General features: G+C 64.7%; 51 protein-coding genes, 2 tRNA genes, 2 pseudogenes and 1 riboswitch (1 of these 56 cut by a window edge). Of the genes and pseudogenes, 15 read left to right on the top strand and 40 right to left on the bottom strand.

All coding sequences use genetic code 11. The features are described from left to right. The 3 genes from AC5RTT_RS05240 to AC5RTT_RS05230 all read left to right on the top strand — a co-directional run. On the top strand, positions 1-308 hold the final stretch of the coding sequence (locus AC5RTT_RS05240) for a carbohydrate ABC transporter permease (protein WP_494009330.1). Its footprint begins 571 nt before the window's first position; 308 of the gene's 879 nt are visible here — the last part of the coding sequence; its start codon lies beyond the left edge, outside the window; the stop codon is at positions 306-308. 3 nt (positions 309-311) lie between these two features. Continuing rightward, complete coding sequence (locus tag AC5RTT_RS05235; protein WP_494144303.1) at positions 312-1,832, top strand: glycoside hydrolase family 32 protein; 1,521 nt, start codon at positions 312-314, stop codon at positions 1,830-1,832. 205 nt (positions 1,833-2,037) lie between these two features. Beyond that, positions 2,038-3,897, top strand: coding sequence for a vWA domain-containing protein (locus AC5RTT_RS05230; protein WP_494144302.1), 1,860 nt, complete (start codon positions 2,038-2,040; stop codon positions 3,895-3,897). Between the two features lie 10 nt (positions 3,898-3,907). Here the strand turns inward: AC5RTT_RS05230 and AC5RTT_RS05225 are convergent, their stop codons facing one another. Next, positions 3,908-4,777 carry a hypothetical protein gene (locus AC5RTT_RS05225; RefSeq protein ID WP_494144301.1) on the bottom strand — a complete coding sequence of 290 codons (870 nt, stop codon included), beginning with the start codon at positions 4,775-4,777 and terminating at the stop codon, positions 3,908-3,910. Further along, a complete protein-coding gene (locus AC5RTT_RS05220; protein WP_494144300.1) occupies positions 4,758-6,521 on the bottom strand; it encodes an NAD(P)/FAD-dependent oxidoreductase in 1,764 nt (587 codons plus the stop codon). Before AC5RTT_RS05220 ends, AC5RTT_RS05225 begins: the two co-directional genes overlap by 20 nt. 99 nt (positions 6,522-6,620) lie before the next feature. Here AC5RTT_RS05220 and AC5RTT_RS05215 point away from each other — a divergent pair, with 99 nt between their 5' ends. The 4 genes from AC5RTT_RS05215 to AC5RTT_RS05200 all read left to right on the top strand — a co-directional run bounded on the left by AC5RTT_RS05215 (position 6,621) and on the right by AC5RTT_RS05200 (position 9,087). Next, positions 6,621-6,983 (top strand): UBP-type zinc finger domain-containing protein, encoded by a 363-nt coding sequence (locus tag AC5RTT_RS05215; RefSeq protein ID WP_494144299.1) that lies wholly within the window; start codon positions 6,621-6,623, stop codon positions 6,981-6,983. Positions 6,984-7,045: 62 nt separating this feature from the next. After that, positions 7,046-7,738: a histidine phosphatase family protein gene (locus tag AC5RTT_RS05210; protein ID WP_494144298.1), complete on the top strand. Its 693-nt coding sequence runs from the start codon at positions 7,046-7,048 to the stop codon at positions 7,736-7,738. 24 nt (positions 7,739-7,762) lie between these two features. Further along, positions 7,763-8,317, top strand: a complete 555-nt coding sequence (locus AC5RTT_RS05205) for a DUF3090 domain-containing protein (RefSeq protein WP_494144297.1) — start codon at positions 7,763-7,765, stop codon at positions 8,315-8,317. After that, a complete protein-coding gene (locus AC5RTT_RS05200) occupies positions 8,317-9,087 on the top strand; it encodes an SCO1664 family protein (protein WP_494144296.1) in 771 nt (256 codons plus the stop codon). The genes AC5RTT_RS05205 and AC5RTT_RS05200 overlap by 1 nt, the downstream gene beginning before the upstream one ends. Positions 9,088-9,142: 55 nt before the next feature. Here AC5RTT_RS05200 and AC5RTT_RS05195 read toward each other — a convergent pair whose 3' ends face one another. Further along, positions 9,143-9,856, bottom strand: coding sequence for an endonuclease/exonuclease/phosphatase family protein (locus AC5RTT_RS05195; protein ID WP_494144295.1), 714 nt, complete (start codon positions 9,854-9,856; stop codon positions 9,143-9,145). A 150-nt stretch (positions 9,857-10,006) separates the two neighbouring features. On the opposite strand from AC5RTT_RS05195, the gene AC5RTT_RS05190 reads away from it, so the two are divergent. Then, complete coding sequence (locus AC5RTT_RS05190; protein ID WP_494144294.1) at positions 10,007-11,032, top strand: restriction endonuclease; 1,026 nt, start codon at positions 10,007-10,009, stop codon at positions 11,030-11,032. Between the two features lie 17 nt (positions 11,033-11,049). On the opposite strand, the gene AC5RTT_RS05185 is transcribed toward AC5RTT_RS05190, so the two are convergent. The 4 genes from AC5RTT_RS05185 to AC5RTT_RS05170 all read right to left on the bottom strand — a co-directional run bounded on the left by AC5RTT_RS05185 (position 11,050) and on the right by AC5RTT_RS05170 (position 14,704). After that, entirely contained in the window at positions 11,050-11,763 is a 714-nt protein-coding gene (locus AC5RTT_RS05185) for a hypothetical protein (protein ID WP_494144293.1), read from the bottom strand. A gap of 455 nt (positions 11,764-12,218) precedes the next feature. Beyond that, on the bottom strand, positions 12,219-13,232 hold the full coding sequence (locus tag AC5RTT_RS05180; RefSeq protein ID WP_494144292.1) for an EcsC family protein: 1,014 nt from the start codon (positions 13,230-13,232) through the stop codon (positions 12,219-12,221). A 114-nt stretch (positions 13,233-13,346) separates the two neighbouring features. Continuing rightward, positions 13,347-13,988: a DUF4352 domain-containing protein gene (locus AC5RTT_RS05175; protein ID WP_494144291.1), complete on the bottom strand. Its 642-nt coding sequence runs from the start codon at positions 13,986-13,988 to the stop codon at positions 13,347-13,349. Positions 13,989-14,029: 41 nt separating this feature from the next. Continuing rightward, complete coding sequence (locus AC5RTT_RS05170; protein WP_494144290.1) at positions 14,030-14,704, bottom strand: Rv1352/Rv1906c domain-containing protein; 675 nt, start codon at positions 14,702-14,704, stop codon at positions 14,030-14,032. Positions 14,705-14,941: 237 nt separating this feature from the next. Here AC5RTT_RS05170 and AC5RTT_RS05165 point away from each other — a divergent pair, with 237 nt between their 5' ends. The 3 genes from AC5RTT_RS05165 to AC5RTT_RS05155 all read left to right on the top strand — a co-directional run bounded on the left by AC5RTT_RS05165 (position 14,942) and on the right by AC5RTT_RS05155 (position 19,836). Further along, positions 14,942-18,664 carry a type I restriction endonuclease subunit R gene (locus AC5RTT_RS05165; RefSeq protein WP_494144289.1) on the top strand — a complete coding sequence of 1,241 codons (3,723 nt, stop codon included), beginning with the start codon at positions 14,942-14,944 and terminating at the stop codon, positions 18,662-18,664. A gap of 132 nt (positions 18,665-18,796) precedes the next feature. Further along, entirely contained in the window at positions 18,797-19,237 is a 441-nt protein-coding gene (locus AC5RTT_RS05160) for a hypothetical protein (RefSeq protein WP_494144288.1), read from the top strand. Further along, complete coding sequence (locus AC5RTT_RS05155; protein WP_494144287.1) at positions 19,234-19,836, top strand: DUF4230 domain-containing protein; 603 nt, start codon at positions 19,234-19,236, stop codon at positions 19,834-19,836. Before AC5RTT_RS05160 ends, AC5RTT_RS05155 begins: the two co-directional genes overlap by 4 nt. Positions 19,837-19,961: 125 nt before the next feature. Here AC5RTT_RS05155 and AC5RTT_RS05150 read toward each other — a convergent pair whose 3' ends face one another. From AC5RTT_RS05150 to AC5RTT_RS05100, 11 genes are all read right to left on the bottom strand, one after another. Further along, complete coding sequence (locus AC5RTT_RS05150) at positions 19,962-20,264, bottom strand: DUF7701 domain-containing protein (RefSeq protein WP_494144286.1); 303 nt, start codon at positions 20,262-20,264, stop codon at positions 19,962-19,964. Further along, positions 20,261-20,719, bottom strand: a complete 459-nt coding sequence (locus AC5RTT_RS05145; protein WP_494144285.1) for a RipA family octameric membrane protein — start codon at positions 20,717-20,719, stop codon at positions 20,261-20,263. Before AC5RTT_RS05145 ends, AC5RTT_RS05150 begins: the two co-directional genes overlap by 4 nt. Before the next feature lie 64 nt (positions 20,720-20,783). Further along, the gene (locus AC5RTT_RS05140) at positions 20,784-21,197 is read right to left on the bottom strand and encodes a TIR domain-containing protein (RefSeq protein WP_494144284.1); all 414 of its coding nucleotides are present in this window, start codon (positions 21,195-21,197) and stop codon (positions 20,784-20,786) included. 308 nt (positions 21,198-21,505) lie between these two features. Beyond that, on the bottom strand, positions 21,506-22,480 hold the full coding sequence (gene nrdF / locus AC5RTT_RS05135; protein WP_494144283.1) for a class 1b ribonucleoside-diphosphate reductase subunit beta: 975 nt from the start codon (positions 22,478-22,480) through the stop codon (positions 21,506-21,508). Beyond that, positions 22,477-23,268, bottom strand: coding sequence for an NUMOD3 domain-containing DNA-binding protein (locus AC5RTT_RS05130; RefSeq protein WP_494144282.1), 792 nt, complete (start codon positions 23,266-23,268; stop codon positions 22,477-22,479). The genes nrdF and AC5RTT_RS05130 overlap by 4 nt, the downstream gene beginning before the upstream one ends. A gap of 32 nt (positions 23,269-23,300) precedes the next feature. After that, positions 23,301-25,421, bottom strand: coding sequence for a class 1b ribonucleoside-diphosphate reductase subunit alpha (nrdE, locus tag AC5RTT_RS05125; protein WP_494144316.1), 2,121 nt, complete (start codon positions 25,419-25,421; stop codon positions 23,301-23,303). A gap of 20 nt (positions 25,422-25,441) precedes the next feature. After that, entirely contained in the window at positions 25,442-25,912 is a 471-nt protein-coding gene (gene nrdI, locus AC5RTT_RS05120; protein WP_494009450.1) for a class Ib ribonucleoside-diphosphate reductase assembly flavoprotein NrdI, read from the bottom strand. A 109-nt stretch (positions 25,913-26,021) separates the two neighbouring features. Beyond that, the gene (gene nrdH / locus AC5RTT_RS05115; RefSeq protein ID WP_013601222.1) at positions 26,022-26,267 is read right to left on the bottom strand and encodes a glutaredoxin-like protein NrdH; all 246 of its coding nucleotides are present in this window, start codon (positions 26,265-26,267) and stop codon (positions 26,022-26,024) included. A 391-nt stretch (positions 26,268-26,658) separates the two neighbouring features. Further along, entirely contained in the window at positions 26,659-28,026 is a 1,368-nt protein-coding gene (locus tag AC5RTT_RS05110; protein ID WP_494144281.1) for a class I SAM-dependent methyltransferase, read from the bottom strand. Further along, the gene (locus AC5RTT_RS05105) at positions 28,023-28,754 is read right to left on the bottom strand and encodes a DUF1365 domain-containing protein (RefSeq protein ID WP_494144280.1); all 732 of its coding nucleotides are present in this window, start codon (positions 28,752-28,754) and stop codon (positions 28,023-28,025) included. Before AC5RTT_RS05105 ends, AC5RTT_RS05110 begins: the two co-directional genes overlap by 4 nt. Continuing rightward, positions 28,751-30,148 (bottom strand): NAD(P)/FAD-dependent oxidoreductase, encoded by a 1,398-nt coding sequence (locus AC5RTT_RS05100; RefSeq protein ID WP_494144279.1) that lies wholly within the window; start codon positions 30,146-30,148, stop codon positions 28,751-28,753. Before AC5RTT_RS05100 ends, AC5RTT_RS05105 begins: the two co-directional genes overlap by 4 nt. 132 nt (positions 30,149-30,280) lie before the next feature. Here AC5RTT_RS05100 and AC5RTT_RS05095 point away from each other — a divergent pair, with 132 nt between their 5' ends. Both AC5RTT_RS05095 and AC5RTT_RS05090 read left to right on the top strand, forming a co-directional pair. Next, positions 30,281-31,198, top strand: a complete 918-nt coding sequence (locus tag AC5RTT_RS05095) for a LysR family transcriptional regulator (protein ID WP_494009367.1) — start codon at positions 30,281-30,283, stop codon at positions 31,196-31,198. Between the two features lie 45 nt (positions 31,199-31,243). Next, positions 31,244-31,750 (top strand): DUF2004 domain-containing protein, encoded by a 507-nt coding sequence (locus AC5RTT_RS05090; RefSeq protein WP_494009368.1) that lies wholly within the window; start codon positions 31,244-31,246, stop codon positions 31,748-31,750. 129 nt (positions 31,751-31,879) lie between these two features. On the opposite strand, the gene metE is transcribed toward AC5RTT_RS05090, so the two are convergent. The 3 genes and pseudogenes from metE to AC5RTT_RS05075 all read right to left on the bottom strand — a co-directional run. After that, positions 31,880-34,210: a 5-methyltetrahydropteroyltriglutamate--homocysteine S-methyltransferase gene (gene metE, locus AC5RTT_RS05085; protein ID WP_494144278.1), complete on the bottom strand. Its 2,331-nt coding sequence runs from the start codon at positions 34,208-34,210 to the stop codon at positions 31,880-31,882. Between the two features lie 119 nt (positions 34,211-34,329). Next, entirely contained in the window at positions 34,330-35,292 is a 963-nt protein-coding gene (locus AC5RTT_RS05080) for a methylenetetrahydrofolate reductase (protein WP_494144277.1), read from the bottom strand. Between the two features lie 1,130 nt (positions 35,293-36,422). Then, positions 36,423-36,652: pseudogene (locus tag AC5RTT_RS05075) on the bottom strand (AAA family ATPase); the annotation flags it as partial. Positions 36,653-36,789: 137 nt separating this feature from the next. Here AC5RTT_RS05075 and AC5RTT_RS05070 point away from each other — a divergent pair. After that, on the top strand, positions 36,790-36,993 hold the full coding sequence (locus AC5RTT_RS05070; RefSeq protein WP_494050608.1) for a hypothetical protein: 204 nt from the start codon (positions 36,790-36,792) through the stop codon (positions 36,991-36,993). A gap of 7 nt (positions 36,994-37,000) precedes the next feature. On the opposite strand, the gene AC5RTT_RS05065 is transcribed toward AC5RTT_RS05070, so the two are convergent. The 6 genes from AC5RTT_RS05065 to AC5RTT_RS05040 form a co-directional block, all read right to left on the bottom strand. After that, on the bottom strand, positions 37,001-37,873 hold the full coding sequence (locus tag AC5RTT_RS05065) for a carbohydrate ABC transporter permease (protein WP_494144276.1): 873 nt from the start codon (positions 37,871-37,873) through the stop codon (positions 37,001-37,003). Continuing rightward, a complete protein-coding gene (locus AC5RTT_RS05060) occupies positions 37,870-38,751 on the bottom strand; it encodes a carbohydrate ABC transporter permease (RefSeq protein ID WP_494144275.1) in 882 nt (293 codons plus the stop codon). The genes AC5RTT_RS05065 and AC5RTT_RS05060 overlap by 4 nt, the downstream gene beginning before the upstream one ends. Positions 38,752-38,754: 3 nt before the next feature. Then, entirely contained in the window at positions 38,755-40,107 is a 1,353-nt protein-coding gene (locus AC5RTT_RS05055) for an extracellular solute-binding protein (protein ID WP_494144274.1), read from the bottom strand. A 116-nt stretch (positions 40,108-40,223) separates the two neighbouring features. Further along, the gene (locus tag AC5RTT_RS05050; protein WP_494144315.1) at positions 40,224-41,426 is read right to left on the bottom strand and encodes an ROK family transcriptional regulator; all 1,203 of its coding nucleotides are present in this window, start codon (positions 41,424-41,426) and stop codon (positions 40,224-40,226) included. Between the two features lie 165 nt (positions 41,427-41,591). Then, positions 41,592-42,758 carry a class I SAM-dependent methyltransferase gene (locus AC5RTT_RS05045; protein ID WP_494144273.1) on the bottom strand — a complete coding sequence of 389 codons (1,167 nt, stop codon included), beginning with the start codon at positions 42,756-42,758 and terminating at the stop codon, positions 41,592-41,594. Between the two features lie 62 nt (positions 42,759-42,820). Continuing rightward, positions 42,821-43,903, bottom strand: a complete 1,083-nt coding sequence (locus tag AC5RTT_RS05040; protein WP_494144272.1) for an FAD-dependent oxidoreductase — start codon at positions 43,901-43,903, stop codon at positions 42,821-42,823. A 116-nt stretch (positions 43,904-44,019) separates the two neighbouring features. Here AC5RTT_RS05040 and AC5RTT_RS05035 point away from each other — a divergent pair, with 116 nt between their 5' ends. Further along, entirely contained in the window at positions 44,020-45,342 is a 1,323-nt protein-coding gene (locus AC5RTT_RS05035) for a class I SAM-dependent methyltransferase (RefSeq protein ID WP_494144271.1), read from the top strand. A gap of 81 nt (positions 45,343-45,423) precedes the next feature. On the opposite strand, the gene AC5RTT_RS05030 is transcribed toward AC5RTT_RS05035, so the two are convergent. From AC5RTT_RS05030 to AC5RTT_RS04970, 13 genes and pseudogenes are all read right to left on the bottom strand, one after another. After that, a tRNA-Ala gene (locus AC5RTT_RS05030) sits at positions 45,424-45,496 on the bottom strand. Between the two features lie 210 nt (positions 45,497-45,706). Beyond that, positions 45,707-45,779 (bottom strand) — tRNA-Ala (locus AC5RTT_RS05025). Between the two features lie 116 nt (positions 45,780-45,895). Further along, positions 45,896-46,297 carry a ribosome silencing factor gene (rsfS, locus tag AC5RTT_RS05020; RefSeq protein WP_479771346.1) on the bottom strand — a complete coding sequence of 134 codons (402 nt, stop codon included), beginning with the start codon at positions 46,295-46,297 and terminating at the stop codon, positions 45,896-45,898. 39 nt (positions 46,298-46,336) lie between these two features. Continuing rightward, on the bottom strand, positions 46,337-47,653 hold the full coding sequence (locus AC5RTT_RS05015) for a hypothetical protein (protein WP_494144270.1): 1,317 nt from the start codon (positions 47,651-47,653) through the stop codon (positions 46,337-46,339). Between the two features lie 7 nt (positions 47,654-47,660). Continuing rightward, positions 47,661-48,317 carry a nicotinate-nucleotide adenylyltransferase gene (gene nadD / locus AC5RTT_RS05010; RefSeq protein WP_494144269.1) on the bottom strand — a complete coding sequence of 219 codons (657 nt, stop codon included), beginning with the start codon at positions 48,315-48,317 and terminating at the stop codon, positions 47,661-47,663. A gap of 13 nt (positions 48,318-48,330) precedes the next feature. After that, on the bottom strand, positions 48,331-48,561 hold the full coding sequence (locus AC5RTT_RS05005) for a hypothetical protein (protein ID WP_494144268.1): 231 nt from the start codon (positions 48,559-48,561) through the stop codon (positions 48,331-48,333). 80 nt (positions 48,562-48,641) lie between these two features. After that, complete coding sequence (locus AC5RTT_RS05000) at positions 48,642-50,018, bottom strand: glutamate-5-semialdehyde dehydrogenase (RefSeq protein ID WP_494144267.1); 1,377 nt, start codon at positions 50,016-50,018, stop codon at positions 48,642-48,644. Positions 50,019-50,044: 26 nt separating this feature from the next. Next, a complete protein-coding gene (gene proB / locus AC5RTT_RS04995; RefSeq protein ID WP_494144266.1) occupies positions 50,045-51,196 on the bottom strand; it encodes a glutamate 5-kinase in 1,152 nt (383 codons plus the stop codon). Continuing rightward, positions 51,186-52,775, bottom strand: a complete 1,590-nt coding sequence (gene obgE / locus AC5RTT_RS04990; protein WP_494144265.1) for a GTPase ObgE — start codon at positions 52,773-52,775, stop codon at positions 51,186-51,188. The genes proB and obgE overlap by 11 nt, the downstream gene beginning before the upstream one ends. Before the next feature lie 115 nt (positions 52,776-52,890). Beyond that, positions 52,891-53,154, bottom strand: a complete 264-nt coding sequence (rpmA, locus tag AC5RTT_RS04985) for a 50S ribosomal protein L27 (RefSeq protein WP_009372867.1) — start codon at positions 53,152-53,154, stop codon at positions 52,891-52,893. 58 nt (positions 53,155-53,212) lie between these two features. Then, entirely contained in the window at positions 53,213-53,521 is a 309-nt protein-coding gene (gene rplU, locus AC5RTT_RS04980; RefSeq protein ID WP_142045052.1) for a 50S ribosomal protein L21, read from the bottom strand. A 262-nt stretch (positions 53,522-53,783) separates the two neighbouring features. Further along, positions 53,784-55,334 (bottom strand): bifunctional hydroxymethylpyrimidine kinase/phosphomethylpyrimidine kinase, encoded by a 1,551-nt coding sequence (gene thiD / locus AC5RTT_RS04975; protein WP_494144264.1) that lies wholly within the window; start codon positions 55,332-55,334, stop codon positions 53,784-53,786. 7 nt (positions 55,335-55,341) lie between these two features. Then, positions 55,342-55,439: riboswitch (TPP riboswitch) on the bottom strand. Between the two features lie 149 nt (positions 55,440-55,588). Then, positions 55,589-56,269: pseudogene (locus tag AC5RTT_RS04970) on the bottom strand (ribonuclease E/G); the annotation flags it as partial.

Genomic DNA, 56,269 nt, shown 5'->3' with positions numbered 1-56,269 from the left:
TCGACGGGGCCGGCTGGTTCAAGATCTACCGCCAGGTGGTCATGCCGCTGGCAGGCCCCGCGACGGCCACGGTGGCGATCCTGACCTTCCTGCCGGCGTGGAACTCCTACCTCTGGCCGCTCATGGTGGTCCAGTCCGAGGAGCTTCGGCCCGTGATGATCGGCATCCAGTACTTCTTCCAGCTGAACGTTTCCTGGGGCGAAGTGATGGCATACGCCTCCCTGATCACCGTTCCGGTGGTGGTGCTCTTCATCGCCTTCCAGCGTTCATTCGTCAACAGCATCGCTTCCAGCGGCGTGAAGGGCTGAACCATGGCAACACTATCGACGGCGGCCGGCGCGCCGGCAGCGTCCCTCATTGACCGGTTCCGCCCCCAGTGGCATTACTCCGCAGGGCGGAACTGGCTCAACGATCCAAACGGGCTGGTGTACCTCAACGGCACCTACCACCTCTTCTACCAGCACAACCCCTTCGGCGCCGACTGGGGCAACATGTCCTGGGGCCATGCCACGTCCCGGAACCTGCTCCACTGGGACGAGCAGCCGGTGGCCATCCCGTGTGATGACCAGGAAGCCATCTTTTCCGGCTCGGCCGTGTTCGACGAGCAGAACACCAGCGGCTTCGGCACGGCGGACACACCTCCGCTGGTTGCCATCTATACCAGCGCGTACGGTGGGGCCTCCCCGCTGGCCGGCCGGCAGGCGCAGTCCCTCGCCTACAGCCTGGACGAGGGCCGGACCTGGACGAAGCACCAGGGCAATCCGGTCCTGGACCGCGCCTCGGCGGACTTCCGCGACCCCAAGGTCTTTTGGTACGACGGCGGCGGCGAAAGTTACTGGGTGATGGTCGCCGTCGAAGCGGTGCAGCGGCAGGTGGTGCTGTACAGGTCCGCGGACCTGAAGTCCTGGGAGTACCTGAGCACCTTCGGCCCGGCCAACGCCACCGGCGGGGTGTGGGAATGCCCGGACCTGTTCGAGCTGCCGGTGGACGGAAACCCGCGGGACACCCGGTGGGTCCTCGTCGTGAACATCAATCCGGGAGGCATCGCCGGCGGTTCGGCAGGACAGTACTTCGTGGGAGAGTTCGACGGCATGGCGTTCCGGTCAGGATCCACCGTCACCGAGGGGCTCCAGGAGGACGGCTCCCGCATGCGCGAGTACGGCTGGCTGGACTGGGGCCGGGACTACTACGCCGCAGTGTCGTTCAGCAACATTCCGGACGGCCGCCGGATCATGATCGGCTGGATGAACAACTGGGACTACGCCGGTTCCACGCCCACCGGAGACTGGCGCAGTGCCATGTCACTGCCGCGGGAGGTCACCCTCACCCGGGTGGACGGCAGGGTGGTGCTTTGGCAGGAAGCCATCGGTTTCTCTGCCGAGCCGGATGGCCAGGGCTTCCGGCTCGGTCCCGCGCCTTTGCCGCCGGGAGTGGTGGAGCTTCCCGTCGCCGTGGCGGTAGCGCGCATCGATGCCGAACTCCGTCCGGGCAGCGCTACCGCCGTAGGCCTGGTCCTTCACGCAGGCGATGCCGGGCGGACGCTTCTCACCTATGACACCGGGCAAGGCGTGCTGCGCCTGGACCGGAGGGAGTCAGGACATACCGGCTTCCACGAAGCCTTCCCGTCAGTGGAGGAAGTGGCCGTGCCGCTGCAGGAAGGCCGCCTGCGCCTGCGGGTGTACCTTGACCGGTGCTCGGTGGAGGTCTTCGCCCAGGACGGGCTCGCCACCATCACGGACCTGGTGTTCCCCGCGGAGGAATGCACCGGGATGGCGGTCTTCGCGGAAGGTGAGGGCGCGCAGCTCGTGGCGCTCGACGTCGTCGGACACTGAACGTTAGGTCCTGGATGTGTGCGGAATCCCGCAAGATTGATTCAAAAATGTGGATCCGTACACTCAGTTAGCGCCGGTCGGGGTTATCCTCAAAGGGCGCATCCAGGTGCAGGGGGCTAGGCGCGCCGCGGTGTGAGTGCCGCGGGCAAGTTTCATAATTTGCATTCACGCCGGGGGAACCCGGTGGATTTCAAAGGAAACGAGCATGGGCCGTCGACACGCAGCAACTGACCCGAGCTATCCCCGCTGGGTGTGGATCGCCGCTGCGGCCACCGTGGCGCTTCTCATTGTTGGCGGCGCATTCGTCCTGCGGGCGCTGATCTTCCCGGATTCAGCGGATGGCCCATCTGCGGGGAATGGCAGCCAGCCCTCACCCAACGAACCACTCGCGCAGGACAGTCCTCCCGCCGTCGCCGGGTCCTCGCCCTGCATCGCGCTGAACATCCTGACGTCGCTCGAGAACGCCGACATGGCGCGTGCCTTGGCGGCCGAGTACACGGCAAAACCGCGCAATGTGGACGGCAAGTGCGTGACGCCGGAAGTGACCCAGGAAAAATCGGCGGCCGCTGCCGGCAAGGTGGCTGCACAGTTCCCCGGAGTTCCGGCCGGCGACAGGCCCGCCATCTGGCTGCCGGACTCCTCCGCCTGGTTGCGGATCGCCGGGCAAGGCGGCGGAAATACTGTCCCTGAGGAGGGAACCAGCATTGCCCGCAGTGCCATCGTCGTGGCCATGCCGGAGCCGATGGCCTCCGCCCTCGGCTGGGACGACCAGCCGCCGTCGTGGTCCGACGTCTTCAAGATGGCCGGGGAGCAGGACGTCTGGGAGCGCCTGGGCCACGGCGACTGGGGGAAGTTCAAGTTCGGCAAGGCCAGTCCGCTGGTCTCCACGGCGGGCCTGATGGCACTTGCTGCGTCCTACAGCGCGGCCGGCGGCAGCGTGGGCGGCCTTGACGCCATGGACCTGAAGGCATCCTCCCTGCTGGAAAAGGTGCGTGCCGTGGAATTGGGCACCAGCCATTACATGGCTACCCCGGAACATTTCCTGTGGCACGCCAGGGAGGCCGACGACGCCGGGAACGTCGCAGAATTCCTCTCCGCGGTGATTGTCGATGAAAAATCCGTCTGGGACTACAACCGCGGCGTGGTCAGTGAGGACGGGACAACGAAGCAATCGGGACCCGCGCCCAAGGAGGCGCTCCGCGCCATCTACCCCAGCGACGGCGTGCACGTGGCGGACAACCCCGCAGTGGTCCTCGGCGGAGACTGGGTGGACAGCCTGCAGCGGTCCGCGGCCCGGGACTTCCTCGCCTTTGCAGTGACGGAACAGGGCCAGAACGTTGTCAAGGCGTCCGGTTACCGGTCCATCCAGGGCGAGCTGGATACGGGGGTGGCAGGTACCGGACGCTACGCCCAGACGCTCCAGCCGCTGCCGCTGCCAAAGGCGGAGATCCTGGTCGCCATGCAAGGGAGCTTCCCCGACGTCCGCAAGCGGGCCAGGGCTTTGTTCCTGGTGGACGTCTCGGAGTCCATGGTGCAGGATCCGGGCGCCAACAAGCTGCAGCGGGCCAAGGACGCGGTGGTCAAAGCGCTGGACCACTTCACGGGCGAGGATGAGATTGGACTGGCCGCCTTCTCCCATGAGGGCGACGGACCGCTGCAGCCGGGCATCGTGACTCCCGTGGCCCCGTTCAAGTCCAACAAAGAGGACCTCATCGCCAAGCTCAATGAGTTGAAGGCCGTGGACGCCACGCCACTTTTCGAAGCTGTGAGCCGCTTCGCCGGGGAGCAGGCCAAGGGATACAAGGACGATTTCATCAACACCATCGTGCTCCTGAGCGACGGCAAGAATGACACCACCCATCCGGGCGACCTGGGCGGGCTGAGCGAGCAGTTAGGCCACCAGAACCATTCGACGCCGGTGCTCGTCTTCACCCTTGCCTACGGGCCCGACGCCGACGTCCCCACCCTCCTCCAAATCGCGAAGGCAAGCGGCGCCCACTACTACGACGCCACGGACCCGAACCGGCTCGAAGAGGTGCTCGGCGAACTGGTGACCAGTTTCTAGGCGCCGGTCCTCACGCACTTCCGGCCCGGGCTACCGGCGAACGGGATAATGCGAGCGCCCATGCACCGGCTACTCCGATGGCGATCAGGACGGTGACGAAGCCGACGGCCGGCCCGCCTGTCCATGTGAGGGCGTCGCCATGCCGCAGCAGGGCGAGCGCCTGCAGGATGACGAATGCGACTGAGGTCAGGGCCACGGGGCGGACGGTGCGGACATCGCCGCTGAACTGGCCCTGCGCGGCGGACCAGCCCAGGCCCACCAGCCACGCTCCGACGGCCCTCGCGGTGAGCTCGGACAATGTCCACGGCCACCACGTCGCAGCAGCCGCGGGTACTGCCAGGAGCGCCACGCCATAGAGCACCAGCACCCCGGCTATGACCACCAGGAGCAGCCGCAGCGCAGGGGGCAGCACGGGCCGTACCGCCGCCACGGATGCCGGGGCCGGACGCCGGGACCGGATCTGCACCCAGCTGATCACCAGCATCGCCACGGGCACGATGGCATAGATTGCCAGCCACGCCCAGGTGGCTACTTGGGCGAGGGGGCCAGCGCCGGGCGAGAGGTGGAAGCGGTCGAGGTGGATCAGGGTGACTCCCAGAGTCAGCGTGGTGAAGACGAAAACGGGCCAGACTGCCAGCCTCGCTGACTCCCAGCTTGCTGAGCGGGCGCCCGCCACCTCCAGGCCAGCGGCCGACCAGTATGCCGCACCGAGGAACACAGCGGTCATGGGCGGATTGACTGTCCATGCGAACCATTCCGCAGTCCTGAGCGGAAACACGAACAGCACCAGGCCGGCAAGAAACACCAGGAATGCGGCGATGTAGAGCAGCCACCGCATCGGCGCAATCACCGGTGCGGCGTCAGTTGAAGCGGACGTCACCGGAGAGCTCCTCGGGTGCGGCCGCCTCACCTGGGGCGGAGGGCGGGGCGGGCAGTGGGTGCCCGGCCAGGTAGGCATGGAGCATCGAGACCACGGTGGCCCCATCCCCCACTGCCGTAGCCACTCTTTTGATCGAACCGGCACGTACATCACCGATCGCGAAAACGCCGGGCATGCTGGTTTCCAGGGCCAAGGGCTGTCGGTCCGGCCTGGTGGCATCCTTGCCGGCATCCCCGCTGGTGCCCGTCCGGAGAAAGCCGGCCTGGTCCCGCTCCACGGTGTCGGGCAACCAGGAGGTCCGCGGCACCGATCCGATGAGCACGAACAAGCCGCCCGCTTCGATCTCCTCGGTTGACGTTGCGCCGCCGGCCCCGGTTGCGGCCACTTTGAGGCTGGCAAGGAATCCGTCCTGATCGCCCGCCCCCACGATCGCTGTCCCGTACCGGATCGCCACGTTCCGGGTGGCCTCCAGCTGGGAGATGAGGTACTCCGACATGCTGGCCGACAGGGTGGGCCCGCGCACCAGCAGCGTCACCTTCTTCGCGTACTTCGCAAGGTGCAGGACGGCCTGCCCGGCCGAGTTGCCGCCGCCCACAACGCAGACGTGTTTTCCGGTCATCGAGGGCGCCTCGGAGACCGTTGCCCCGTAGAAGACGCCCCTCCCCACCAGGTTTTCAAGCTGGGGTATCCCGAGGCGGCGGTAGTCCACGCCTGTTGCCACCACCACTGTGCGGCACCGCACCACGGTGCCGTCGGAAATTGACACCCGGTACAGGGCTCCATCAACGCTGAGCTTCTCCACTTTCCGCAGGAAGAGGAAGTCCGTGCCCAGGGTCCAGGCCTGGTGGAATGAGCGGTAGGCCAGGTGGGCTCCGCTGACGCCGCGGGAGAAGCCGGGGTAGTTGCGGATCAACGAACTGGTGCCGGCCTGGCCGCCCACGGCTTCCCCCTCCACCACCATGGTGGAGAGGCCTTCCGAGGAGGCGTAAACGGCTGTGGCGAGACCGGACGGACCGGCTCCCACAACCACAACATCAAAGATCTTGTCCGCTGGTGGTGGCCGCGTCACCCCAAAGGCTTCGGCGATCTCAAGGTCGCTGGGATTCTCGAGGACAATGGGGGCAGCGGTGAACTGCAGCACCATGACCGGCAGCACCGGGTCGCGCAGGCCCAGGTTCTCCAGCGTCCGTTGCGCCGTCTCTGATCCGACCGGGTGGAAGCCCACGGGGATGTGGTTCCGGCTCAGGGAGTCGCGCAGCACGTGGGTCCTTTCGTCGCCTACCTGCCCGATGAGCCGGACCGCCTCGAACCCGACACCCTGGGCCAGGTGCCAGTCGTCGAGGGCGTCCGTAATGGCCCCGTGGAACTCTTCGTCGCGGGACCGCTCGGGACGGATGATCAGTAATTCGGCGTGTCCCTGGGCGATCGCCCGGAAGACAGTGGGGGCGCTGGCGAAGTCACCCCATGTCACCACCACACCGCGCTTGGCGGCCGGATGGAAGCCGTAGGCACGGCGCAGGAAATCGAGTCCGCCACGGTCAGCCGGGCCATAGCATCCGAGGATGAGGGCCACCTGGCGGTTCCAGTGCCGGAGCCCCTCAAGCACAGCCCGTCCGTGGGCGTGGCCGGCGCAGGCCACCACTTCGTAGTCGGCGCCGTACCGTCGGCGTAGCTCATCTTCGAGGATGCGCCGGGAGGCCGGGTCCGGGGTGGCAATCAGCATGATCGGAACCGAGTCGTCCATGGCCGCCGTCTTTCCGGATCAATGGTTCGGTGGCGATCACGATACTCCCGCCGGGACAGTGGGGACAAGGTACGGAGATTCTGCCAGAATGAGGACGTCATGGAAGACCGCCCTATTCCCGGAATCAGCCCCGCCGCCACGCCCAGCGGAACAGGATGCGTGGAGTGCCTCGGCGGTGACGGCCCGGGATGGTGGCTGCATCTGCGCCGCTGCGCCCAATGCGGCCATATCGGATGCTGTGATTCATCCCCCTCGCAGCATGCCAGTGCCCACGCACGCACCGATGGCCATCCAGTCATGAGATCCTTTGAACCCGGGGAGGACTGGTTCTACGAACTTCCCACGAAGAGGTTTTTCCGCGGCCCGCGGCTTCCCGATCCCCAGTCCAGGCCGCCGGAGCAACCGTCACCCGGACCGGCTGGCAAGGTACCGGCAGACTGGCAGGAGCACATCCACCGGTAACCGCGGACCGGGCATCAATTGCGCCGGCGGGTTTCGGCGGGGTTGCTGGGTAGGCTGGATGGATGGCGACAGTTATCCTCGTGCGGCACGGCCGCACCACAGCCAATGCCGCTGGAATGCTGGCGGGCCGGGCGGCTGGCGTCAGCTTGGACCAGGTTGGGCGCGAGCAGGCAGCTCTGACCGGAGACCGACTCGCCGTGGTGCCCCTGGCAGGGGTGGTATCGAGCCCCCTCGAGCGTTGCCAGCAAACCGCACAGCTCATCCTGGAACGCCAGGCTGGTAATCCTTATGCGCCGGCCGAGCCCGATCTCACCGAGTGCGATTACGGCCAGTGGCAGGGGCGGATGCTCAGTGATCTCGCGACCGAAGACCTGTGGGCGGCCGTGCAGTCGCAGCCGTCCGCCGTCGTTTTTCCCGGCGGTGAATCCATGGCAGCGATGCAGGCCCGTTCGGTGGCAGCAATCCGACGCCACGATGCAGCCTTCGAAGCCGAATACGGGCCAGGAGCCGTGTGGGCGGCCGTGAGTCACGGTGACGTCATCAAATCAATCCTGGCCGACGCGCTCGGTATGCACCTCGATCTGTTCCAGCGCATTAACGTGGGCCCTGCCTCCGTATCGATCGTCCACTACGGCCCCCTTCGGCCCAGCGTCCATGCGACGAACACCGACGCCGGGGATCTGTCGTGGTTGTCGAACGGTATCAAAACCGGCGATGCACCCGTGGGCGGCGGTGCAGGGCACACGGCGCAGTAGACCTCATGTGCCTAAGATACTGACATGCCCACACTTGTCCACGAGTTTGCCTGGCCTGACCGGGTCGTCATTGGCACCATCGGCGTTCCCGGGGCGCGCACCTTCTACTTGCAGGTACGCACAGGTAAGAAAATTGTGAGCATCGCCCTCGAGAAGCAGCAGTCGGCCCAGCTCGCCGAGAAGATCGACGAAATCCTCGATCAGCTCATCACGCTTGAGGGCAACCCCTTCAGCGTTCCCACGGGTACACCTATAGAACTCGTGGACAATGACCAGCTCGAAGCGGTCGAGGAGCAGTTCCGCACCGGGGCCATGACCTTGGGCTGGGACCCGACGACGGCGCAGGTGGTCATCGAGGCATACCCCATCATGGATGCCGACTCTGATGAAGACGACGAACCGTCTGATGGGAACGGCAGCGAGGTACCCGAGATGCTGCTCGTGCGGATGCCCGTTGGCACCGCCCGCGCCTTTGCCAAGCGGACCCGGGAGGTGGTGGGTGCCGGGCGTCCCGCGTGCCCGCTCTGCGGCTACCCCGTGGACCCCGACGGGCACGTCTGCACACTGCCCGAGGTCTGATGCCGGCGCCCGACCTGCTGACTGCCGAGCTGACCCTCACCGGTCGCATCGCGACGGCGTCGAACGCCACCTTCCTGGGCAGCATCGGCGGCACCACGGTCGTTTACAAGCCGATAGCCGGGGAGAAACCGCTGTGGGACTTTCCCGACGGCTTCCTGGCCTACCGGGAGGTCGCAGCGTACCTGGTTTCCGAGGTCTTCGGCTGGAACGTGGTGCCATTCACCTGGCTCCGCGATGGTCCTTTGGGCGAAGGAATGGTGCAGCTGTGGCAGGAGTCAGATCCCGGCCAGACTGCGGTGGACCTCGTTGCGGCGGACGACGACGTACCCGGGAACGGGTGGAAACACGTCCTTGAGGGCCAGGATGGGAGCGGACGGAGAGTCGCCCTCGTCCATGAGGACACGCCGGCGCTTCGACGCATGGCGATGTTCGACGTCGTCGTGAACAACGCCGACCGCAAAGGCGACCACATCCTTGCCATGGCGGACGGCCACCGGCACGGTGTGGACCACGGGCTCACCTTCCACCGGGATTACAAGCTGCGCACGGTGCTGTGGGGGTGGCTGGGAGACAAACTGACTGCCGAGGAACGCGACGGCATCGACCGCATCATCGAAGGCTTGAACGGAGACCTGGGCCGAAGCCTGGAGAACTTGCTCAGCGCCCAGGAAGTCGCGTCGCTGGCAGCGCGCTGCGCCCGGTTGCGGTCCGCAGGGCGTTTCCCCGCGCCGAGAGCCGAGATGCCTGCGGTCCCCTGGCCGCTGTTCTAAGGACAAACGGGTTGCAGGCTTCGGAGACTATGCGGACATTGAAGGCATAGAACGCTCACTCTGTGGGACTGACGGGGCGGGCAGGAACCCCAGCTCGTGGAAAAGGTTCGAGGTCCAAAATCAGGGGCATATGGTCGCTGTACGACAGCCAATCCTCGTGCCGGCCAATCTCGAGAGACGCTGATGCGCTTCGTAGGAAGGCGTAGTCAATGTGGTGGCCGAAGTGCAGCTTCTTTGTGTGGTAGTAGGTTTTGGTACTTTCGGCACCGTGAGAGATTCCCTCACTTTGATGGTGAACGCTTTGTAGTCCGAGTTCGTGCAGCTTATTGACCAACAGGGAATGGTTCCGTCCCGGGTGTGCGCTGTCCCAGATGGTGTTGCTGTTGAAGTCGCCGATAAGCAGAGAAGGTCCCGACGTCAGGAAGCCAGCATGCCGGTCAACAACCTCGTGCGTGACGCGGACATATTTCAGGTCTTTATCGCGGACGTGAGCCCATAGTGCGACGATGTTCACGCCGTCCACAATGAACGGAATATGCCAGGGCAGGAGACGTCCGGCTTCATGGAGTGTGTAGGAGCGGTCCGTGAAACCTATGACGCCGAGACCTTTGTGAGGGTTGGAACCGACCCAGGCTTTGAACGGAGCATCGCTTTCAGCAATATGTTTCTGCGAAACCTCCTGGAGGACCGCGATGTCGGGCCGAAGCGTCTCGACCTGCGTGCGCTTTCTGGCATAACCCATGGCACAGTTCCAGGAGACTATTCGCATGCCTCCAAGTTACTTGACAGTGGGTCGGCCCAACGCCCCTGTATGCCTCGCACCCTGGATAGTTGGTGTCCACTTTGCTGCTTATGGGCGTCCAACCTCCCGAAGGTAAGCTGAACTGGCTGAAGCGGCAAGGGAGAGGTCGGGGACAAGTTGGTTGCAGTCTGGGGCATTCACAATGACGCACTGTCTGATGAATTGGTTGAGGAGGGATTCATCAGCATTGGCTGGTCTGCCATTCCCGACATCCGGTCGATCGGCAGCGACCGCGATTCATTGAAGCGCGCACTAACCGGCGCTTATCCGGAAGCCAAGGCAGGAGCTATTCCAGTCTGGGCTGGCATTCTCTATCGCTTCGGCTTTGAAATGAAGAAGGGCGACATTGTCATTGCACCGTATCGCGCCGACAGTACCCTAAACTTCGGCGTCATTACGGGGGAATACGAATACCTACCCGATGCCCCTGTCCACCCCCACCGCCGCAAGGTGAGATGGGTAAAGACGGGGGTTTCTCGAGGCCTGTTTCCCCAGGCAGCACTGTATGAAATTGGCTCCGCAATGACGCTTTTCCGGGTCAGGAAAAATGTTTCCGTGTTCATGAGTTTCCTTGATGCAGGCACAAACAGCTCTCCACAGGAACACCTCGTTTCAACAGAGGCGCACGCCGCCGATGAGTGGATCGAAACCGAGCCAAGCGCCGCCCGGTTGGACCAGTTCACCCACGACTTCATTCTGAAGACCCTGCTGCAAGACCTTTCACACGAAGAGTTCGAACATTTCACGGCTGATCTCCTCCGCGCCATGGGATACCAAGCCCGTGTCACGCCTTACTCCTCGGACGGCGGTGTTGATGTCATCGCGCATAAGGACCCTCTGGGCCTCGAACCGCCCGTGATTAAGGTCCAGTGCAAACACACGGCCGCACAGCAGTCCCGGCCAGACGTTCAGCGCCTCAGTGGAACGCTCGCACACGGTGAACTTGCCCTCTTCGTCTGCCTTGGAAGTTTCAGCAAAGATGCAGTGGGCTATGAGCGCGAAAGGCAAAACCTTCGTCTCCTAACCGGAGCAGATGTCGTAGAACTGACCCTGCAGAATTACGACAACATATCATCGCTGTGGAAAACGCGTATTCCACTCCGCCAGGTGTACGTGGTGGACCGCGCTAGCGAAGGACGCTAATCCGGACGGGAACAGAGCTAGGGCATCGTGTTCCTCCAGTGGTCCCGCCAATTGCCGTAGAGTTCGAACCTCAGGGTGGGCTCCTGCGCAGCGCGAACGATCGATGCCGCGACCGGAAATTCCGCGTCGCGGTGGACAAGCTTGCCACCGCTTTTATTCCCCGGCTGTGGACCGCTTTCTAGTCCTCTGCCAGCAGTCTCCTCAATCCTCGTGAACGCCGCCGATTGCATATCCCAGCGCATGCCGAGCGTGGCTTCTTGCTCCTGCACAAGTTGGAGGCCCGATGCCACGTGCGCGAAGTCAGTCTTCTCTTTCCGTAGTTTTGTCAGAGCCAGACGCGCGCGCTCATGTCGGTACCGAGGCGCCAGCGGTTTCACTCCTGGGTAGCCTGACCCTGGCAGGGCCGTCAGCAACAAGGACCATTCCACGAGGAGATCGAGACGCTTCGCCTCGATCTGAGAGCTAGTGCCGGTACTGCCATAGACATCTGCCACAGCACTCCAAAACAAAACGAAGTTCTTGAGCAACCCTTCAGCGTCAAGGGCATCAGTGAGTGCCGCTTGGTCGAGTTCGATGATGTCGAGTACAAGGGATTGGGGCAGAGTCTTGGACCCCTCATGCCCCAACTGCAAGAACCTGTCGACGCGAGCAGCCGTTGCGCTGAAGCACACAGTCCATTCACGGATGCCCAGCATCCTGGATACAACAGGCCGCTCCTCTTTACGCAACATGTTCTTATCCAGTTGAAGTACGGGGTGATATCTTGTTCGGTCATGGTTTCTCCTCCGGGTGACTTAAAGCGAAGCGCCCTTGGCGGATGCCAAGGGCGCGAATTCTGGAAAGACTATTCATTTATGGGCAGGCGGTTGGATGATAGACAGCTGATAAGACGTAGGTCAGGAATTGCAAAAGGCCCCCGGGATCCGGAGGCCTTCATTGCTTCCATTATCTTCTTTGCTGCGTTACCAAATCAAAAAGCGATGGTCTGAGCGGCTTTTAAAACGATCGCTCTGTTGGCAACTTGGACAAGGTGCTCATTGCACCGCGCTTCACCAGCTTACTAATTTGCTCCTGTCACGTATTGTGAGAGCGCTTCCGTTACACATGCAAATCGGGATCGCAGCCTACTAAATTGAACTCGCCCCGCCGGAAGCCAATGTACTGAGACTGACACAGCCGCTTTTACCTAAGGGGCCTCAGTCAACGGCTCGTCCTCTGAATCCGTTGACAGTGCGGCTGGTAGCGGTAACCCATACTTCTCGCACAGGAATCGGGTCTGGCAGTACCGTTGCGCATCAGCGGCCACATTGCCGAGGACCGCTGAGTTCATACCGGCACCAATGAGGATGCCCACGAACGGCACCACCTTGGCAACGTTTTGAACCGGCACTCTGGCGCCAGCCGGACCGAGGTGCTGCAGTAGCTTCTCGAGGGCGGCCAGCAGACGGTGGTCGGCGCGGAGTTTGTCGGACCACCGAACACGTCCATTGATCGCTTCGGCTGCGCGGGCGACGTCACGCAGGGGCTCGACCTTGGCAGCTTGCGCCATGAATGACCGGCGCACCAGGCGTTGGATGAATATCTGCTCATCGGGGTCTCTTGCGTCGTAGCCGTACGAGTACGCGATCCGCGCCGCAATCGACGTGCTCAGGACTTGGATGACGAGAATGTCCGCTGACATCGCAACAGGAATGCCGGCCACGGGAGTCAGGGCCAGCACACCCATCGTCCCACCTTCCAGTGCGCCAGCTGTCCGCCACGTGAGGGTGTTGAATTTCAGCAGCCGGTCGCACACCTTGAGGTCGTGTTGCCGCAGTTCGGTGAAACTGTTGAGCTCGAGACCTCGCTTGCGGGCAAGCTTTTCAACGCCCTCAGGGTCGTTGAGTTCCATAGCCCAGTCGTTGACCAATTCGAGAAGCGCTGCCGCGCCTTCGAGCGCTGGCCGCACCGCTGCGGTTCCGACAGCGTCGCCGGCACGGCGCATGGGCTCCTTGACCCGCTCCGGCACAGCTGCCGTCACCCTGTTCACGGCCTTTCCTGTTACCTCTCCGGTGCGCTCGAGCGCAGTGCTTGCCCAGTTCGGCAGGCCCCGGCGGTTGTTACGCCGCTGCCAGTGCTCGTTGAGCTTGTCCCACACTTGCCCCTCGTAGGCGCTCATCGGCGTCGCGCCGCCGACGAGCGGATCGGTAAATGTGCTCACTGAGGTTCTCCGTTTCGACTGTGGTCGCTGGATCCCATAATGCACCACGTGGTGCGACGCATGGGTAAGGCGCTGTGGTTCGCAAGAGGGTCTCCTTCCCCCCAAGGTTTGCAACTATCCCGAGATCTGAACCCGCGCCGCTTCCTGCAACAGCGGATCAGAGATCATTACGGTGGCAGCACCCGGCGCAATATCGAACGCAATGAAACCCCGAGACTTGTCCCCGGGCAGGACGTCACCTGAACCGAGCTGGTTGTCCGCGAACATGCTGATGTCGGCTTTACGTCCGTTTGCGTCCTTGGCCGAGAAGTACAGCGGGTTGGACGAGGTAGTGCCCTTCTCCGTTTCCCAGAGGACGTCCAGGAGCAGGTAGGTGCCGTTCTTCGGCGGGGTGGCAAACGCCGTCGTGCTCACGGCATCCGTCCGGACGGCGGAGATAATCGTAATCCTGGCAACGTTGCCGTTGCGCATGTCCACAGCGAACGGCGTTCCTACCGTCGGGGTGGCGGGCGCCGCCGGAGCAGGCGCAGGAGCGGACGACGCCGGTGCTGCCGCCGGCTGGACTGCCTCGGCCGAAGCAGCCGGGACACCAGTGCCGCCAGCGGTGCCGGTGTTGCCGCCGGAGCAGGAGCCCATGAGAATGCCGAGCAGCAGGACGCCCGCAGGGATAACGAAACGCTTCTTTTTGTAGAAGGCGCGCTTGGCCGGTGCCGGAGCTGCCGGCTGGGTGGGGAATGCAAAGTTCTGGTCAGTCATTGTGATGCCTTTCGAGAGTGCGTGCTGTGATGCGGAGGTTGTTACTGCTTTTCCCATTTGCCGCAGCGGGTTGAGTTGAAGTCCTGGCCGGCCGAGAGGGTGACCACGGGACGGCCGCCTCCCGGGATGTCATTTTCGATGATGTCGCCGCCGTTGCTGCCGCTGCGGTAGATACCCCAGTAGCAGGTGGAGCCCACGGCAGCCGCGGCACGGTAGGTGCCAGGTTCAATGTCGGTACCCACGGTCCAGGTTCCGTCGCTGACTGTGTTGGCGGCTTTGGCCTTTTCTGCTCCGGTGACAGCCTCTTCGCGGGCTTTCACCGCAGCTTCGGCAGTCTTGACCGCGGCGTCGGCTTTGCCCACCTCGGCCTCCCTGGCTGCGACTTTGGATTCGCGGGATGCCATTCCGTTTTCGAGGGTGTCGTACTTGCCCTTCAGTGAGGCATAGCTGGACAATGCGGCATCCCGCTCGGTCTCAACCGTGGACTTCTCGTCCGCCAGGGACTGGTACGCCTCGCTTGTTTTCGGGTCCGGCAGCATAGTCCCAACGGCCGTGCCGCCCGCGAAAAGTACGACGGCGGCGCCCGCCAGGAGGATCCGCTTCTTCCTTTTCGGTTTCGCTGCTGAAGCCGGCTGCTCGCCGGCGGGGCCGATAAAAACCTCCTCGATGGAGGCTTCCTGCGCCCAGGGATCCGGGCTGACGTGGCTGTGCGACATTTCTCTTCCTTTGTTCGTGGATTACCGCTAAACGGCGGCGGAATCCTGCTCCCCCAATGTGCGGTCTCCCGCCGCCGCCGCAGCTCCGGAAGATTCCTTCTTGGCTGCAGGACGAACCTATGGCCAGTCCGGGGTTGATCGACCAATGTTTGCTGATAACCCGGGTTATCAGCGCCGGAGCGGTAATGTCTGCCAGCGCCGCTAGGCTGAAGCCACCACTACCAACGAGGGGGAAGCATGGACACGGCCACCGGGGAACTGCGCATGTCGCTCGCCGACGTCGCCGCCCTGGCACAAGTGCAGCGCCCGGTTGTCTCCATGTGGCGCAAGCGGAGCGGCGGAGGACCGCTGCCGTTTCCGGCAGCCAAGGGAAACCACAACGGGGTGGAACTCTTCGACGCCGACGACGTCACCGCCTGGCTCCAGGCCACCGGCCGCGGCAACAACCCTGAGGCGCGGAACGACGTCGCTGTCTTTGCCCGGCTCGCCGCCCCGGCAGCTGGAGCTCCCCGGGACAGTCGGCAGACCTTCGATGGCCTCACCTCGCTCCTCGCCCTAAAGGTCATCACCGGGCAGACCCTCAGCCGAACCAGCACCGCCGAGCTGCTGGACTCCGCCGATGAGGCTGACCCGGACGACGTCTTCCTCTACTCCGAGCTGGAGGCCCTGGATACTGCACTGCCGGGCCTGGCACACTTCGCCGACCGGCTTGCAGACAGTGCGTTCAGCGCGCTGGCAGCGTTCGAGAAACTGCTCGCCCACCGCTTCAAGGCAGGGCTGCGGGAGCAATCGGACACTGCACTGACGGACGCTGCGCTCAAGCTTGTCAGCACCACAGCCCTGGAGCTCGCCGCAACCCTGGACCGGAAGCCACTGTTCGTAGACTCCACGCCGGGCGGCAGCGACGTGATGCTCAGCATCGTGCAGCAGTCCGGCGAATCAGGGCCCGTCACTTTCCTCGCAGCAGACCACGACGGCGGCGCCTCACGGTTTGCCCGCCGCCGCCTGGCAGTGCACGGCGCGGACAGCGCACCGGTCAAGATTGACGCCAAAGGCGCCTTCACCGTCAGTGGTCCCGCCGTGCATGTGGCCCAATATCCGGCTCCCGGCGATCCTGCACTGGACACCACTGGCATCCTGCTGGGCATCGAGAACATCGTCCTGCAGATGGACGACTCCCAGCGGGCGGTGGTCATTGCCCCTGCCCGAGTGCTGTGCGACGCCTTGCCGGGCGAGGCCGGGAACTTGCGCGCAGGTCTCCTGCGCTCCGGCCGGGTGCGCGCAATCGTCCGGCTCCAGCCGGGTCTTCTTCGCGCCAAGCCACGGGAACCGCAAGCTTTGTGGGTGCTGGGTCCGTCCTTCGCGGAAGTGCCCATCGCCGACCGCTGGACCATGGTGGCGGACCTGAGCACTAGGCCGCTCACCCTCGATGTGAGCCAGGACCTGATCAGCGACGCCGTCGCCTCCATGGGCAGCCGCGCCACCATCCGTGCCCACTCCTTCCGGTTCGCCCGTCTGGTGCAGACGCGCATACTGCTGGCCAGCCACGGATCGCTTGTCGGCGTCCCGCCGGCCAAAAGTACGACGGCGGCGCGCGGCATTGAGACAGCGCTGCGGATCGAGGAACTCGTCCGGGTCCTCTCCGCCGGGGCGGCCGAGCCGCCTGCACTGCCGGCGGTCCAGCCCGCGGCGGCCGGCGCCCCACTCCAGCCCGCAACGGTCCAGGAGCTTATGAATACCGGCAACCTCAGGTATGTGAACCCGACGGTCGTGGTCATCACTGACAGGAACGAGCTCGACGGCCAGCTGTTCGAAGGCTTCGACCGGAGCCTGCTGCTCGCCGAATCGCCCAAGCAGATCAGGAAACGCTCCGAACTGCGCGACGAGCTGAGCAACCGGACAACTGGCGGTATTTATTTCACCACCCTGCAGAAGTTCGGCCGCAGCAAATCGGAGAAGGACGCTGGCGCCGACCACCCGCTACTGTCCGACCGGCGCAACATCATCGTGGTGGTGGACGAGGCCCACCGCTCCCACTACGACGATCTGGACGGCTACGCCCGGCACCTGCGCGATGCGCTCCCCCACGCAACACTGATCGCCTTCACCGGTACCCCGATCTCCTTTGACGACCGGAACACCCAGGACGTCTTCGGCGAATACATCGACATCTACGACCTGTCCCGGGCAGTGGAGGACGGTGCAACCGTACCCGTGTACTTCGAGCCGCGGCTGATCAAGGTGGGGCTTTCCGAAGGGGTCACGGAAGAGGACCTGGACAAGTCCGCCGATGAACTGACCCTGGGGCTCGACGATACGGAACGTGCGCGCATCGAGGCGAGTGTCGCCGTCGTCAACGCCGTTTATGGTGCGCCGCAGCGCATCGCCGCGCTGGCCGAGGACCTGGTGGCGCACTGGGAGAACCGGCGCGAGCGGATGGGCAAGTTCATCGAGGCGCCGGGCAAGGCGATGATCGTGGGCGGGACGCGCGAGATCTGCGCGAAGCTGTACGCCGCAATTGTGGAACTGCGCCCGGACTGGCATTCGGACGACCTGTCAAAGGGCAAGATCAAAGTGGTGTACTCGGGTGACGCCACCGATGTGCCGCCGGTGTCCGGCCATGTACGCCGGGAGTCCCTGAATGCCCAGGTGAAGGAGCGGCTCAAGAACGTTGACGACGAGTTGGAACTGGTGATCGTCAAGGACATGATGCTCACCGGTTTCGATTCTCCCCCGCTGCACACCCTGTACCTGGACCGGCCGCTTAAGGGCGCGCTGCTGATGCAGACGCTGGCGCGGGTGAACCGCACGTTCCGAGGAAAAGAAGACGGCCTGCTGGTGGCGTACGCACCACTGGCGGAGAACCTGTCCAAGGCACTCAGCGAGTACACCAAATCAGACCAGACGAACAAGCCCGTGGGCAAGAACATCGAAGAGGCCATCGGCCTGACGGTGTCCCTGGTGGAGAACCTGCGCACCCTTCTGGCCGGATATGACTGGAAGTCCGTGCTGATGAAGGGCGGGCCGAAGTCATTCCTGAACGCCGTGACTGGTGCTGTCAGCTATTTGCGCAATCCGGGTACGTCAGGCAATCAGCCAGCAAATGGCGAAGAATCACTGGCTTCAAAGTACCGCAGGTTTTCTGGACAGCTGTCCCGGGCCTGGGCGCTGTGCTCCGGTTCCGAGACGCTGGCGGAGCTACGGCCGGAGATCCAGGTTTACGAGGAGATCCGCGTATGGATGGCGAAGTACGACGCCGCCGACCGCCAAGCAAGTGGGGAACCTGTACCGGAAGAGATCCAACGGTTGCTAGGGAACCTGATCGCTTCCGCCACTTCGTCGGGCGAGGTGATGGACATCTACGACGCCGCCGGCATGCCCAAGCCGTCCCTGGATGACCTGACACCCGAGTTTATTGCCAAGACGCAGAAGGCACGGAACCCGCAGCTGGCCATCGAGGCGCTGCGGAAACTGATTGCCGATGAATCTGCATCTTCCACCCGGAACAACGTGATTCGTCAGCGGGCATTTTCGGAGCGGATCACCGAGCTGATGAAGAAGTACACGAACCAGCAGCTGACGTCGGCTGAGGTGATCGCGGAGCTGGTGGAGTTGGCGCGCGAAGTGGCTGCCGAAGGTAAGCGTGGGGAGCAGTTCACTCCCCCGTTGAACTCCGATGAACTGGCTTTTTACGACGCTGTGGCCCAGAACGAGTCTGCGGTGGAAGTCCAGGGGGAAGGCGTCCTGGCTGACATTGCACGCGAGCTCGTCTCGGTAATGCGGCGGGACGTGCGAACGGACTGGACCGTCCGCGACGACGTTCGGGCAAAGCTTCGCTCCTCCATCAAACGCCTCCTGGTCCGGTTTGGTTACCCGCCGGACAAGCAGCCCGAGGCCATCAAGCTAGTGATGGAGCAGATGGAGTCAATGGCTCCACGGTTTGCTGAAGCACGTCTTTAGCCATTAGGTCTTCTGTCAGCAGGCAGCAGTAACAAACACGAAAATGGGGAAATCATGTCGTCATACGAATCATCTACAGGTTTTGGCGGGCCCGCAGTGCCGCCAGCACCTCAGCCCGCGCCACACGTAAGCATGGGCAAAAAGAATAGCCGGTTTGGCACCTTTGCCAGGGCAGCAGGACCGATCCAACTGGCTCGGATTATTCTGGGCGCAGTGCTTGGACTGTTGTTCATCCTGACCTGGCTCGGCACCGGTCCTGCCGTTGTTGATGCGGGCAGCCCATCCGACTGGAAGTCAGAGCTCGCCGCCGCCGGCGTAAAAAACGATGTCAACAACGGGGAAACCAAGGGGGCTCCGCAGCAGTCGGTGGTTAATGGCTGGTACGCCAACGACATCGCTGCAGTTATGGCTTCACAAAATACCTACATCGCCGCCAGTTCTGCCCGGAATGGAACTCTTTTGACGCTAGTCGGCCTAGGGGTTGCGGGCGACCTGATCCTCCGAGGACTGGAGCGTACCCGCCGGTCTGCGGCGATTACCGGGAATTCACAGCGGATCCACAACGTCCAATGATCAAACGTCTTTCGATAGCGCTTGTTGGGGTGATCGCGTTGGGGCTCGCAGGCTTGGGGGTGGCAAGTATCCTTGGCTACTCCCCCTTACAAGTCCAGCAGGTTGACCGCAGCCAGCCCTCACTGCTGAAATCAGTCAAAGACATCAGCCAATATCACGCAGCGGTGGGCAACTTCGAGGTGGTGCTTGACGTCGAGGACGACATTCCCGGGATTCCGGCCCTTCTTGCAGGGCGTCGAACGCTCTTTGTCGCTGCCGGTACCGTCAACACGTATGTCGACCTGTCCGGTTTTGCCGAGAAAGACCTCACATTGTCCGCCGACTGCAAGTCGGCAACGGTGCACCTACCTGAGGCACAGCTCGACAAGCCGAATTTGGACCACGACCGATCCTATGTTTTCAGCCAGGATCGTGGTGTAGTCGACGCGATCGCGGATGCAATCGAACCTCCTCAACAGGCGCAATTCTTCAAACTCGCCGAGACGACGATGACCAAGGCTGCAGAGGAGTCGGAGCTTCGCAAGCAAGCGAGTGAGAACACCAAGGTTATGCTGACCGGCATGTTCAGCTCGCTCGGAATCCAAGCCACGTTCCTTTGATAAACGAATGACCCCGCACGCCAAAAGGCGGGCGGGGTCACGTGGGGCTTACACCCTACGCCAGCATGCAACTTAGAACTTGCCCTTCCCCGAGCTTCGCTCTTGGACCATCGCAATGTTGCCTATTACTGGTCCTTGTCCGCTGCTCTGGCTGATGCCGCCCGGCGTATAGCTTCCGCATACGGTCGGTCCTCTTCCTTCTTGGCGTTGTCAAGCTCCTCGAACGGTACCAAGGCACTGTGGGAAGGATCCGCCTCTGACATCCAGACGGACCACGCATCATGTACATCGTTAAGAGAGACGCTCGATCCCTTTACCAGTGCAAGGAGGGCGTACAGGCGATAGAGCTCTGGCGCACGAGCCGACGGTCGCGAAGCTTCGTCCAATTCTGACTCAATTTGCCTCGCCATGTGTTCGATATAGTTCATAACCAGACCATAACCGCCATTACGGCATTAAGCAGCAGGAAGAGAAGTGGGACGAGTCTTTCGACTGTGCCCAGCTCAGCATAGCGTTCCCGCCAACCTTGCACTTTGTCACCTTTGAGCGAATTCCATTCGCTGGTGAACGGCCTAACGCTAAAATGGTGGGCTTCCATTTCATTGATTACCTGAAATTTTGCTCGGTTCAGATCCCTATAACTCCGCAGTTGTAGCCACCATGTGATACTGACGATCACTCCCACAATGGCTAATAGGAAATTTCGCAGTGGATCGACATTGCTGCCGTCCCCCACGCTTTGGAACAGTGCTGGAACGCCCAAGATCAGAGTCTGTAGTGTCAGGTAGAACTGGTTAGCCTGACCACGCCTGGCGGAGACCCGGTCCGCCATTTCCACTGCCGTCTTATACAACTCGCGAACATCACCACCGGCTTCTGACATCAATGCTGACTATCTGAAGTGGCAGCAACGATCCGACGGGTGGACGGTGCCCTGAACATCGGGATCACGCGTTTTTACCCTCATTCATCATCTGCCGAACGGCAGCTGCAATGTCCACCCATTTCCAATTGATTACTCGATTACGGGCCAATCCACTTGGTAGTGCCGTGCTAACTCCAGCCCCATCCACGTAAACGCCAAAAGTAGGCACGTTGCTTGCCTTAGCCATGGCGATCTCTTTCACCACGCCCGCGGCGCCAGACGTGTTCTGGCCAACAAGGACGATACACATGTGCGTTGCATTGATTTTCTGCGCGATCAACCGCTCCCACTGTGCTTGGGGCAAGGGCGTCTTGCTCGACCAGTCTTCTACCGTGAATGGAGTGGGTGAATCGCTACGGGCCTGGCCAGCAAACAAGATTCGCTCGACCTGGTTATGGTCGAAGTCGAAACTGACAAACGCGCGGGGTTCAGCCAAAGCAGGGCTCCTAAATAGGACGAAAACTTAATACGAGGGAAACCGGCAGCAAAGCGTGAATGACAACCGCTGGCCACCGACCCCCCCGGACGTCGGTAAATCTCTCGAATGAGGTGATCCGGTCACCGCATGAAAAAGTTAGGACGAAAAATCCATCCAACCGACCAAGATAGTAGCAATGTGGCACATTATTGCCGCCCGCCGACTAACTTGTTTGTGTGCCACGAGGGCTGTCATTCACCACTAAGCAAAACGAAGAATGGAGCCTCGCTTTGCCCTACAGATGTAGGAGGGGAAATCTCAAGGATCTAGAAGTCCCAGTCCTCGTCTTCGGTGTTGACGGCCTTGCCGATCACGTACGACGAACCCGACCCGGAGAAGAAGTCGTGGTTCTCGTCAGCGTTCGGGGACAGGGCCGAGAGGATAGCCGGGTTCACGTCCGTGACGGAGGACGGGAACATCGCCTCGTAGCCCAAGTTCATGAGGGCCTTGTTGGCGTTGTAGTGCAGGAACTTCTTGACGTCCTCGGCCAGGCCAACGCCGTCGTAGAGGTCATGCGTGTACTGGACCTCGTTCTCGTACAGCTCAAAGAGCAGCTCGAACGTGTAGTCCTTGATCTCCTGGCGGCGCTCCTCGGACAGAGTCTCCAGTCCGCGCTGGAACTTGTAGCCGATGTAGTAGCCGTGCACGGCCTCGTCACGGATGATCAGGCGGATCAGGTCAGCGGTGTTCGTGAGCTTGGCGCGCGAGGACCAGTACATGGGCAGGTAGAAGCCCGAGTAGAACAGGAAGCTCTCCAGCAGCGTGGAGGCCACCTTGCGCTTCAGGGGATCGTCGCCCTGGTAGTAGTCCATGACGATCTGGGCCTTCTTCTGAAGGTTCTCGTTCTCGGTGGACCAGCGGAACGCCTCGTCAATCTCCTTGGTGGAGGCCAGCGTGGAGAAGATGGAGGAGTAGCTCTTGGCGTGCACAGACTCCATGAATGCGATGTTCGTGTAGACGGCTTCCTCATGCGGGGTCAGCGCATCCGGAATGAGGGAGACGGCGCCCACCGTGCCCTGGATGGTGTCCAGCAGGGTCAGGCCGGTGAAGACGCGCATGGTGAGCTGCTGCTCGGCCGGCGTCAGCGTGTTCCAGGACTGCACGTCGTTGGACAGCGGCACCTTCTCCGGCAGCCAGAAGTTGTTGACCAGCCGGTTCCAGACGTCCACGTCCTTGTCGTCCTGGATGCGGTTCCAGTTAATGGCCTCGACGTGGCTGAGGAGCTTTACTTTCTCGGTCATGACTCCGACTCGCTTTCTGAAGAGAGACTTGGTTTGGCTGAGTCCTCGACGCAGTACTTGCAGTCGGCTTTCTCGATGCCTTTGTTGGTGTGATGTCTGGTGTGGGCACTGCGCTGGCTGGCAGGCTGGGGCTTGCCCTTTAGAGCAGCCGACAACTTCGCGCGAGTCTCCTCGCTTGGGCTCTTGCCAAAATTAGGATTTCCAGCGCCCTTCCTGGCATCGGATAGTGCTTTACGGGATTCTTCGCTCATTGTATGGCCGAATCCGGGGTGGTCTGCACCGAACTTCCCATAGTTTGGGTTGTCCGCCCCGGTATTCGTCCCCTTGCGGCTGATTTCCCACTTCTTGCGCTGCTCTTGACTGTGCCTTCTGCCGTAGAAAGGATTTGCAGAACCTGGGCGGCTCAGCCCCTTCCGGCCGGTGCCGCGGAGACTCGCAGCTTGGCGCATTTCCTCCGTCCACACCTGGCCGGTTGGGCCAAGGCCCCCGTCCGAGAGGTTCAACAGTCGATCACCTTCGCGGCGCAAGTAGCTGATCCATGCCGACTCCGCCTCGCCGAGCTCCTGCAGGCCCTCAATCCAGTCCAGCTCATCCGCTATGAGATCTTCAGGGTTCTGCTTGCGGACCCAGTCGTAGAACGGGGTCTTGCGTCCCTCGGCAGCCACCCGGAGGTGCTGATGGAAACGACGGCTGGCCGTCTTCGTGGTGATGCCGACGTAGCGGTACTCAACGTCCCGCCGAAGCCGGATGCCATAGACTAGGCCGCCTGTCGCCGTCGTCGTTTCCATCGCTCCCCTAAGCAGAAATCAATCGGATTGGGTCACAACATGCAGCTGACGCAGTTGTCCACCTCAGTTCCTTCCAGCGCGAGCTGGCGGAGCCGGATGTAGTAGAGCGTCTTGATGCCTTTGCGCCAGGCGTAGATCTGCGCCTTGTTGATGTCCCGGGTGGTGGCGGTGTCCTTGAAGAACAGCGTCAGGGACAGGCCCTGGTCCACGTGCTGCGTGGCAGCGGCGTAGGTGTCGATGATCTTCTCGTAGCCGATCTCGTACGCGTCCTGGTAGTACTCCAGGTTGTCGTTCGTCAGGTACGGGGCCGGGTAGTAGACGCGGCCGATCTTGCCTTCCTTGCGGATCTCGATCTTGGCGGCCACTGGGTGGATGGAGGACGTCGAGTTGTTGATGTAGGAGATCGACCCCGTGGGCGGGACAGCCTGCAGGTTCTGGTTGTAGATGCCGTGCTCCATGACGGAGGCCTTCAGCTCGCGCCAGTCATCCTGGGTGGGGATATGGTGGCCCGCGAACAGCTCGCGGACCCGCTCGGTCTCCGGGAGCCATTCCTGCTCCGTGTACTTGTCGAAGAACTCGCCGCTCGCGTACTTGGAGTTTTCGAAACCGCCGAACTTCTGGCCGGACTCGATGGCGAGCCTGTTGGACGCACGCAGGGCGTGGAACAGCACCGTGTAGAAGTAGATGTTGGTGAAGTCCAGGCCTTCTTCGGAGCCATAGTGGACCCGCTCCCGCGCCAGGTAGCCGTGCAGGTTCATCTGGCCCAGGCCGATGGCGTGGGACTTCGCATTGCCCTCGGCCACGGACGGCACCGAGTTGATGTAGGACATGTCCGACACAGCGCTCAGCGCGCGGATGGCCGCTTCAATGGAGGCACCGAAGTTCGGCGAATCCATGGTCTTGGCGATGTTCATCGACCCGAGGTTGCAGGAGATGTCCTTGCCGACGGTCTGGTACGTGAGGTCCTCGTTGTACAGGGACGGCGTGGAGACCTGCAGGATCTCGGAGCAGAGGTTGCTCATGGTGATCTTGCCGGCGATCGGGTTAGCCCGGTTCACGGTGTCCTCGAACATGATGTACGGGTAGCCGGACTCGAACTGGATCTCGGCGAGGGTCTGGAAGAACTCGCGGGCGCTGATCTTGGTCTTCTTAATCCGCGAATCGTCCACCATCTCGTAGTACTTCTCGGTGACCGAGACGTCGGAGAAGGGCATGCCGTAGACGCGTTCGACGTCGTACGGCGAGAACAGGTACATGTCCTCATTCTTCTTGGCCAGCTCGAACGTGATGTCGGGGATGACGACGCCCAGCGAAAGGGTCTTGATGCGGATCTTCTCGTCCGCGTTCTCCCGCTTGGTGTCCAGGAACCGGTAGATATCCGGGTGGTGCGCGTGCAGGTACACGGCGCCGGCACCCTGCCGCGCACCAAGCTGGTTGGCGTAGGAGAAGCTGTCTTCGAGGAGCTTCATCACCGGGATGACACCGGAGGACTGGTTCTCGATCTGCTTGATCGGCGCGCCGTGCTCGCGGATGTTGGTCAGCGACAGGGCCACGCCGCCGCCGCGCTTGGACAGCTGCAGCGCGGAGTTGATGCCGCGGGCGATCGACTCCATGTTGTCCTCGATGCGCAGCAGGAAGCACGAGACGAGTTCGCCACGCTGCGCCTTGCCGGCGTTGAGGAAGGTGGGCGTTGCGGGCTGGAAGCGGCCGTCAATGATCTCATCCACCAGCCGGGCGGCAAGTTCCTCGTTGCCGCGGGCCAGGTGCATGGCCACCATGCAGACGCGGTCCTCGTAGCGCTCCAGGTAGCGCTTGCCGTCGAACGTCTTCAGCGTGTAGGAGGTGTAGAACTTGAACGCGCCCAGGAAGGTCTCGAAGCGGAACTTCTTTTTGTAGGCACGGTTGAACAGTTCACGGATGAAGTTCATCGTGTACTGGTCCAGTGTTTCGCGCTCGTAGTACTGGTTCTTCACCAGGTAGTCGAGCTTCTCCTCCAGGTCATGGAAGAACACGGTGTTGTTGTTAACGTGCTGCAGGAAGTACTGGTGGGCGGCCTCACGGTCCGCCTCGAACTGGATTTCGCCGCTGGGACCGTAGAGGTTCAGCATGGCGTTCAGCTCGTGATAGCCCAGGCCCTTGTAGGCGGCGGGCAACTCCGGCTTCTTGGCCCTGGTTACTTCTGTGTCTGCGACAGTCGTGTCCAAAACGTGTCCAATCCCTGGTTGACCCTGGCAACGTCTTCCGGCGTTCCCATGAGTTCGAATCGATAAAGGTGGGGTACCTGGCATTTGGCGGCGATGATGTCCGCTGCCAGGCAGTAGTTGTCCCCGAAGTTTGTGTTGCCGGCCCCGATCACGCCGCGGAGCAGTTGCCTGTTCTGCGGGTTGTTCAGAAACCGGATGACCTGCTTGGGGACGGACCCCTCTCCCCCGGTGCCGCCATAGGTGGGCACCACCAGCACGAACGGCCGGGTGGCAAGCAGGGGTGCGTCCCTGGAGTAGAGCGGGATCCGGGCCACCTCGCGGCCGAGCTTCAAGACGAAGCGGCTGGTGTTCTCGGATGCCGAGGAAAAATAGATGAGCTGGCTGTCTGTGCGGACTGGTTCCGGGCTATCCAGGAGCCGGGCCGGCGGGGACACTTCCACGCGCTGAGCCGCGTGGATCTGCGAAGCCGTGTAGCCTTGCTGTGCTGTTGGTGCTGCCGTGGGAGTCACCTCAGCTGGTTGTTTGTTGCCGGCAGGAAAAGCAGGGCTCCTAGGCCACGGAGGAAACGGCCGAGAGGGCCAGTTCTTCGATCTTGTCCGGGCGGAAGCCTGACCAGTGGTCCTGGTCGGTGACCACAACGGGTGCCTGCATGTAGCCCAGGGCCTTCAGGCGCTCGAGGGCCTCGGCGTCCTGGGAGATGTCAACGCTCTGGTAGGTGATGCCCTTCTTGTCGAGCGCACGGTAGGTGGCGTTGCACTGAACACAAGCAGGCTTGGTGTAAACCGTTACGGTCATGGTCGCTGTCCCCTTTTGTCGAAATCGTCGCTGGCCCGGTGTCCCCGTCCAAGCTGTATGTCGATACTACATGTAGTGCAGACGCCTCTTTGGAACCCCAAGATGATGTATTACAAGTATGTCATTTAATGCACCGTTAATCCACAGGCAGGCCCCTTCAAAATGTCCGGAATCACGGCTTTTTCAAGGACGGAATCCACACCCTGTGGAGTAGTTAGGCACAATTAACGCCCAGCGTGTCGCGCGAAAGACGGCGTGTCGCGGCCTCCGCGGGGGACTGCGAATGCGCCAAAAAGGGGCTCCGAAGTGACCTTCGGAACCCCTCGTGGTGATTAAAGGCACGACGGCGGAACCCCGCCCGGCGCCCCGGGCCGCCGTCGTGATGGGGCGGCTAGAGCTGCACCTCCCGGCGGTCCAGCACGATCTGCTGCACATCAAGGTAGCCCGACTGGAAACCGGCCCGGGAGTAGCAGAGGTAGAACAGCCACATCCGCTGGAAGACCCCGTCGAAGCCCAGTTCGCCAACCTCGCGCGAACGCACCAGGAACCGCTCCTCCCAAAGGCGGAGGGTGGCCGCGTAGTGGTCCCCCATGCCCGTCCGCTCCCGCACGCGCAGCGTGGTGTGCTGCTGCGTCACACCCTCAATGGCACGCACGGACGGCAGGAAGCCGCCCGGGAAGATGTATTTGTGCACCCAGGTGTAGGCGTTGCGGGTGGCCAGCATCCGGCCGTGCGGCATGGTGATCGCCTGGATGGCAACCCTGCCGCCGGGGGCAAGGACCCGGTCGATGGTCTGGAAGTAGATGGGCCAGTACTCATAGCCCACGGCCTCGATCATCTCCACGGACACCACGGCGTCGTACTCGCCTTCCACTGCGCGGTAGTCCTGCAGCGCCACTGTCACCCGGTCCGCGTATCCGGCGGCGGCAATGCGTTCCTGGGCCAGTGCCTGCTGTTCGCTGGAAAGGGTGACGCTGTAGACGGTGGCGCCGCGGGCCGCTGCACGCAGGGCCAATTCGCCCCAGCCGGTTCCGATTTCCAGGAGCCGGGTGCCTTCCCCGACGCAGGCCTTGTCCAGCAGCCTGTCGATCTTGGCCTGCTGGGCTCCTGCCAGTTCCTCCCACCCCACGGATTCCAGCGGTGCAGCCGTGCGTGGAAACAGCGCTGACGAGTAGCTCATAGTGGCGTCAAGGAAGTTCGCGAACAAATCGTTCGAAAGGTCGTAGTGCCGTGAGATATTGCGGCGCGTGTTCTGTTCGGCATTCCGTTCCTGCCGCGGGGTGCGCGGGAGGTACAGGGCGCGGAGTTTCTGCAGCGGCGCCGGGATCAGCGTGTCCACCGAGGCGGCAAAAACCCCAAGCACTGCTGCGAGGTCGCTGGCTTCCCAGTCCCCCGCCATGAAGGATTCGCCAAGCCCGATCAGGCCGTTGTCGCCGATCCGCGCTTCGAACGCTTCCGGTCGGACCATCATCATCACCGGCGCATCCGGCCCGCCGGTGCCAAGGACGGTGCCGTCCGGGTACTCCACCCGGAGCGGCAGGCGCTCGACCGCTCCTTTGAAGAGGAGTCCGGCGGCCTTCCCGGCCACCGCTGCTTTGGCGCCCGACGGCGGCTGGGCCACTTCCGGCCACACGTCCGCGTCGATGGTGGCCGGCGCCGCCGGCACGCCGGTACCGGTCCATCCCGCGGGAACATCCCGGCGGGCTTTGCCGGCATTGCCACCGGCCAAGGCGGTTCCGTTATCGTCCGTCATTGTCATTGAACTGCCTCCTGGGAAGTGTGTTGTGGCCGGGCGACGACGGGCAGCCGTCTTGCCCAGAGCGAAATGCCCTGCACCTGGATGAGTGTGGATACGAGCAGCGGCGCGGCCGGCACCGCGAGCGCCGCGGCCAGGATATTGCGCAGGGTGGCCGGATGCCGCCGGCCGTCCAAGGTTGCAACGAACGGCCGGTGGCCTTCCCGTTCCAGGACGATCGAGACCGCCAGCCGGTCTCCCGGGGCAGGAAGCTTCATCCGGTACTGGCCGTCAACGTCATTGAATGGCGAGACATAGAACGCCTTGGGAACGGAGGCCCGGCCGGCCGGGTCTGTCCGAAGCAGGTAGCAGTGCCGCTCCCCGTAGGTGTTGTGGACCTCAGCAACCACGCACTCAAGTCCCCCGCTGGACCGGTAGCACCAGAACAGCGTGAGCGGATTGAAGACGTAACCGAAGACCCTGGCACTGGTCAGCATGTGGATGGCGCCGCCGTCGGGCTCTATCCCCTGGGTCCGCAGGTAACGCTCGATGTTGGAACGGATGCTGGCATCCGGGTCGCCGAGGTGGTCGCCGGCGCGGAACACGGCCAGCGGCCGGAGCAGCCCCGGCAGGTGGGGAAGCCTGTCGACGTCGACGAACCAGCTGTAGCTGCGGTACGTAAAGGCGTTCTTCAGCGGGCTGCGCCGCACGTGCGAAATGGACGTGCGGTAGATGGCTGCGTCGGCACTCATGCAGGTTCCGCAGCGGCAAGCTCCCGCCCGCCGCCGTCCGGGGAAGCTTCTTCATCCGCTGGCCGGGCGACTGGCCAGGACCGGCCCAGCTTTTCGGCGGCGCGCACACCGGAGAGCGCGCCATCCTCGTGGAAGCCCCAGCCCAGGTATGCGCCGGCATAGGCGATCCGGCTGTCACCCAGCGCGGCAATGGCCGCCTGGGCCCGCAGCGATTCGGGAGTGTACTGCGGATGTTCGTAGACCATGCGTTCGAGCACGGCGTCGCCGGCGATCAGTTCGGACTCCCCCAGGCTCACCAGGTAGGGCTGTCCGTCTGCAGGTGCCAGCCGCTGCAGGCGGGTAAGGTCATAGCTGACCAGGACCTTGTCCGGCCGGGCCTCGCAGGACGGCAGCCGGTAGTTCCAGGACGCCCTCGCGTTGTCCGCAGACGGCAGCACCGCCGGGTCCCGGTGGAAGACGGTGTGGTTCACCGAGTACGGCATGCCGCCCAGCGCTTCTTTCTCCTCGGGCGTGGCGTCGGCCAGGAACCCGAGCGCCTGGGCCGGGTGGGTGGCTATCACGACGGCGTCAAAGTCTTCCAGCCGGTCTTCCGTTGCGATTTCCACACCGTCGGACAGGCGCCGGACGGCACTGACGGGGGTGTTGAGCCGGACGTCAGTGAGGGTGGCGGCAAGTTTCTCGACATACCGGGCGGATCCGCCGGTGACGGTCCTCCATTGTGGCGAGCCCTTGACGCCCAGCATGCCGTGGTGCCCCAGGAAGGTGAACAGGTAGCGGGCGGGATATGCCAGCGCGGTGGTGGGGTCGCAGGACCAGACCGCGCTGACCACCGGCGTCATGAAGTGCGAGATGAAGTAGGGACTGAAGTTCTCGCGGGCCAGGAATTCACCAAGCGTCAGTTCGGGAACGCTGTCCCCGCCACTGACCGCGGCGACCGGCGCCGTTTTCAGCAGCGCCCTGGCCTTCCGGTAGAAGCGGGTGACCTCCAGCAGCATCAGGAGATACCGGCCGCGGAGCAGGCTGGACGGGCGGGCGATGATGCCGCGGCCGCCGGCACGGGCGCCGGCGTATTCCAGTCCGCAGCCGTCGCAGCGGATGGACATGCTCATCTCGGAGTCCTGGGTTTCCACTCCCAGCTCGGCGAACAGCCGCAGCAGCGTGGGGTAGGTCCGTTCGTTGTGGACGATGAACCCGGTATCGACGCCGAGGAATGTGCCGTCGGGCTGCGCCATCTGGTGCGTGTGCGCGTGCCCGCCCAGCCGCGAATCGGCCTCGAAAAGGGTCACGTCGTCCTGCCTGTTCAGGACATAGGCGGCCGTCAGTCCGGCGACGCCGCTGCCGATGACGGCCACTCGCCGTCGTCCGCCTCCACTCGCTGCTGGGTTGGGTGACATTCATGCTCCTCTGCTGAACACTTGCCAAGGGTGGGTTTACAGACGGCAATTCGGCGCCGCCATTGACGCGGATGGGTACGGGCGCCGGAACCGTCCCGCGCGGAATGGTGCTGCGCGCAGTACTGTGGGCTGGTGGTAAATCCGGTACACCTGAAGACCCTGATGGAGGTCACGCGGCTGGGCTCGTTCGCGGCCGCCGCATCAACCCTTGGTTACACGGCTTCGGCCGTATCGCAGCAGATGTCCGCCCTGGAGCGGGACACCGGGGTGGTCCTGTTCCAGCGTTCGGCGCGGAGCGTGGTTCCCACGGAAGCCGCCGTCGTCATGACCCGGCACGCTGCCAAGGTGCTGACGGACATCGAAGCGCTGATGGCCGCCGCCGCCAAGACCCAGGACAGCACCAGCCAGGAGCTCCGGCTGGGAATCTTCCCCAGCCTTGCCACGTATGTCCTGCCGCGGATCCTGAAGAATCCGGCGTGGAAGAACCTGGGCATCGACCTCAGGGTGTCCGTGGCCGAACCAGGCCAGACCATTCAGGGGCTGCGCACCGGCGGTGACCTGGACCTTGCCGTGGTGTTCCAGGTTGGCCAGACCGGCGTCGCCTGGCCGGCGACCATCAACCGGCAATGGATCGGCGACGACGATTTCCGGGTGGTCCTGCCCGCCGGCTGGGGTTTCCGGCCGGACGCGAAGGTGGCGGCGGACCATCTCTCCGAGATGCCGTGGATCATGCACCATCCCGGGACCAGCGACGCCATGGTGATCGAGCGGCTCTTCGCCGGCTGCAACCTCCATCCCCGGGTGGTGGCGCACAGCGACGACTTCCACGCCAGCCTCGAAATGGCTGCAGCGGGGCTGGGCGCGGCACTGGTGCCCGAGCTCGCGCTGCGGAACAAGCCTGCCGGCGTGGTGGTCCTGGACGTTCCCGAGATCCGGCTGGCCCGCAACGTCTTCGCGCTGCTGATTAACGACAGGAAAACCGCCCGGGTGCAGCTCTTCGTCGACCTGCTGGCCGAGACCCTGGCCGGGATGCGGACGTCAGTGAATTAGGCCTGAATGCTGGAATGCACTGCTCTTCGGGTCTATGTTGAGACTATGAGCAAGGTAGCGAGCCAGCACTTTGGAGAGATAGAGCTCAACCACGGCAGGGACCACTCCATCGCCGCGAAGCATGAGCTGCGCGGCCACCCGCTGGAACTCGACCTGAACATCACCGCCCACGACCACTTCGACGAAGCCGCACTGCGCAAGGTGGACTACCGGCTGCGGTTCCTGCCGGAACTGGTGGACGAAGTCCGGGACATGATCGCCGAGGAACTGGAGCAGGAAGGCACCAGCCCGCAGGAGTACCTGCATTTCCACTGCAATGCCCTCAAGGACGAGCACCTGCAGAAGGTCTTCGGCGTGGAGGAACGCAGCCAGCTCACCAACGCCGTGTTCCTCAAAGCATTGAAACTGGGCCATGTGGGCATCTACCCCGGCCAGCCCGAACGCTACTTCGTTTTGGATTTCACCCTCGGCGAGCACTTCACGGACGAAGTCCTGGTGGCCTCCGCGGATGAGGACGGTGTTGTTGACGACGAGATCCTCTGGGAGTCGTGAAACACCTGCTTGTTAAAGCACGACGCCGGCCGGCCACCTTTCGGTGACCAGCCGGCCGTTCGCCCGCCTCTCAAGGTCCGGCGCGCTGGGCGCACCGGACCTTGAACCTCTGCGGGCTCTCTTAGTTCCCTATTTGGCCGCTTCCAGCAGTTCCGCGCGGACCGTCTGGGTTGCCTTGACCAGGTTGCGCAGTGACTCTTCGGTCTCGGCGTAGCCGCGGGTCTTCAGGCCGCAGTCAGGGTTGACCCAGAGCTGGCGGGACGGGACGTGCTTCACGGCGGTGCTGAGCAGTTCGGTGACTTCCTGCTCCCCCGGTACGCGCGGCGAGTGGATGTCGTAAACACCGGGGCCGACGCCGCGGCCGAAGCCGTGCGACTCAAGGTCGTGGACAACCTCCATGCGGGAGCGGGCCGCCTCGATGGACGTCACGTCGGCGTCGAGGCCGTCGATCGCGTCGATGATCACCCCGAACTCCGAGTAGCAGAGGTGGGTGTGGATCTGGGTGGCGTCTTTGGCGCCCGCGGTCGCGAGCCGGAAAGAGTCCACGGACCACTTCAGGTAGTCGGCGTGGTCAGCCTTGCGCAGCGGAAGGAGTTCGCGCAGCGCAGGCTCGTCCACCTGGATGACCTTGATGCCCGCTGCTTCGAGGTCGGCGATCTCGTCCCGTAGTGCCAGGCCAACCTGGTTGGCAGTCTCCGCCAGCGGCTGGTCGTCGCGGACGAAGGACCAGGCCAGGATGGTGACCGGACCAGTGAGCATGCCCTTCATCGGCTTGCTGGTCAGGGACTGTGCGTACTTCGCCCATTCCACCGTGATGGGGGCGGAGCGCGTCACGTCTCCCCAGAGAATGGAGGGGCGGGTGCAGCGTGAGCCGTAGGACTGGACCCAGCCGTGCACCGTCACGTCGAAGCCTTCGAGGTTTTCCGCGAAGTACTGCACCATGTCGTTACGCTCGGGCTCGCCGTGAACCAGGACGTCGTAGCCCAGTTCTTCCTGCAGGTCCACGACGCGCTTGATTTCATCCTTCATGAGCTGCTGGTACTGCTCGTCGCTCAGCTCACCCTTGGTGTTGCGGGCACGGGCCGAGCGGATTTCGGACGTCTGCGGGAAGGAGCCGATGGTGGTGGTGGGCAGCGGCGGCAGGTCCAGCGCTTCCTCCTGGGCTGCTGCCCGGACCTCGTACTCGGCGCGGGTGAAATCGGCGGCGGTCAGGGCTTCGGTGCGGGCCCGGACATCGGTGCGGCGCACGCCGTCGGCGGTGGCGCGGGAAGCGATGATAGCGGTTGCCTCATCGATCGCGGCCTTCGCGGAGGCGGGATCCGCCAGGTAGGACGCCAGGGTCTTCACCTCGACGGCCTTCTGGTCGGAGAACGCCAGCCAGCTGCGGAGCTGTTCGGACAGCTGGGTTTCCTCGGCGACGTCGTGCGGGACGTGCTGGGTGGAGGCGGACGTGGAGACGGCGATCCTGCCGGCGGCAGCCTTCAGTGCGTCCAGCTTCGCGGCCGAGGCGGCGAGGTCGTTGCGCCAGATGTTGTGGCCATCAACCACACCGGCAACCAGGGTCTTGTTGCCCAGGCCCGCCAGGGCTGCCTCGGACGGAACGGCGCCCTTGAAGACGTCGATGTGCAGGGCCTCGACGTTGGTGGCCGCAAGGGTACCGAGCTGGTTGTCCAGGGAACCGTACGGCGTGGAAACGAGGATCTGGGGGCGGTTGGCGGCAGCGGTGAGGACCTCGTAGGCCCGCGCCACGGCTGCTTCAACTTCAGCGGCCGGGGTGTCCTGGTCGACGACGAGTGCGGGCTCATCCAGCTGGACCCAGCTGGCACCGGCGGCAGCGAGCTTCTCCAGCAGCTGGACATAGACGGGCAGGATGTCCTCGAGGCGGGACAGCGGCGCGAACCCGGCCGGGGCGTCGTCGGAGGCCTTGGACAGCAGCAGGTAGGTGACCGGGCCAACGATGTAGGGGCGGGTCTCGATGCCGTTGGCCAGGGCGTGGGCAAACTCGTCCACCTTGGCGGTGGAAGCCAGCGTGAACTTGGTCTCCGGACCGATTTCGGGAACCAGGTAGTGGTAATTGGTGTCGAACCACTTGGTCATTTCCAGCGGCTGCTGCTCCTTGTTGCCGCGGGCCAGGGTGAAGTAGCCGTCGATGTCGAGCTGGCCCTCGGCGTTGAGGAGTTGGCCGAAGCGGGCGGGCACGGCACCGAGGTGTGCGGTGGCGTCCAGGACCTGGTCGTAATAGGAGAAGGTGCCGGGGACGGCTGCGGCCTCGGTCAGGCCGAGTTCCTGCAGACGCTTTGCGATGGTCAGCTGGATGTCCTTGGCTGCGGCGTCCAGGGCGGCAGCGTCGATCTTGCCGGCCCAGTAGGCTTCGATGGCCTTCTTGAGCTCGCGGCGGCGGCCGATGCGGGGGTAGCCCAGGAGTGAGGCGGACGGGAAAGGAGTGTTCTTTTCAGTCATGGCTAAGTCCTAAAGTTCGTAGTGCTGTGCATCGAAGGCACAGGGGAGAAAGAGGGCAGCGCGGAGCTGCCGGACCCGGGCAGCGTTCAGCTGTCAGGCCGGCAAGCGTGCTGCGTTGGCTAGCTGGCGAGCTGGCTGCGGGCCGTTGAGGCCGCGCTGACGCCGGCACGGCCACGTCGCGGAAGGGCGAGCTTGTCCAACACCTCCAGCGCGCTTTGGTGCTCGTTGAAGGTGTAGATGTGGATGCCCGGCGCCCCGGCATCGAGGGCTGCGTTGGAAAGGTCGACGGTGGCGTCGACGCCTATGTGGAGTCGTTCCAGATCGCTGTCGGCGGCGGCCAGCCTGGCCATCAGTTCGGGAGCCGGTTCCACGCCGGTCAGTTCACCCAGGCGGTTGAGCCGGCGAAGGCTGGTGAGAGGCATAACACCCGGAATGATCGGGATGGTGACCCCGGCCCGGCGAGCCCTAGTGAGGAGGTCGGCGTACTGGTCCGCGTGGAAGAACACCTGGGTGATGGCGAAGTCGGCACCGGAACGCTGCTTGGCGAGCAGCACCTCGACGTCGTGCTCCTCGCTCGGCGATTCCGGATGGCGCGCAGGGTAGGCGGCGACGCCAACCGCGATCTTGCCGGCACAAAGTAATGCCGAACGGCGCTGCTCCACCCGGCGGATGAGCTCGATCAGGTCCTGGGCGTAACGGAGCGAGCCGTCCGTAACCTCGCCGTCCTTCGGCAGATCGCCGCGCAAGGCCAGGATGCCGCGCACGCCGGTGTCCAGCAACTGGCCAATGATCTCCGCCAGTTCCTGCGGCGTGTTTCCGACGCAGGTCAGGTGGGCCAGTGGCCGAAGCGTGGTTTCGAGCAAAAGCCGGTTGATGAGCTCGACGGCGGTGTCCCGGTTGGACCCGCTGGCACCATACGTGACGGAGACATAGTCCGGCGCGGTGGTTTCGAGTTCACGGATGGTGGTCCAGAGCGTCTCTGCGGCTGCCGGCGAACGGGGCGGGAACAGCTCGTAGGAGAGCGCCACCGGAGCGGCGTCGGATAGATTCGGATGTGTCTCAATAAGGCTAGGTGGTGACATTTGCGTCCTTGGCTTTGGGCCATTGATGTCTGCAGCCACAAACGTGACGGCAGTCGGCAATGAATTGAGTTTGGGGAACACACGGGAGAACTTCACACGACGCAGCCGCGACTGTTACGCCTGAAATGAAGTTGTCCGTGAGCAAATGTCAGGCCCACATGGGGGCACCCACACCCTCCGGCACGGAGGATCGCTGACACGTTACCGCGGTAACTTGTATAAGACTCTAGGAGCGGGCGCCCGGGCATTCAAGTTGGCTTCCGAATTAAGACGCAGTCTTACGCCTTGTTTCATTGCTCAAACGGAATTTTCTTCGCCTGGATGGCTGCTTTCGTTTCTGCTTCGGCTGCAGCTGTTCCGCGGGCCCTGCCCGCATCTGGACAGAGTCTGTCGCCTGCCACAGCGCTACCAGGGTCGGTCAGGCCCCGCGTCCCCGCCGGTATCGCGCAGGTAGTCATCCCGCTCGCCGGCCGCGTTGCGTTCGCGCTCCGCCTGCCGGGCATTCTCCTCAAGCTGTTGCAGTTGGCTTTGCCGCGGAGAAGGCTGCTCCTCGGAGCTGTCCTCCTGCTGCGGGTTCCCCGGCGCCTCTGCGCCCGCAGCCCGCCGTCACCGATCATCTCAGTAGCGAGGCCGAGATTGGCCCGTACGATGCAGTCGTCAACAGAGCCGCTCGGCGCGCTGGCCAGTGCGTCCTGGAAGAGGATCCGGGCGGCAGGGTAGTCTCCGGCCAGGACTTTGGCGTCGCCGGCTGCGAACGGAGCTTTGTGCCGTTCTACGACGTTGGCCAGGTTCAACCGTCAGCTGTCGCCCTGCCAGCTGCAGCGTCTTTGGCGGCATATGCTTCCGCGGCCTGGCCGGCAAGAAGCCCAAGGCTAAGGAACTTTGCGGCGATGCCGACCAGAACCAGCACCGGTACGGCGGACCACAGCAGAAGCCGCCGGCGGCGCAGCCGGATCCTGCTGTCTTCCGACGCGGCATGTGCCGGAATGGAAGGAATCAGCCAACGTCCTCCCTGGCTTCGCCGGGGCGCCGGTCCATGCGGCTCCCGGCCTCGGCTCCGGGTGCCTTGGCGGGTTGCAGGGCGCGGAACCTGCGAATGACCACGCTGAACTCCACCAGCGCCAGGGCAACGCCCTGACCGCTTCAGCCACCGTTTTTGCGCCGCGGTGGTCTTGGCAAGGCCCGGGACGCTTTCCAGCAGGATGTGGCCACCAGTCAGCAGCCCCACCAGCAGTGACTCCCGCAGCCGGGACTGGCCCACGACCTTGGCCTCAAAGCTCCGGGAGATACTGGCGGCCACCTGTTGTGCCCGTGCCAGTTCCGCCGGTTCGATCCTCGCGGACGCACTGGTTTGAAGCACTGTCAATCCCCTGGTGGCTGTTCGCGGCCGTGCTGCCGGACGGCTGCACTCCGCCGCCATCCTATCCAAGTCCCAGGCCGGGGTTCCGGGAATGGGGACCCCTCCCCATCAGCGCTGCGCAGGTCTATCCTTTTGCCATGATTGAGCTTCCAGCCAGTTACAAGGAATTTCTTGCCGATAAGAGCGAGATGTTCGTCAGCACTGTAAGGCCTGTCCTGATGCAGTCCGCAGCAGACAAGCTCCATGGGGTCCGGGTAACCTACAACCCCGGCTCCACCGGCCACCAGGCCCACCTCGATGACAGCATTCCCTACGGGGTTGTGGTCGAGGACATCGACTGAGCAGACCCTAGCCCCGCACCGCTCCGGAGAGGGCAAAGGAACTGCCGGACCACCTTGCCACAATGATGTACAGGGCCAAAACCGGCAGTGAATAGAGGATCGAGAATGCGGCCAGTTGGCCGTACGCGACTGCCCCGTGCTGTCCGAAGAAGCTGTAGATGGACACCGCGGCGGGCTGCCGCGTCTCGGACAGGAGCAGCACGAACGGGACGAAGAAGTTCCCCCATGCCTGGATGAACACGAAGATAAAGACGACGCCCAGGCCCTGGCGCATGAGCGGCAGCACGATGGTGCGCAGCGCCGTCATCCTTGAGGCACCATCCACCCAGGCGGCCTCCTCCAGCGACACCGGCACTCCGTCCATGAAATTCCTGGTCATCCAGATGGCCATGGGCAGCGTGGTGGTGGCCATGAAGAATATGGTGGCCGGCAGGGAGTCCAGCAGTTCCAGCTGGACGAACAGTCCGTACACCGGAACCATGATGGCCGTGATGGGCAGGCATGTGCCGAACAGGACCGCGTACAGGAACGGCGCGTTGAACCGGGAGCGGTAACGGGACAGCGGATAGGCCGCAAGCACGGCGGCCACCAGCGTGACGGCCCCGGTCCCGGCGGACAGCACCATGCTGTTCCACAGCGGCTGCAGCAGCAGTTCCGGGGTCAGGACGGCGGCGAAGTTCTCCAGCCCGGGCTGCCGGGGAACCCTGGTTTCGTGTCCGGCCTGCGGGTCCAGGGAACCCAGGACGAGCCACAGGAGTGGCAGCAGGAAGCACGCGCCCACCAGCAGCAGGACCAGGTCCGCCGGGGTGGTGCCGCGCCTGCGGCGGGGTGGCAGCGCCTGCACCCCGCGGGGCGGCAACGCCCTGGCCGGGGCGGTCATGCCCGCGGCTCCTTCAGCAGCCGGATGTACACCACGCCGAACACAGCGCCGATCAGGATGAGCACGGAGGCCACTGCCGTCCCGTACCCTATATCACCGAACTTGAAGGCCTCCTGGTAGGCCAGGATGGGCAGCGTGGTGCTGGCGTTGGCCGGTCCGCCGGCCGTCATCACCCAGACAAGGGTGAACACCGCCAGGGTCTGCAGCGTGATCAGCATCAGGTTGGTGGCGATGCTGCCCCGGATCATGGGCAGTGTGATGAAGACCAGCCGCTGCCAGCCCCGGGCGCCGTCCATCTGGGCGGCCTCCGTCACCTCGGTGGGAACGTCGTTGAGTGCAGCCTTGTACACGAGCATGGAGAAGGCCGTGCCGCGCCACACGTTGGCCAGCATCACGGCCACCATGGGGAACGCATACAACCATTCCGGCCTGCCGAAACCCAGGCTCCCGAGCAGCTGGTTGAGCGTCCCGTCCTTGCTGAAGTACGCGTAGGCGGCGAAGGCGGCCACGATTTCGGGCAGCACCCATGCGGCCACCACGGCCGTTCCAACGACGGACGAGACCGCAGGGCGTGCCCGGCGCATCAGCACGGCGATAGCCAGGCCCAGCAGGTTCTGGCCAAGCACCGCAGATCCTCCCACGAACAGGACCGTGAGCCACAGGGAGAGCGGGAAGACAGGGTCCGTGAGCAGCCGCTGGTAGTTTTCCGGGCCCACCCATTCCGGATTCCTCGCGCTGCGGCCGGTCAGTCCTGCGTTGGTCAGCGAGGCCTGGAAGGCCCAGAGCACGGGGCCCGCGAGGAACACCAGCAGAAGCAGGACGGCAGGTAGGACCGGCAGGTAGCGGACCAGCTGCCGTGCCCGGTGGCTCAGCAGCACAGGCTACTTCCGGACGGTCTTGTCGCCGCCCACAATATCCGTGACTGCTGCATCGTAGTCGGCGGCGGCCTGCTCGGGCGTCCGGCTGCCGGTGATGACCGCCTCGGTTGCCTCCTGGACCGCAGCGGAGATCCGGGGGTAGTCGGACGTCGCCGGCCGGTACCGGGTGACCTTCACAAGCTCAGAGACGTCCCTCACGAAGGGGTTGGCACCCTGGTAGCCGGGGTCCGCAGCCACGTCCGTCCGGACGGCGATCTGCGAGCTCTCCACGGTGAAAGCCAGGGAGTTCTTCTGGTTCAGCGCCGTGGAAAGGAACTTGAACGCCAGGTCCGGCTCCTTGGTTTCGGCGCCCACTGCCAGGGTCCAGCCGCCGGACATGCTGACTGAGCCGGGAGCGTCACCGTTCTGGGTGGGGAACGGGGCCACTCCCATCTCCTCTTCGTAGCCTGGCCAGGCGTAGCTGCCGCCCTCCTGCCAGAACGACGGCGCGTAGGAGCCTTCCACCGTGGCGCCCAGCTTTCCCTTGGGGAACCATTCGCCGAAGACCTTCTTCCAGACGTTCGCGTCCAGTGCCTCCGCGGGCGTGACGGCCAACTGTTCGTCATAGAGCGTCTTGAGGAAGCCCAGCGAGTCCTTGAACCCGGCCGAACCGACTACCCACTTCTTGGATTCCTCGTCGTAGAGGCTGGATCCGGTGCCGTAGAGCAGCTCGTAGAACCCCTGCATGACGGTGCCCTCGCCGGTTCCCTTGCCCGCGTACATGTTGAACGGGATGGCCGAGGGATCGTTGGCTTTGATCTTCCTGGCGGCGTCGAGGATGTCCTGCCAGCTGCGCGGCTGCCAGGGCTCGCTGATGCCTGCGGCCGCGAGGACTTTCTTGTTGTACCAGATGGCCCGGGTATCGGTGCCGAGCGGCACCGCGTACGTGCCGCCGTCGTCCGCGCGGCCCGCTGCCTTGGCGGCGTCGTCGTATTTGTCCCAGTCCTCCCACCCCTCAAGGTGGGAGTCAAGCTTCAGGAGGTAACCGGCGTCGACGTCTGAGCGGACCTTGAACGTGTCCTCGTAGAACACATCGGGCGCGGTGGACGGCGAGCGCAGGGCGAGGGCCAGTTTGGTGCCGTAGTCGTCGTCATTGCCCTGGATTGGCTGCAGCTCAACCGTGACGTTCTGGTTCGCCGCTTCGAACTCCTCCTTGGCTGCCTGGAACATCGTGTCCAGCGCGGTGAAGGAATCCGTCTTCTGGTAGGCGACTTTCAGGGTCTTGGACCCCTCATCCGGAGTACCCGGACTACAGGCCGCCAGAGCAACCAGTGCCGCAGCGAATAATGACACGTTTTTCAGGGCCCGGCGACGCATGGTGCTCCATTCAGTTAATGCTGCGGACCCCGTTGTCAGCGGTCCCCAGCCGCGGCAATATGCACATGCTAGATGGGTCGGATGCCGCAATCAAGGCACCGGTCCAATGCGTCGGATCAGCTCTCCAGCAGCAGCCGCTGGGCGCGGGGGGCAAGGGTGTGTTCAAGCACCAGCGAGGCGGCGCCAATGGCACCGACGTCCTCCCCCACCCCGGTGCCCACCACCTCGATGGGGTGGATCAGCCGGGCCGCGCTGTTGGCGTCCAGCACCGGCGGGACCTTCGCCAGGAAACGTTCCGCCATGGCGCTCCAGAAGGGGCCACCGAAGACCACACGCTCGACGTCGAGGGTGTTGGTGACCACCGATACCGCCCGGGCAACCAGCACGGCGGACTTGTCGATGATGGCTGCAGCGCGCTGGTCGCCGGCGTCGGCCAGTTCGCAGAGCCTGGCGAAGCTTTGCTGGATTTCAGCGCCGCTGTTCCCGGAACGGGAGCTGTCCAGGATCCCTGCAGCCTCGGCTTCCGCCACGAGGACCTGGGGGATGCAGGAGGATTTCACGCAGCCGCGCAATCCGCAGTCGCACTGGGGCCCGTCGGGGTCCACCACGATGTGGCCGATTTCGCCGGCATTGCCGGACGTTCCCCGCACCACTTCGTCATTGAGCACGATGCCGCAGCCGATGCCGGTACCCATGTACATGAAGACAAAGCTGCCGGCCCCGCTGGGCCCGCCGGCCCATGTTTCAGCGACAGCCGCGCTGGTGACGTCCTTGTCCATGAGGACCGAGTAACCCGTAGCGTCTGACAGCGCGTTGCGCAGCTCCACGCGGTCCCAGCCCGGCAGGAGCGGCGGGTCCACCACATTTCCGTTGTCCAGGTCGATGGGACCCGGCGCCGCGACCCCGAGGCCGGCGATCCGGTCCCGGTCTACCCCGGAGTCCTCCACAAGCTTGGCGATCTCGGCCGCGATGGTGCTGATCACAGCGGACGGATCGTTTCCTCCCGGCGTCCGGATCCGGGAGTGCCGGACGACGGCCCCCACCAGGTCAAGGACCACGAAGGTTGTGACGGCGGGATCGAGATGGACACCCACGGCGTACATGCCGCGGGGGTTGAGGCGGAGGATGGTACGCGGTTTTCCAGGCCCGGTCCCTTCCTTGCCGGCCTCCACAATGAGGTTCTGGTCAAGCAGCCGGCGGGAAATGTTGGAAATGGTCTGCGGAGAGAGGCCCACGATCTGCGCGAGTTCAACCCGGCTGAGTCCGCCCGAGGACCTGCGGATGGCGTCGAGGATCACCGTGAGGTTGAAGTCGCCCATCCGGGGCAGGTTGGTTCCGCGCCTCGGTGAGGATTGGCGGATCTCAGTCACGGTGTCCCCTAAACTTCTTCGGCCACGTGGTTGTGGTGCTGCTTGAATCGTACGTTACGCGTGGACGCAGACCCATAGGGCGCGACGGCGTCGCAGCCTACTTTGCGCATACATTTACCGGAACTTGTGCTTGATGCTCCGGGTCACCAGGAACTTCGGGTTCTGCCCCTTGACGGCCGTGGGTCCCACATGGCGCTCCAGCGCCGGCAGGTAGGGCAGATGCCGGTTATACACCGTCCACAGTTCGCCTTCCGGAGCCAGCACCCGCCCTGCGGCTTCAATCATTTTTAGCCCGGCACCGGCATGCACGCCGGCGCCGACGTGGAACGGCGGATTGAGCAGCGCCAGGTCGGCGCTGCCTGCCTCCATGGTGCTGAGCGCGTCATCCTGCAGGACGCGGATGCGCTCCTGCAGGCCGTTCGCGCGGGCAGTGGCAAGGGCGGAGGCCACGGCAGCGGCCGACTGGTCCGTGGCGGTCACGGTGGATCCGGGTGAATGCCTGGCGTACATGGCAGCGAGGATGCCCGTTCCGCAGCCGAGGTCAACAGCGTGGCGGGCCGGTTTCATGGCCGGAAGGAAGGTCAGCAGGAACCGGGTGCCGATGTCCAGTTTCGGACCGGCAAAGACGGCCCCGTGCGCGGCGACCTCCAGGTCCAGTTCGGCAATATGCCCGACGACGGGAAAGCGCTCCGGTTCTTCGGTTGCCTTCACACCGGTGGCAAGGATGACACGGGACTTTTGCCGGGCGAGCTGCGGCTGGACCGAATCGAAGAATCTTTCCAGGACAGCATTCATACCGAGGGACATATGTTTGACCCGGCCGCCGGCCAGCAGGGTCACTCCTGCGGGCGCATGCCGGGCCACCGCAGCCACAATCTCCTCCAGCTCCGCCAGGGTCTTCGGCAGCTGCAGGAGCACGGCGTGCGCGTCTGCCAGGAGCCCGGGGCCAAGCGGCACCTGCTCAAAGGCCGGCACCGTGGCGGTGCCGGCGTCGTGCCCTGAAGCCAGCCACTCCGCCGCGTTGAGGCGCAGTGCCCGCTCCCCGGTGATGAGGTCCTGGTGCACGCGGACGGCTGCCGGCTCCAGCACCGCAAGCGCGCCGAGGGTCAGTGCGCCGTAGCGGTCACCGATGACGGCCACCTGGCTGCCCGGGACAACATGCTCCCGGGCAGTGTCCAGCAGCAGCCGGTCCGTGGCGTCCCACGCCTGGAGGTTGGGGGCCTCGACGTCGGGCCGCCGCCGGAGCACTTGGAAGACATCCTCGAGACGGTTGGTTGCCACTGATGCTGCTTTCTGCTGGTCCTGAGGCCCCGGCCTGCGCTCTTTTGTGCCTGCGAGCGGGGTCAGCCCCACGTTACCGTCTCCGCGGCGGGAGCGATTCCAGGCAGTTTCAGGATGGCGGCTACCGCCGCACGGCCTGCCCGGTTGGCACCGATGGTGGACGACGACGGCCCGTAACCCACCAGGTGGACGCGCGGTTCGGCCGCCACCTGTGTCCCGTCCATGACGATTCCACCGCCGGGACCGCGCAGGTGAAGCGGCGCCAGATGCTCAAGCTCCGCGCGGAATCCGGTGGCCCAGAGGATGACGTCTGCTCTCAGGAGACGCCCGTCCGCCAGGCGCACCCCGTCCGGCTCGATCGTCGTGAACATGGGTTGCCGCTCCAGCGCGCCGCGTGCCGCCGCAGCCCGGAGGGCGGGCGTCCAAATCAGCCCCGTCACCGACACCACGCTCTGCGGCGGCAGCCCCTTGCGGACCCGCTCCTCCACAAGCGCCACCGCGTCATGTCCCGCCCAGGAGTCAAAATCCGCATCCCGCCACACCGGTTCCCGCCTGGTGAACCAGCTGGTGGAGGTCACCTGCGAAATTTCGTCCAGAAGTCCGACGGCGGAGATCCCGCCGCCCACCACGATGACGTGCAGGCCCGCGAACTCCTCGGGGGCCACGTAGTCGGCCACGTGGAGCTGCCTGCCGCGGAAGGTGGACTGCCCCGGGTAGATGGGCCAGAACGGACGGGTCCAGGTGCCCGTGGCGTTGATGACCGCCTTTGCCGCCCACCCGCCGTCGGAAGTGGAAATCTCCAGCCTGCCCGCCGGGTCATCGTCTTCACGGCTGACCGAGCGGACCTTCACGGGGCGCCGGACCGCAAGGCCCAGTTCTTCCTCGTAATCACGGAAATAGCGGGTCAGGAATTCGGAACTCGGCTCGGAGGGGTCAACGGCGGGCTTCGCGATGCCGGGAAGGTCGCTGATCCCGTTGACGGTGGCCATCCGAAGGCTCCTCCACCGGTGCCGCCAGGCACCTCCCGGTCCTTCTTCGGCGTCGAGCACCACGTAGTGGATCCCGCGGCGCTGCAGATGGTAGGCGGCGGAGAGCCCCGCCTGGCCCGCTCCGATCACGACGACGTCGACCCGGGCAGAATTCACTCCCCCATGATAGTCGGGCGGGGGGTTCCGGCTTTAGGGTTGGCCCAAGGGACCGGCCCGGAAGGGCACGGCAAGGTCACCCGGGGCGGCCCGGGCTGTACAGGAAGGCAGCCACCATGACGAGAGACCACGGTGCGGCAGCAAAACTGGCCAGGGCAATGGGCATCGTGCTGGGAACGGACCAGATACCACTGCGCCTGAAGGCCTGGGATGGTTCCGAAGCCGGCCCAGAGGGGGCACCCGTCCTGGAATTCCGTTCCCGCCGGGCCCTGCGCCGGATGCTCTGGTCACCAGGGCAGCTGGGGCTCAGCAGGGCTTACGTTGCCGGCGAGATCGATGCGCCCGGGGACGTCTTTGAGGCGTTCTCGGCGTTGAGTTCGGCCGGAAAGTTCGCCGAACCCGGCCCGTTCCGGCCGCCCACCCCCGCCGAACTCTGGTCCCTGGTCCGCACCGCCATCCGGCTGGGGGCCGTGGGCCCCAATCCGGCGCCTCCGCCCGAGGAGGCACGGATCCAGCGCAAAGGCAGGTTGCACTCGCGCCGCCGGGACTCGGCCGCCATCTCACACCACTACGACGTCGGCAACGACTTCTACGCCCTGGTGCTGGGACCATCAATGGTTTACTCATGCGCCGTCTGGCCAGGGGATACCTGGGCCACGCGGGGCCCGGCCACAGGTGCCCGCCTCGTGGAGGGGTTGGACGCCGCCCAGGAAGCGAAGCTGGACCTTGTCTGCCGGAAACTGGAGCTGAAACCCGGAATGCGCGTGCTGGACGTGGGCTGCGGCTGGGGCAGTTTCGCACTGCAGGCGGCGGGAAAGTACGGTGCCACCGTGGTGGGCGTCACGCTTTCGGCGGAACAGGCCGTGCTCGCACGGAAGCGCGCAGCCGACGCCGGGCTGACGGACAAGGTGGACATCCGGGTCCAGGATTACCGGGACATTCCGGACGGGCCGTTTGACGCAATCAGTTCCATCGGCATGTCTGAGCATGTGGGGCGTGAACAGACACCCGGCTACGCGGCGGCACTCTTTGCGCTGCTGCGGCCCGGCGGCCGCCTACTCAATCACGCCATTTCCTGGAACGCCGGTCCCACAAAGCCGGACCCGGATTCGTTCATCCCCCGGTATGTCTTTCCTGACGGTGAAATGATCAGCCTCGGCGAGATGGTCACAGCCCTGGAGTCCGCCGGTTTCGAGGTCCTGGACGTGGAGGCGCTGCGCCGGCACTATGCCTTGACGCTGCGCGCATGGGTCCGGCGGCTGGAAGAGAACTGGGATCAGGCAGCCGCGCTCGCCGGGCTGGGCCGCGCCCGGGTGTGGCGGCTGTACATGGCTTCCAGTGCTCTGGGTTTTGAGAACAACCTGACCGGCGTGAACCAGGTCCTGGTGCAGCGGCCGGGCGGGGAGGAACCTCCGCTGCGCCGGACAGCCTGGCTCTGACACCCACTCGGTCCTTAAAGCAAAAGAGGAACCATTCTTGGCGGATGGTTCCTCTTCTTTTTCTCCTGATGGAGAATTGCGTGGAGCTGAGGGGACTCGAACCCCTGACCCCCTGCATGCCATGCAGGTGCGCTACCAGCTGCGCCACAGCCCCGTACTCTTGCCTTTCCGGTCGAATTCCCCGGAGCAACCTGACCAGCTTAATGCAATTTTGCGGCTGCGCCAAATCGGGGAAAGCCTGGGGGTACGGGTGCTGCGGAGGGGGTATGTAACCAGTCCTGGGGACCGCATCAGGAGTCCGCGTACACCCTGGGAAAAAACAAAAAATCCGCCGGAATCAGATGATTCCGGCGGATTTCTCCGGTGGAGCTGAGGGGACTCGAACCCCTGACCCCCTGCATGCCATGCAGGTGCGCTACCAGCTGCGCCACAGCCCCGGATCGTTGCTGCTCGTCCAAGCTTTTTCCAGGTCTCCCCCGAAGCAACTCAAATATCTTAGAACAGCAATTCCGAAAATTCCAAATCCGGAATATTCGCCGTGCTGGGGCGGCCGCTACTCGCCTTCGGAAGCTGCCGCTGCCTTGGCGGAGGCGTCATCACCGAGCTGGAGGTCCACCACGGGGCAGTCCTTCCAGAGCCGCTCGAGTGCGTAGAACACCCGGTCCTCTTCATGTTGGACATGGATCACAATGTCGGAGTAGTCCAGCAGGACCCAGCGGCCACCCGAGCGGCCTTCACGGCGCACCGGCCGCAGGTCCTGCTTGGCCAGCTCTTCCTCGATGCCGTCAACAATGGCGTTGACCTGGCGTTCGCTCGGCGCGGAGGCGATGAGGAACACGTCTGCCAGCGCCAGCCGCTCACTGACGTCAAGGGCCACGATGTCTTGGGCAATCTTGTCCGCGGCTGCCTTTGCGGCGGTGCGGGCGATGGTGATGGATGAATTCGATGCAGTCACGGGACTCCTTGTTGATTAAAAGTGTGGGGGGCTCGCCGGTCAGCTGGACATGCCGCTGACGATCAGGAAAATGCCGGAGACGAGGGCCACGATGCCGAAAAGCAGGATGCAGAGCTGCAGTACCCGGTTCCGCTTTGCCCTGGCCAGCCCGGCGGTGGCAGCGTCCAGGGGGTCCAGCCCGTAGGCCGAGCTGGCCGGGACCCTGGGCAGTTCCTCGACCAGTCCCTCGGACTGGTCTTCCGGGATGACAACAGCCTTGGGACGGGTGGCCGCGCGGGCGGCAGCCTCGGCACGGGCGATGACCTGGGAACGGCCGGATGCGCTGTCCACCGCGGCCTGGTTGGAACGGCTGGCCGGACGCCGCTGCTTCCCGGTGCCGGCAGGCTGGACCTTCGTACCGGGGCGGGTTGCAACGGGAACGTGGGAAGTGGCCGGGGGCTTCATCACGGGCCGGTCAACGCCGGGCACCTGCACGAACTCAAGCGGAGTGACCATGGCCAGGTTACTGGCTGTTGACGGGCCGGGCCGCACCTGGGAAGCGGTGTCTTTGGAGGCCGGATCCTTCCCCGGGACCGGTGGCGTGCCGGCCTGTTCGGCGAGTTTTTGCTTGGCCAGGGCACGGCGGTTCATGACGGCGGCGCGTTCGGCGAGGGCGATCTGCTCCGCCAAGATATCGGGGTCCACCGCTTCCGGATCCATGGAGGCAATGTGCTCCATTTTGGCAATCTGGTTCCTGGCCTGCTCCGCGATCAGGGCCCTGGCGGCAAGGGCCTGCTCGACCGTCATTCCCTCAGGGCCGCCCGACCGGGCAGGGGCAGCCGGCCCTCCTGCAGCGGCGGGCCGGGTCTTCGCGGCAGGCGGGGTCTTTGCGGCGGGCAAAGCAGTGCCTTGTACTGCCTCCCCCTTCCCGTCAGTAGCGGCGGCGGGGCCGGAGGCACCGGCGGAAGGACCCGCGGCAGGCGGCACGACGGGGTTGGCGGCGGTCAGCGCCTGTTCCTTGAGCTGCTGCAGGCGGAGCTGGCGGCGGGTGGGCGGACCACCGGCGGCGAGCTGACCTTCTTTTTCCTCCAGCTCCTTTATGGTGCGCAAGGCTGCGCGGTCCCGAGCCCGGATCTGGGATGACCGCTGCGTGGAGGCCGGTTCGGCAGTTTTCGCGGCTGCCGCCTGCCCCGCGGCAGCAGGAAGGCTCGCATCGGGGCCCGGGCCGGCCGGGCGCTTGGTGTCGGGCAGCGTGGCAGGCTGCCGGTCAGTGGCAGGGGCCAGCGGCTCCGGGCCTGTGGACACGGTCGCCTGCTGGGCATCCCTTGCCTTCCGGAGTTCCCGGCGGCTGCGGATGGGGGGCTGTTCCTGACTCATTGAGAACTCATTCAGTACTGGCTGGTTCACGTGCTTCGACGGACGGCTGGTTTCCGCCCGCCGGCACCTGGGCATAGAGACCGTACTTGGCGATGTACTGCACCACGCCGTCCGGCACCAGGTACCAGACGGGGTCGTGTGCCGCTACCCGGGCCCGGCAGTCCGTGGAGGAGATGGCCATGGCGGGCACTTCGAGCAGGCTCACGTCGTCCCGCCCCATGCCGTCCAGCACATGGCCGGGCCGGGTGACGCCAACGAAATGGGCCAGCGACCACAGTTCATCGATGTCCTTCCAGGACAGGATCTGGGCCAGGGCGTCCGCCCCGGTGATGAAGAAGAGATCCGCTTCCGGACGCTGCGCGCGCAGGTCACGGAGGGTGTCAATGGTGTAGGTGGGGCCGGGACGCTCGATGTCCACCCGGCTCACGGTGAACCGCGGATTCGAGGCCGTCGCGATGACCGTCATGAGGTACCGGTGTTCGGGCTCGCTGACCTGCTTGTGGGACTTCTGCCACGGCTGGCCGGTGGGGACGAAAACCACCTCGTCCAGGTCGAACTCGGCGGCAACTTCGCTGGCTGCAACCAGGTGGCCGTGATGGATGGGATCGAATGTCCCACCCATCACGCCCAGGCGCAGCCTGCGGTGGGGGCCGCTGTGGCGCAAAACGCGGGAGATGTTAGTGGCCCTGCCCGTGATCGTGCTTGTTCGGGTGCTGGCGGTGCGGATCCGCGTGCTCTTCGGTGGCAGAGTGGCGGTTGCCCAGATTCTTGTAGGAGAGGGTGACGAACATCAGCACCAGGAAGATGGCGAAGATGACCACGCCGAAGACCCACGGATCAGCCCACAACGGCGCGAGTTCATGTTCTTCGCCTTCGGCGACGGTCATGGCGATCTGCTGGAGCAGCATGTTCTCCCCTAGAGTTTCAAAGGTTGGTGGCAGCGGAAAAGTCCGCTGCTTTCTGGCGTCTGGTCTATGTTACCGCGTCGCTACCCGCGGACTTGGCCCTCGCCCTGCACGATCCACTTGGTGGTGGTGAGTTCGGTCAGGCCCATCGGACCGCGCGCATGCAGTTTCTGCGTGGAAATGCCCACCTCGGCACCCAGCCCCAGTTCCCCGCCGTCGGTGAACCGCGTGGAGGCGTTGACGATGACGGCTGCCGAATCGACTTCGGCGATGAACCGTTCGGCGTTGGCCAGGTTGTTGGTGAGGATGGCCTCGGTGTGGCCGGTGGACCAGGTGCGGATGTGGCTGACGGCCTCATCGAGGCTGTCCACCATGGCAACGGCAAGGTCGAGGTTCATGTACTCGGTGCCCCAGTCCTCATCCGTCGCGGGTTCCGACTCGATGGAGTCAGGCAGGGCGGCGCGGATGCGGTCGTCCGCGTGCAGCCGTACTCCGGCCTTGCTCAAGGCGGCAGCGACGGCGGGCAGCACGGTGGACCCGGAGTGGACCAGGAGCGTTTCAACAGTGTTGCAGACGCTGGGCCGCTGGGTCTTGGCGTTGAGCAGGATCTCCACGGCCATCTCTTCGCCGGCTGATTCGTCGATGAAGATATGCACGTTGCCCTCCCCCGTCTCGATGACGGGGACGGCGGAGTTGTTGACCACTGTCTGGATGAGGTCGCGGCCGCCGCGGGGAATCAGGACGTCCACCCTGCCGCGGGCCCGCATGAGCACGTTGGCGCCGGCGCGTCCGTACTGGTCCACGGTCTGCACGGCGTCAGCAGGCAGGCCCACGGATTCGAGGGCCTCGCGCAGCACCCGCACCAGCACCTCGTTGGTGGCTTCCGCAGCGCTGCCGCCGCGCAGGATCACGGCGTTGCCGCTCTTGAGGGCCAGGCCGGCGATGTCAACGGTAACGTTGGGGCGGGCTTCGTAGATGGCGGCCACCACGCCCATGGGGACATTCACCTGGCGCAGGCGCAGGCCGTTGGGCAGGGTCTGGCCGCGGACCACGTTGCCGACGGGGTCGGGCAGGTTGGCCAGGTTTTCCAGTGCTGCCACCAGCCCGGCGATACGGGCCTCGGTCAGGGTCAAGCGGTCAAGCAGGGCAGCAGAGGTGCCGTTGGCCTTGCCGGCGGCGACGTCCCTGGCGTTGGCGGCCAGGATTGCCTGTGTGCTCTCCTGCAGGGCGGCGCCCACTGCCCGCAGCGCCCGGTCCTTCCAGGCACGGTTGGCCATGGCCATCCGGCGGGCTGCGGTGCGTGAGCGATCCGCGATGGCGTGGACTGCGGCCTGGACGTCCGCATCGGAGAGCGGAACCGAAGCGGATTCCGGCGCTGCTGCAGGCGTGACCGGCTGCGCACCGGCAGCGGCAGCGTCTACGGAGTTGTCAGCAGTGTTGGAAATCAGGGCCTCAGTCATGTTCCCAGTTTAGGCGAGCCCGCGGCTCAGACCAGAACCAGGTCGTCAACATGAACAACTTCGCGGTCGTAGCCGGTGCCCAGTTCCTCCCCGAGGTCCCGCGTGGAACGGCCGAGCATGCGGGGCAATTCCACGGACGAGTAATTCACCAGCCCGCGCGCCACTACGGTGCCGTCGGCACCTGCGATCTCGACGGCGTCGCCCGCTTCAAAATCCCCGTGCACCGCTGAAATGCCCGCCGGCAGCAGGGAGGTGCGGTGGTGCCGGACGGCCCGCACCGCGCCGTCGTCCAGGACCAGGCGGCCCTGCACGGACGCCACGTGCGCCAGCCAGAGGAGACGCACAGGCTTGCGTGCCCCGTTGACCGTGAACCAGGTGCCCACGTCCTCGCCGTTCAGGGCGGCGGCCGCGTTGGGCGTGGAGGTGACCAGGGCGTGGATGCCGGAACCGGCGGCCATGGTAGCGGCCTCCACCTTGGTCATCATGCCGCCGGTGCCGACGCCGGCTTTGCCGGCCTTGCCGATGGTGACGCCTTCGAGGTCATGGGGGCCTTCGACCAGGGGAATCCGCTTTGCCCCGAGCGACGGCGGGCCATCATAGAGCGAGTCGACGTCGGACAGCAGCACCAGCGCGTCGGCGCGGACCAGGTGGGCCACCAGGGCGGCAAGGCGGTCATTGTCGCCAAACCTGATTTCGTGCGTGGCCACGGTGTCGTTTTCGTTGACGACCGGAACCACGCCCAGGTTCAGGAGCCGGTCAAGCGCCCGGAAGGCGTTGGTGTGCTGGCTGCGGCGCATCAGGTCCTCAGCGGTGAGCAGCACCTGGCTGACCGTCACGCCGTGTGCGCCGAAGGCCTGCGTGTAGCGGGCCATCAGCAGTCCCTGCCCCACGCTGGCCGCGGCCTGCTGGGTTGCAAGGTCCCGCGGCCGCTTGGCAAGGCCCAGCGGGGCCAGCCCGGCGGCAATGGCACCGGAGGACACCAGGATCAGTTCCGTGCCCGCGTTGCGCTTGGCGGCCAGGGCGTCGGCGAGGGCGACGAGCGATTCCTCCGAGATGCCGCCCTTGATGCTCGTCAGCGACGACGAACCGACTTTCACCACCACGCGCCGGGCGTTGGCAAGCACACTCCTGTCCACCGAACCGGTGACCGGTTCCGTGGCGGCCGCCCTAGAACTCATTGTCTGCGTCCAGTCCACTCTCCTTGAGCGGCTTGGCAACGCGGCGGCTGCTCACGGACTCAGTCCAGATGCCGGCCTTACGCTCAGCTTCGAGTTCAGCGCGCGCGGCGGCCTTGGCATCCTTGCGTTCCTGCTGTTCCTCACGCTTCTGTCCGCGGGTGGGGCGGTCGCCTATATCGGCAAAACGGACGTCCGTGCCACGCGGCGAGGCCAGGAGTTCGGCGCCCGCCATCATGGTGGGCTCCCAGTCGAAGACGACGCCGTCATCCTCGCCGATCACCACGGTGTCACCGGGCTTGGCGCCCTGCTTGAACAGTTCCGTTTCCACGCCGAGCTTCGCCAGGCGGTCGGCGAGGTAGCCGATGGCTTCCTCGTTGGTGAAATCGGTCTGCTTGACCCAGCGCACGGGCTTTTCGCCCAGGACGCGGAACAGCGGCTCGAGGTTCTTTTCCTCGCGGCGGATCCGGAAGCCGGTTTCGTTGACGGCGCGGGGCCGCAGCACGGCAGGCTGCACCTTGGGCGGCGCGGCTGCCACCGCGTCCCGGGCAGCCTTGACGATTTCTGCCATGGCAAAGCCGAGTTGGCGGAGTCCTTCATGGCTGGTGGCGGACACCTCGAACACCCGGTAGCCGCGGGATTCCAGCTCCGGCCGGACAAATTCCGCCATGTCCTTGCCGTCTGGCAGGTCCACCTTGTTGAGGGCAACCAGGCGGGGCCGGTGGTTCAACGGAACCACCTCGCCGTCCTGGCCGGCGTAGCTCATGTCCACGGCGTACTTTTCGAGCTCGGCCTCGATGATGGCGAGGTCGCTGAGGGGGTCGCGGTCCGATTCCAGGGTGCCGCAGTCAAGGACGTGGACCAGCGCGGCGCAGCGCTCCACGTGGCGCAGGAAGTTGTGGCCGAGGCCCTTGCCTTCGCTGGCACCCTCGATCAGCCCGGGAACGTCGGCAATGGTGAAGCGGACATCCCCTGCCTGCACCACACCCAGGTTGGGCACCAGGGTGGTAAACGGGTAGTCGGCGATTTTGGGGCGGGCGGCGGACATGGCGGCGATGAGGCTTGATTTGCCCGCTGACGGGAACCCGACAAGCGCGATGTCGGCGATGGACTTCAGTTCCAGGACGATGTCCCGGGACTCACCCTCGATGCCGAGCAGCGCGAAGCCCGGGGCACGGCGCTTCTGGGATGCGAGGGCAGCGTTGCCCAGGCCGCCGATGCCGCCGGCCGCGGCCACATACTCGGTGCCTTCGCCAACGAGGTCGGCCAGGACGGTGCCGTCCTTGGACTTGACCACGGTGCCGTCGGGAACAGGCAGCACGAGGGTTTCGCCGTTCTTGCCGCCGCGCCAGTCACCCATGCCAGGGCCGCCGTTGGTGGCGTGGCGGTGCGGTGCGTGGTGGTAGTCCAGGAGGGTGGTGGTCTGGTGGTCCACGCGCAGGATGACGTCGCCGCCGTTGCCGCCGTTGCCGCCGTCGGGCCCGCCGAGGGGCTTGAACTTCTCCCGGTGGACGGAGACGCACCCGTGGCCACCGCTACCGCCGGATACGTGCAGTACTACCCGGTCTACAAAGCTGGCCACGTAAATCTCCTCAGTGCTGTTTTCGCGGCGCCGAAAGCGCCATCACGATTGTAATGCGGTTAAAAGAACAGTGGAGCGGGCCATCAGGCCCGCTCCACCGCTTTGATGCTGGTTGTTACTCTGCAGCTGCAGCAGCAACGATGTTGACGACGCGGCGACCGCGGCGGGTACCGAATTCAACGGCGCCCGGGGTCAGTGCGAACAGGGTGTCGTCGCCGCCACGGCCCACGCCGGCGCCCGGGTGGAAGTGGGTGCCGCGCTGGCGGACGATGATCTCGCCGGCGGAAACAACCTGGCCGCCGAAGCGCTTTACGCCGAGGTACTGAGCGTTGGAATCACGACCGTTGCGAGTGGAGCTCGCGCCCTTTTTATGTGCCATTTGAAATGCCTGCCTCTAAGTTCTGGGGATCTGCTAAAAACCTGAACAGTAACGAAGGTTACTGGATACCAGTGATCTTGACCTTGGTCAGTTCCTGGCGGTGACCCTGGCGCTTCTTGTAACCGGTCTTGTTCTTGAACTTCTGGATCACAATCTTCGGACCACGGAGGTCGTTCAGGATCTCAGCCGTAACAGTTACCTTGGCCAGGTCAGCAGCGGCAGAGGTGACCTTGTCACCGTCAACCAGGAGCAGTGCGGGCAGCTGAATGGTGCTGCCAGCCCCACCGGCGACGCGGTTCAGGGTAACGAAGTCTCCGACGGAAACCTTCTCTTGGCGGCCGCCTGCGCGGACAATCGCGTACACCACTTGGGAACTCACTTCTCTCGACGTTTCTAACTAAATTTGCGTGCGGAACCGGCTCTAACAGGCTGGCTTCTCGCTGTGCCTCAACGCCGTGGGGTCATAACCCAAGTGTTGGCGTAAGCACCGAAGAACTAGACTACGCTAATTTTGTCTTCGGCCGCAAATGAGGCTGGCTCCTGCTCTCCGGCTGTGATAAGAACCACAGGCCGGCCGGACGGCGGGGCCACGCACCAACCATGGTACCGGCGGGACGGGCGCCACAGGCTCAGGCGTGCAGCCGCGGCGCGTCGAAAAAGTCCACTTCCAGGCGGCAGGACTGCTTGAAGGCCGTGACCATGGCGGCCCGCTCGGCGTCCGAGCCGTTCCGCCCGGCCGCATCCACAATGGCAATGGCCTTCCGGGTCGCTTCGGCGAAATCCTCGTCAGCGTACGTCCGGAGCCACTCCGCGTACGGGTGGCCGGCCGGTTCGCCCGCGGCGAGGAACTGGGCGTGGAGGGTCTTACCCACCTCTGCATACAGCCAGAAGCACGGCAGGACAGCCGCGGCGAGCACCGCGTAACTGCCCGACGCCGAGGCCGCCGTGAGGTGGTCGACGTAGGACTTTGTCACGGGGCCAAGTTCGGCCTGGACGGGACGCGTGCTGAGCCAGGACCGGTGCAGCTCGGACTCAACCTCCAGGCATTGCTGCGCGGATCCGGCCCAGAACAGCTGCTCCGCCTCAGTGGGGGCCAGGGCGCTTGCCCGTGCCAGCACGCGGGAGTAGCCGTTCAGGTAGATGGCGTCCTGGGCCAGGTAATAGGCAAACTCCTTTTCCGGCAGGCTGCCCGAGACCAGGCCGCGGATGAAGTCCAGGCGGTAGATGGCGTCCAGGTCCGCTTCGGCTTCAGTCCGGAGCAGGGCTTCGAATGAGCCCTGCTGCGGAACGGCCCGCAGGTGGTGGAAGTGGTGCACGGGCCCGTTGCCGGCCCCTACCTGAAGCCGGGCCGAGTCCGCGAGCGCCCCCGCCAGCCAGGGCTTCACTTCCCGCAGCGACGCCTCCCAGTCCCCCCGCCGCGCCTGCACCGTGGCCATTGCAGAGGACAGCGAGCACCCCGTTCCGTGGCTGTTCCTGGTGGCCACCCGCTCCCCCGGTACCTCGATGACCTCCGCCCGCAGCAGGCCGGTGGTGTTGACCAGTGCGTCCGGGCATGTCGCGTCTGGCAGGTGGCCGCCCTTCACCAGCACGGTTGCTCCGGTGGCATCAGCCAGCTTCCGTCCTTGCTCCAGGGCCCCGGCCCAGGAATCCCGGGGTTCTTCGCCCACGAGCATGGCAAGTTCGGCCAGGTTCGGGGTGATGAGGTGGGCCAGCGGCAGCAGATCGCGGAGCGCCGCCTCGGCGGATTCCTGGAGCAACCGGTCACCGCTGGTGGCCACCATTACCGGGTCGAGGACCACGACGGCGGGACGCACCTTCTCCAGCCAGGTCCGGACTGCGGCGATCACCCCGGCGTCGCCCAGCATGCCGATTTTGACGGCGTCGATGCTGATGTCGTCACTGATGGCATCCAGCTGGCAGGCGAGGAATGACGCGGGCGGCAGGTGGACGGAAGCCACACCGCGGGTGTTCTGCGCGGTGAGGGCCGTGATGGCAGCCATGCCGTAGCCGCCGTGCGCCGCAATGCTTTTCAGGTCCGCCTGGATGCCGGCACCGCCGGACGGGTCCGAACCGGCAATGGACAGGACGCGCGGCACGTCCCGGCGCAGCGCTGGCTGGGAGGGCGCGGCCTGGACGGTTGCATCCGGGATTGCGCCGGGCTGGGAAGTTTCCGCGGGCATAAAGAGGGTCGAAGACAAAAGACATCCCTTCGCCGGTACTAGCCGGACAGGTTCAACGGGTCTGGATCTCAGCCGGCCCTTCGCGCGGCACCCCGTGTCGGTTACCCAGCCTAGCCGCTGACCTGGGAGCCCGGGAAAAGTGACAGCCACCGCATGCAGGAAGTCCCCGCCTTATGGACCGTTCCCCCCGGAATACGGAGGGGACGGTCCACGAGACGGGGACTTCCCGGGTGACACAGTGGCCTTGCCTGGGCTTAAAGCTCAGAGGCAGGAACCCCCACGCCCAGGATGATGGGCGCCTCGGCTGGCTTGGGCGCGCCTTCCTTGCGTTCCTGCGAGCCCGATGCGGGTTCCGGGGCCTTGGCAGCATGGCTGTGTCCGGCGCTGGGTGCCGGAACGTTCTCATGCTGCTGCACGCTGGTTTCGTTGGCGGCACCCTGGGCGCGGCTAGCGCTGCGGTTACGCCGCGGCCGGCGCTGGCGGGACTGGTCCACCGTGTGGTCAGACCAGTCCTTCTCCGCTTCTGCGGGAGCCGGCTGCTCCGCCTTGGCAGGGCTGGCCTCGGGTTGCCTCGCTTCCGGTTCTTCCGCGGGGGTTTCGGCGGCAGGCGCCGGTTCGCCCAAGTGGGCGAAGGCTTCCGCGAGCCTGTCGAGGGTGAGGGCAGGGCGGGGCTGCTGCTCTTCCGCGTGCTCCACGAAGGGCAGGGCAACCTTCTCGCCGCCGAAGGTCAGGACAGCCGCAGGCCGTGGCGGCGTACCGGCGTCGTGTTTCTCCTCTGCGGCAGGCGCATCGAGCTGGGCCGACTGGGCCTGCCTGGCCGCCGCAACCTCGTCGTCATGCAGGTGCGCCGCATGCGCGGCCGCCGCGATGTTGGCAAGGGCCAGCCTGGTGGCTTCGGCCTTGGCGTGGCGCTCGGCGTCGGCCGGGTCCGGGTG

Source organism: Arthrobacter sp. Y3221157, assembly GCF_059089865.1.
This window is presented reverse-complemented; position numbering and strand designations above follow the sequence as displayed.

Excerpts from the sequence above, each read along its gene's own strand:
- thiD (WP_494144264.1), bottom strand. The coding sequence starts at position 55,334 with ATGCCCGCGGAAACTTCCCAGCCCGGCGCAATCCCGGATGCAACCGTC.
- AC5RTT_RS05100 (WP_494144279.1), bottom strand. The coding sequence starts at position 30,148 with ATGTCACCCAACCCAGCAGCGAGTGGAGGCGGACGACGGCGAGTGGCC.
- AC5RTT_RS05200 (WP_494144296.1), top strand. The coding sequence starts at position 8,317 with ATGCCGGCGCCCGACCTGCTGACTGCCGAGCTGACCCTCACCGGTCGC.
- AC5RTT_RS05080 (WP_494144277.1), bottom strand. The coding sequence starts at position 35,292 with ATGTCACCACCTAGCCTTATTGAGACACATCCGAATCTATCCGACGCC.
- AC5RTT_RS05065 (WP_494144276.1), bottom strand. The coding sequence starts at position 37,873 with ATGACCGCCCCGGCCAGGGCGTTGCCGCCCCGCGGGGTGCAGGCGCTG.
- AC5RTT_RS05050 (WP_494144315.1), bottom strand. The coding sequence starts at position 41,426 with ATGGGCGACTTCAACCTCACGGTGATCCTCGACGCCATCCGCAGGTCC.
- AC5RTT_RS05070 (WP_494050608.1), top strand. The coding sequence starts at position 36,790 with ATGATTGAGCTTCCAGCCAGTTACAAGGAATTTCTTGCCGATAAGAGC.
- AC5RTT_RS05105 (WP_494144280.1), bottom strand. The coding sequence starts at position 28,754 with ATGAGTGCCGACGCAGCCATCTACCGCACGTCCATTTCGCACGTGCGG.
- AC5RTT_RS05205 (WP_494144297.1), top strand. The coding sequence starts at position 7,763 with ATGCCCACACTTGTCCACGAGTTTGCCTGGCCTGACCGGGTCGTCATT.
- AC5RTT_RS05195 (WP_494144295.1), bottom strand. The coding sequence starts at position 9,856 with ATGCGAATAGTCTCCTGGAACTGTGCCATGGGTTATGCCAGAAAGCGC.
- AC5RTT_RS05210 (WP_494144298.1), top strand. The coding sequence starts at position 7,046 with ATGGCGACAGTTATCCTCGTGCGGCACGGCCGCACCACAGCCAATGCC.
- AC5RTT_RS05015 (WP_494144270.1), bottom strand. The coding sequence starts at position 47,653 with ATGAGTCAGGAACAGCCCCCCATCCGCAGCCGCCGGGAACTCCGGAAG.
- AC5RTT_RS05230 (WP_494144302.1), top strand. The coding sequence starts at position 2,038 with ATGGGCCGTCGACACGCAGCAACTGACCCGAGCTATCCCCGCTGGGTG.
- AC5RTT_RS05155 (WP_494144287.1), top strand. The coding sequence starts at position 19,234 with ATGATCAAACGTCTTTCGATAGCGCTTGTTGGGGTGATCGCGTTGGGG.
- AC5RTT_RS05145 (WP_494144285.1), bottom strand. The coding sequence starts at position 20,719 with ATGTCAGAAGCCGGTGGTGATGTTCGCGAGTTGTATAAGACGGCAGTG.
- AC5RTT_RS05055 (WP_494144274.1), bottom strand. The coding sequence starts at position 40,107 with ATGCGTCGCCGGGCCCTGAAAAACGTGTCATTATTCGCTGCGGCACTG.
- AC5RTT_RS05220 (WP_494144300.1), bottom strand. The coding sequence starts at position 6,521 with ATGGACGACTCGGTTCCGATCATGCTGATTGCCACCCCGGACCCGGCC.
- AC5RTT_RS05170 (WP_494144290.1), bottom strand. The coding sequence starts at position 14,704 with ATGTCGCACAGCCACGTCAGCCCGGATCCCTGGGCGCAGGAAGCCTCC.
- AC5RTT_RS05090 (WP_494009368.1), top strand. The coding sequence starts at position 31,244 with ATGAGCAAGGTAGCGAGCCAGCACTTTGGAGAGATAGAGCTCAACCAC.
- proB (WP_494144266.1), bottom strand. The coding sequence starts at position 51,196 with ATGAGTTCTAGGGCGGCCGCCACGGAACCGGTCACCGGTTCGGTGGAC.
- AC5RTT_RS05235 (WP_494144303.1), top strand. The coding sequence starts at position 312 with ATGGCAACACTATCGACGGCGGCCGGCGCGCCGGCAGCGTCCCTCATT.
- AC5RTT_RS05000 (WP_494144267.1), bottom strand. The coding sequence starts at position 50,018 with ATGACTGAGGCCCTGATTTCCAACACTGCTGACAACTCCGTAGACGCT.
- AC5RTT_RS05160 (WP_494144288.1), top strand. The coding sequence starts at position 18,797 with ATGGGCAAAAAGAATAGCCGGTTTGGCACCTTTGCCAGGGCAGCAGGA.
- nrdF (WP_494144283.1), bottom strand. The coding sequence starts at position 22,480 with ATGACCGAGAAAGTAAAGCTCCTCAGCCACGTCGAGGCCATTAACTGG.
- AC5RTT_RS05165 (WP_494144289.1), top strand. The coding sequence starts at position 14,942 with ATGGACACGGCCACCGGGGAACTGCGCATGTCGCTCGCCGACGTCGCC.
- AC5RTT_RS05035 (WP_494144271.1), top strand. The coding sequence starts at position 44,020 with ATGACGAGAGACCACGGTGCGGCAGCAAAACTGGCCAGGGCAATGGGC.
- AC5RTT_RS05110 (WP_494144281.1), bottom strand. The coding sequence starts at position 28,026 with ATGACAATGACGGACGATAACGGAACCGCCTTGGCCGGTGGCAATGCC.
- AC5RTT_RS05215 (WP_494144299.1), top strand. The coding sequence starts at position 6,621 with ATGGAAGACCGCCCTATTCCCGGAATCAGCCCCGCCGCCACGCCCAGC.
- AC5RTT_RS05150 (WP_494144286.1), bottom strand. The coding sequence starts at position 20,264 with ATGAACTATATCGAACACATGGCGAGGCAAATTGAGTCAGAATTGGAC.
- AC5RTT_RS05185 (WP_494144293.1), bottom strand. The coding sequence starts at position 11,763 with ATGTTGCGTAAAGAGGAGCGGCCTGTTGTATCCAGGATGCTGGGCATC.
- nrdH (WP_013601222.1), bottom strand. The coding sequence starts at position 26,267 with ATGACCGTAACGGTTTACACCAAGCCTGCTTGTGTTCAGTGCAACGCC.
- AC5RTT_RS05130 (WP_494144282.1), bottom strand. The coding sequence starts at position 23,268 with ATGGAAACGACGACGGCGACAGGCGGCCTAGTCTATGGCATCCGGCTT.
- metE (WP_494144278.1), bottom strand. The coding sequence starts at position 34,210 with ATGACTGAAAAGAACACTCCTTTCCCGTCCGCCTCACTCCTGGGCTAC.
- rpmA (WP_009372867.1), bottom strand. The coding sequence starts at position 53,154 with ATGGCACATAAAAAGGGCGCGAGCTCCACTCGCAACGGTCGTGATTCC.
- AC5RTT_RS05005 (WP_494144268.1), bottom strand. The coding sequence starts at position 48,561 with ATGCTGCTCCAGCAGATCGCCATGACCGTCGCCGAAGGCGAAGAACAT.
- AC5RTT_RS05175 (WP_494144291.1), bottom strand. The coding sequence starts at position 13,988 with ATGACTGACCAGAACTTTGCATTCCCCACCCAGCCGGCAGCTCCGGCA.